Origin of the sequence: Kribbella sp. NPDC006257 (assembly GCF_040613535.1) — a bacterium.
Classification (GTDB): domain Bacteria; phylum Actinomycetota; class Actinomycetes; order Propionibacteriales; family Kribbellaceae; genus Kribbella.
The window spans coordinates 1-54,035 of the sequence record NZ_JBEXSJ010000031.1 but is presented as its reverse complement, the minus strand read 5'-3'; the positions used below and the strand labels follow the sequence as shown (position 1 = coordinate 54,035).

At 66.8% G+C, this 54,035-nt stretch carries 61 protein-coding genes (1 of these 61 running past the window's edge); 36 read left to right on the top strand and 25 right to left on the bottom strand.

Going from position 1 to position 54,035, the window contains the following annotated elements; translation table 11 throughout:
* Positions 1–406 carry the 5' portion of a hypothetical protein gene (locus ABZ004_RS30320; RefSeq protein ID WP_355684496.1) on the bottom strand. It extends 248 nt beyond the left edge of the window, so the window shows 406 of its 654 coding nt (coding positions 1–406); its start codon is at positions 404–406; the stop codon falls past the left edge of the window.
* Between the two features lie 79 nt (positions 407–485).
* Between ABZ004_RS30320 and ABZ004_RS30315 the strand changes: the two genes are divergently transcribed.
* Both ABZ004_RS30315 and ABZ004_RS30310 read left to right on the top strand, forming a co-directional pair.
* Complete coding sequence (locus ABZ004_RS30315; RefSeq protein WP_355684495.1) at positions 486–836, top strand: MmcQ/YjbR family DNA-binding protein; 351 nt, start codon at positions 486–488, stop codon at positions 834–836.
* A gap of 55 nt (positions 837–891) precedes the next feature.
* Positions 892–2,532 (top strand): AMP-binding protein, encoded by a 1,641-nt coding sequence (locus ABZ004_RS30310; RefSeq protein WP_355684494.1) that lies wholly within the window; start codon positions 892–894, stop codon positions 2,530–2,532.
* Here the strand turns inward: ABZ004_RS30310 and ABZ004_RS30305 are convergent.
* Entirely contained in the window at positions 2,450–3,619 is a 1,170-nt protein-coding gene (locus tag ABZ004_RS30305) for an MFS transporter (protein ID WP_355684493.1), read from the bottom strand. The two genes, ABZ004_RS30310 and ABZ004_RS30305, sit on opposite strands and share 83 nt — an antisense overlap.
* A gap of 50 nt (positions 3,620–3,669) precedes the next feature.
* Between ABZ004_RS30305 and ABZ004_RS30300 the strand changes: the two genes are divergently transcribed.
* From ABZ004_RS30300 to ABZ004_RS30290, 3 genes are all read left to right on the top strand, one after another.
* Entirely contained in the window at positions 3,670–4,107 is a 438-nt protein-coding gene (locus ABZ004_RS30300; protein ID WP_355684492.1) for a helix-turn-helix domain-containing protein, read from the top strand.
* A gap of 93 nt (positions 4,108–4,200) precedes the next feature.
* Complete coding sequence (locus tag ABZ004_RS30295) at positions 4,201–4,830, top strand: nucleotidyltransferase domain-containing protein (protein ID WP_355684491.1); 630 nt, start codon at positions 4,201–4,203, stop codon at positions 4,828–4,830.
* Entirely contained in the window at positions 4,830–5,207 is a 378-nt protein-coding gene (locus ABZ004_RS30290) for a HEPN domain-containing protein (protein ID WP_355684490.1), read from the top strand. Before ABZ004_RS30295 ends, ABZ004_RS30290 begins: the two co-directional genes overlap by 1 nt.
* 7 nt (positions 5,208–5,214) lie before the next feature.
* Here the strand turns inward: ABZ004_RS30290 and ABZ004_RS30285 are convergent, their stop codons facing one another.
* Positions 5,215–6,144: a DUF6454 family protein gene (locus ABZ004_RS30285; RefSeq protein WP_355684489.1), complete on the bottom strand. Its 930-nt coding sequence runs from the start codon at positions 6,142–6,144 to the stop codon at positions 5,215–5,217.
* 119 nt (positions 6,145–6,263) lie between these two features.
* Here ABZ004_RS30285 and ABZ004_RS30280 point away from each other — a divergent pair, with 119 nt between their 5' ends.
* The 3 genes from ABZ004_RS30280 (at position 6,264) to ABZ004_RS30270 (ending at position 8,982) form a co-directional block, all read left to right on the top strand.
* Positions 6,264–6,878: an SIMPL domain-containing protein gene (locus tag ABZ004_RS30280; RefSeq protein ID WP_355684488.1), complete on the top strand. Its 615-nt coding sequence runs from the start codon at positions 6,264–6,266 to the stop codon at positions 6,876–6,878.
* 69 nt (positions 6,879–6,947) lie between these two features.
* Positions 6,948–8,183, top strand: coding sequence for an Nramp family divalent metal transporter (locus ABZ004_RS30275; RefSeq protein WP_355684487.1), 1,236 nt, complete (start codon positions 6,948–6,950; stop codon positions 8,181–8,183).
* A 7-nt stretch (positions 8,184–8,190) separates the two neighbouring features.
* A complete protein-coding gene (locus tag ABZ004_RS30270; RefSeq protein WP_355684486.1) occupies positions 8,191–8,982 on the top strand; it encodes a metallophosphoesterase in 792 nt (263 codons plus the stop codon).
* 1 nt (position 8,983) lies between these two features.
* Here ABZ004_RS30270 and ABZ004_RS30265 read toward each other — a convergent pair whose 3' ends face one another.
* Both ABZ004_RS30265 and ABZ004_RS30260 read right to left on the bottom strand, forming a co-directional pair.
* The gene (locus tag ABZ004_RS30265) at positions 8,984–9,166 is read right to left on the bottom strand and encodes a 4-oxalocrotonate tautomerase family protein (protein WP_355684485.1); all 183 of its coding nucleotides are present in this window, start codon (positions 9,164–9,166) and stop codon (positions 8,984–8,986) included.
* Between the two features lie 98 nt (positions 9,167–9,264).
* A complete protein-coding gene (locus ABZ004_RS30260; protein WP_355684484.1) occupies positions 9,265–10,110 on the bottom strand; it encodes a LysR family transcriptional regulator in 846 nt (281 codons plus the stop codon).
* A gap of 83 nt (positions 10,111–10,193) precedes the next feature.
* Here ABZ004_RS30260 and ABZ004_RS30255 point away from each other — a divergent pair, with 83 nt between their 5' ends.
* The 5 genes from ABZ004_RS30255 to ABZ004_RS30235 all read left to right on the top strand — a co-directional run bounded on the left by ABZ004_RS30255 (position 10,194) and on the right by ABZ004_RS30235 (position 16,068).
* Entirely contained in the window at positions 10,194–10,571 is a 378-nt protein-coding gene (locus ABZ004_RS30255) for a DUF427 domain-containing protein (RefSeq protein WP_355684483.1), read from the top strand.
* A gap of 45 nt (positions 10,572–10,616) precedes the next feature.
* A complete protein-coding gene (locus ABZ004_RS30250; protein ID WP_355684482.1) occupies positions 10,617–11,420 on the top strand; it encodes a GNAT family N-acetyltransferase in 804 nt (267 codons plus the stop codon).
* A 53-nt stretch (positions 11,421–11,473) separates the two neighbouring features.
* Positions 11,474–13,762 (top strand): helicase C-terminal domain-containing protein, encoded by a 2,289-nt coding sequence (locus tag ABZ004_RS30245; protein WP_355684481.1) that lies wholly within the window; start codon positions 11,474–11,476, stop codon positions 13,760–13,762.
* An 82-nt stretch (positions 13,763–13,844) separates the two neighbouring features.
* On the top strand, positions 13,845–15,485 hold the full coding sequence (locus ABZ004_RS30240) for a DNA repair helicase XPB (protein ID WP_355684535.1): 1,641 nt from the start codon (positions 13,845–13,847) through the stop codon (positions 15,483–15,485).
* Positions 15,486–15,501: 16 nt separating this feature from the next.
* Positions 15,502–16,068 (top strand): HD domain-containing protein, encoded by a 567-nt coding sequence (locus ABZ004_RS30235; protein WP_355684480.1) that lies wholly within the window; start codon positions 15,502–15,504, stop codon positions 16,066–16,068.
* Here ABZ004_RS30235 and ABZ004_RS30230 read toward each other — a convergent pair.
* The 3 genes from ABZ004_RS30230 to ABZ004_RS30220 are packed head-to-tail and all read right to left on the bottom strand — an operon-like array spanning position 16,065 to position 18,800.
* Complete coding sequence (locus tag ABZ004_RS30230; protein WP_355684479.1) at positions 16,065–16,775, bottom strand: FCD domain-containing protein; 711 nt, start codon at positions 16,773–16,775, stop codon at positions 16,065–16,067. The two genes, ABZ004_RS30235 and ABZ004_RS30230, sit on opposite strands and share 4 nt — an antisense overlap.
* Positions 16,776–16,812: 37 nt before the next feature.
* Positions 16,813–17,736: a dihydrodipicolinate synthase family protein gene (locus ABZ004_RS30225; protein ID WP_355684478.1), complete on the bottom strand. Its 924-nt coding sequence runs from the start codon at positions 17,734–17,736 to the stop codon at positions 16,813–16,815.
* Positions 17,733–18,800 (bottom strand): sialidase family protein, encoded by a 1,068-nt coding sequence (locus tag ABZ004_RS30220; protein WP_355684477.1) that lies wholly within the window; start codon positions 18,798–18,800, stop codon positions 17,733–17,735. Before ABZ004_RS30220 ends, ABZ004_RS30225 begins: the two co-directional genes overlap by 4 nt.
* Before the next feature lie 57 nt (positions 18,801–18,857).
* Between ABZ004_RS30220 and ABZ004_RS30215 the strand changes: the two genes are divergently transcribed.
* Genes ABZ004_RS30215 through ABZ004_RS30205 form a run of 3 tightly spaced genes read left to right on the top strand, consistent with a single transcriptional unit; the run spans position 18,858 to position 22,295 of the window.
* On the top strand, positions 18,858–20,462 hold the full coding sequence (locus tag ABZ004_RS30215) for an extracellular solute-binding protein (RefSeq protein ID WP_355684476.1): 1,605 nt from the start codon (positions 18,858–18,860) through the stop codon (positions 20,460–20,462).
* A 4-nt stretch (positions 20,463–20,466) separates the two neighbouring features.
* A complete protein-coding gene (locus ABZ004_RS30210; RefSeq protein ID WP_355684475.1) occupies positions 20,467–21,411 on the top strand; it encodes an ABC transporter permease subunit in 945 nt (314 codons plus the stop codon).
* A complete protein-coding gene (locus ABZ004_RS30205) occupies positions 21,408–22,295 on the top strand; it encodes a carbohydrate ABC transporter permease (RefSeq protein ID WP_355684474.1) in 888 nt (295 codons plus the stop codon). The genes ABZ004_RS30210 and ABZ004_RS30205 overlap by 4 nt, the downstream gene beginning before the upstream one ends.
* Here the strand turns inward: ABZ004_RS30205 and ABZ004_RS30200 are convergent.
* Positions 22,285–22,827, bottom strand: coding sequence for an NTP transferase domain-containing protein (locus ABZ004_RS30200; RefSeq protein WP_355684473.1), 543 nt, complete (start codon positions 22,825–22,827; stop codon positions 22,285–22,287). The two genes, ABZ004_RS30205 and ABZ004_RS30200, sit on opposite strands and share 11 nt — an antisense overlap.
* A 238-nt stretch (positions 22,828–23,065) precedes the next feature.
* Between ABZ004_RS30200 and ABZ004_RS30195 the strand changes: the two genes are divergently transcribed.
* From ABZ004_RS30195 to ABZ004_RS30185, 3 genes are read left to right on the top strand one after another with little or no spacing between them, the layout of a single operon-like run.
* On the top strand, positions 23,066–23,869 hold the full coding sequence (locus ABZ004_RS30195; RefSeq protein ID WP_355684472.1) for a phosphatase PAP2 family protein: 804 nt from the start codon (positions 23,066–23,068) through the stop codon (positions 23,867–23,869).
* A 48-nt stretch (positions 23,870–23,917) separates the two neighbouring features.
* Positions 23,918–25,936: an AAA family ATPase gene (locus tag ABZ004_RS30190; protein WP_355684471.1), complete on the top strand. Its 2,019-nt coding sequence runs from the start codon at positions 23,918–23,920 to the stop codon at positions 25,934–25,936.
* 42 nt (positions 25,937–25,978) lie between these two features.
* Positions 25,979–26,710 (top strand): class I SAM-dependent methyltransferase, encoded by a 732-nt coding sequence (locus ABZ004_RS30185; protein WP_355684470.1) that lies wholly within the window; start codon positions 25,979–25,981, stop codon positions 26,708–26,710.
* Here ABZ004_RS30185 and ABZ004_RS30180 read toward each other — a convergent pair.
* The 3 genes from ABZ004_RS30180 to ABZ004_RS30170 are packed head-to-tail and all read right to left on the bottom strand — an operon-like array spanning position 26,707 to position 30,498.
* Complete coding sequence (locus tag ABZ004_RS30180) at positions 26,707–28,260, bottom strand: hypothetical protein (protein WP_355684469.1); 1,554 nt, start codon at positions 28,258–28,260, stop codon at positions 26,707–26,709. The two genes, ABZ004_RS30185 and ABZ004_RS30180, sit on opposite strands and share 4 nt — an antisense overlap.
* Complete coding sequence (locus ABZ004_RS30175; protein ID WP_355684468.1) at positions 28,257–29,261, bottom strand: hypothetical protein; 1,005 nt, start codon at positions 29,259–29,261, stop codon at positions 28,257–28,259. The genes ABZ004_RS30180 and ABZ004_RS30175 overlap by 4 nt, the downstream gene beginning before the upstream one ends.
* A 34-nt stretch (positions 29,262–29,295) precedes the next feature.
* Positions 29,296–30,498, bottom strand: coding sequence for an MFS transporter (locus ABZ004_RS30170; RefSeq protein WP_355684467.1), 1,203 nt, complete (start codon positions 30,496–30,498; stop codon positions 29,296–29,298).
* Positions 30,499–30,608: 110 nt separating this feature from the next.
* On the opposite strand from ABZ004_RS30170, the gene ABZ004_RS30165 reads away from it, so the two are divergent.
* Both ABZ004_RS30165 and ABZ004_RS30160 read left to right on the top strand, forming a co-directional pair.
* The gene (locus ABZ004_RS30165) at positions 30,609–30,923 is read left to right on the top strand and encodes a transcriptional regulator (RefSeq protein ID WP_355684466.1); all 315 of its coding nucleotides are present in this window, start codon (positions 30,609–30,611) and stop codon (positions 30,921–30,923) included.
* A gap of 101 nt (positions 30,924–31,024) precedes the next feature.
* Positions 31,025–33,307, top strand: a complete 2,283-nt coding sequence (locus ABZ004_RS30160; RefSeq protein WP_355684465.1) for a PQQ-binding-like beta-propeller repeat protein — start codon at positions 31,025–31,027, stop codon at positions 33,305–33,307.
* Here the strand turns inward: ABZ004_RS30160 and ABZ004_RS30155 are convergent.
* Positions 33,304–34,179 carry a Gfo/Idh/MocA family oxidoreductase gene (locus ABZ004_RS30155; protein ID WP_355684464.1) on the bottom strand — a complete coding sequence of 292 codons (876 nt, stop codon included), beginning with the start codon at positions 34,177–34,179 and terminating at the stop codon, positions 33,304–33,306. The two genes, ABZ004_RS30160 and ABZ004_RS30155, sit on opposite strands and share 4 nt — an antisense overlap.
* A 137-nt stretch (positions 34,180–34,316) precedes the next feature.
* On the opposite strand from ABZ004_RS30155, the gene ABZ004_RS30150 reads away from it, so the two are divergent.
* The 4 genes from ABZ004_RS30150 to tuf all read left to right on the top strand — a co-directional run bounded on the left by ABZ004_RS30150 (position 34,317) and on the right by tuf (position 39,732).
* A complete protein-coding gene (locus tag ABZ004_RS30150; RefSeq protein WP_355684463.1) occupies positions 34,317–36,698 on the top strand; it encodes a hypothetical protein in 2,382 nt (793 codons plus the stop codon).
* A gap of 27 nt (positions 36,699–36,725) precedes the next feature.
* A complete protein-coding gene (gene bla, locus ABZ004_RS30145) occupies positions 36,726–37,565 on the top strand; it encodes a class A beta-lactamase (RefSeq protein ID WP_355684462.1) in 840 nt (279 codons plus the stop codon).
* A 9-nt stretch (positions 37,566–37,574) separates the two neighbouring features.
* Positions 37,575–38,255 (top strand): DNA alkylation repair protein, encoded by a 681-nt coding sequence (locus tag ABZ004_RS30140; RefSeq protein ID WP_355684461.1) that lies wholly within the window; start codon positions 37,575–37,577, stop codon positions 38,253–38,255.
* Positions 38,256–38,544: 289 nt separating this feature from the next.
* Entirely contained in the window at positions 38,545–39,732 is a 1,188-nt protein-coding gene (gene tuf, locus ABZ004_RS30135) for an elongation factor Tu (RefSeq protein WP_355684460.1), read from the top strand.
* Between the two features lie 46 nt (positions 39,733–39,778).
* Here the strand turns inward: tuf and ABZ004_RS30130 are convergent, their stop codons facing one another.
* From ABZ004_RS30130 to ABZ004_RS30090, 9 genes are all read right to left on the bottom strand, one after another.
* Complete coding sequence (locus tag ABZ004_RS30130) at positions 39,779–40,117, bottom strand: hypothetical protein (protein WP_355684459.1); 339 nt, start codon at positions 40,115–40,117, stop codon at positions 39,779–39,781.
* Positions 40,118–40,630: 513 nt separating this feature from the next.
* A complete protein-coding gene (locus ABZ004_RS30125; RefSeq protein WP_355684458.1) occupies positions 40,631–41,080 on the bottom strand; it encodes a hypothetical protein in 450 nt (149 codons plus the stop codon).
* A gap of 19 nt (positions 41,081–41,099) precedes the next feature.
* On the bottom strand, positions 41,100–41,405 hold the full coding sequence (locus ABZ004_RS30120) for a hypothetical protein (protein WP_355684457.1): 306 nt from the start codon (positions 41,403–41,405) through the stop codon (positions 41,100–41,102).
* A complete protein-coding gene (locus tag ABZ004_RS30115; RefSeq protein WP_355684456.1) occupies positions 41,383–41,628 on the bottom strand; it encodes a hypothetical protein in 246 nt (81 codons plus the stop codon). The genes ABZ004_RS30120 and ABZ004_RS30115 overlap by 23 nt, the downstream gene beginning before the upstream one ends.
* 251 nt (positions 41,629–41,879) lie before the next feature.
* Positions 41,880–42,152: a hypothetical protein gene (locus ABZ004_RS30110; RefSeq protein ID WP_355684455.1), complete on the bottom strand. Its 273-nt coding sequence runs from the start codon at positions 42,150–42,152 to the stop codon at positions 41,880–41,882.
* A gap of 135 nt (positions 42,153–42,287) precedes the next feature.
* Positions 42,288–42,584: an Imm52 family immunity protein gene (locus ABZ004_RS30105; protein WP_355684454.1), complete on the bottom strand. Its 297-nt coding sequence runs from the start codon at positions 42,582–42,584 to the stop codon at positions 42,288–42,290.
* 23 nt (positions 42,585–42,607) lie between these two features.
* On the bottom strand, positions 42,608–43,489 hold the full coding sequence (sigJ, locus tag ABZ004_RS30100; RefSeq protein WP_355684453.1) for an RNA polymerase sigma factor SigJ: 882 nt from the start codon (positions 43,487–43,489) through the stop codon (positions 42,608–42,610).
* Positions 43,490–43,557: 68 nt separating this feature from the next.
* A complete protein-coding gene (locus ABZ004_RS30095) occupies positions 43,558–43,815 on the bottom strand; it encodes a DUF4031 domain-containing protein (RefSeq protein ID WP_355684452.1) in 258 nt (85 codons plus the stop codon).
* On the bottom strand, positions 43,812–44,525 hold the full coding sequence (locus ABZ004_RS30090) for a copper homeostasis protein CutC (protein WP_355684451.1): 714 nt from the start codon (positions 44,523–44,525) through the stop codon (positions 43,812–43,814). Before ABZ004_RS30090 ends, ABZ004_RS30095 begins: the two co-directional genes overlap by 4 nt.
* Positions 44,526–44,661: 136 nt before the next feature.
* On the opposite strand from ABZ004_RS30090, the gene ABZ004_RS30085 reads away from it, so the two are divergent.
* From ABZ004_RS30085 to ABZ004_RS30060, 6 genes are all read left to right on the top strand, one after another.
* Positions 44,662–45,702: a LacI family DNA-binding transcriptional regulator gene (locus ABZ004_RS30085; RefSeq protein WP_355684450.1), complete on the top strand. Its 1,041-nt coding sequence runs from the start codon at positions 44,662–44,664 to the stop codon at positions 45,700–45,702.
* Positions 45,703–45,779: 77 nt separating this feature from the next.
* The gene (locus ABZ004_RS30080) at positions 45,780–46,001 is read left to right on the top strand and encodes a hypothetical protein (protein ID WP_355684449.1); all 222 of its coding nucleotides are present in this window, start codon (positions 45,780–45,782) and stop codon (positions 45,999–46,001) included.
* Between the two features lie 285 nt (positions 46,002–46,286).
* Positions 46,287–46,631, top strand: a complete 345-nt coding sequence (locus tag ABZ004_RS30075; RefSeq protein ID WP_355684448.1) for a hypothetical protein — start codon at positions 46,287–46,289, stop codon at positions 46,629–46,631.
* Between the two features lie 493 nt (positions 46,632–47,124).
* On the top strand, positions 47,125–47,529 hold the full coding sequence (locus tag ABZ004_RS30070; protein ID WP_355684447.1) for a hypothetical protein: 405 nt from the start codon (positions 47,125–47,127) through the stop codon (positions 47,527–47,529).
* Complete coding sequence (locus ABZ004_RS30065) at positions 47,526–47,999, top strand: hypothetical protein (protein WP_355684446.1); 474 nt, start codon at positions 47,526–47,528, stop codon at positions 47,997–47,999. Before ABZ004_RS30070 ends, ABZ004_RS30065 begins: the two co-directional genes overlap by 4 nt.
* Complete coding sequence (locus ABZ004_RS30060; RefSeq protein WP_355684445.1) at positions 47,996–49,519, top strand: multicopper oxidase domain-containing protein; 1,524 nt, start codon at positions 47,996–47,998, stop codon at positions 49,517–49,519. The genes ABZ004_RS30065 and ABZ004_RS30060 overlap by 4 nt, the downstream gene beginning before the upstream one ends.
* On the opposite strand, the gene ABZ004_RS30055 is transcribed toward ABZ004_RS30060, so the two are convergent.
* Both ABZ004_RS30055 and ABZ004_RS30050 read right to left on the bottom strand, forming a co-directional pair.
* Positions 49,516–49,992, bottom strand: coding sequence for a Clp protease N-terminal domain-containing protein (locus ABZ004_RS30055; RefSeq protein WP_355684444.1), 477 nt, complete (start codon positions 49,990–49,992; stop codon positions 49,516–49,518). The genes ABZ004_RS30060 and ABZ004_RS30055 overlap by 4 nt on opposite strands.
* On the bottom strand, positions 49,992–50,216 hold the full coding sequence (locus ABZ004_RS30050; protein WP_355684443.1) for a hypothetical protein: 225 nt from the start codon (positions 50,214–50,216) through the stop codon (positions 49,992–49,994). Before ABZ004_RS30050 ends, ABZ004_RS30055 begins: the two co-directional genes overlap by 1 nt.
* A 125-nt stretch (positions 50,217–50,341) precedes the next feature.
* Here ABZ004_RS30050 and ABZ004_RS30045 point away from each other — a divergent pair, with 125 nt between their 5' ends.
* The 3 genes from ABZ004_RS30045 to ABZ004_RS30035 are packed head-to-tail and all read left to right on the top strand — an operon-like array spanning position 50,342 to position 51,746.
* Positions 50,342–50,686 (top strand): metalloregulator ArsR/SmtB family transcription factor, encoded by a 345-nt coding sequence (locus ABZ004_RS30045; RefSeq protein ID WP_355684442.1) that lies wholly within the window; start codon positions 50,342–50,344, stop codon positions 50,684–50,686.
* The gene (locus ABZ004_RS30040) at positions 50,683–51,153 is read left to right on the top strand and encodes an SRPBCC family protein (protein ID WP_355684441.1); all 471 of its coding nucleotides are present in this window, start codon (positions 50,683–50,685) and stop codon (positions 51,151–51,153) included. The genes ABZ004_RS30045 and ABZ004_RS30040 overlap by 4 nt, the downstream gene beginning before the upstream one ends.
* A gap of 2 nt (positions 51,154–51,155) precedes the next feature.
* Positions 51,156–51,746, top strand: a complete 591-nt coding sequence (locus tag ABZ004_RS30035; RefSeq protein ID WP_355684440.1) for a dihydrofolate reductase family protein — start codon at positions 51,156–51,158, stop codon at positions 51,744–51,746.
* On the opposite strand, the gene ABZ004_RS30030 is transcribed toward ABZ004_RS30035, so the two are convergent.
* Entirely contained in the window at positions 51,725–52,405 is a 681-nt protein-coding gene (locus tag ABZ004_RS30030; protein ID WP_355684439.1) for a peptidyl-tRNA hydrolase, read from the bottom strand. The two genes, ABZ004_RS30035 and ABZ004_RS30030, sit on opposite strands and share 22 nt — an antisense overlap.
* A gap of 90 nt (positions 52,406–52,495) precedes the next feature.
* Between ABZ004_RS30030 and ABZ004_RS30025 the strand changes: the two genes are divergently transcribed.
* Complete coding sequence (locus tag ABZ004_RS30025; protein ID WP_355684438.1) at positions 52,496–53,287, top strand: thymidylate synthase; 792 nt, start codon at positions 52,496–52,498, stop codon at positions 53,285–53,287.
* Positions 53,284–53,739, top strand: a complete 456-nt coding sequence (locus ABZ004_RS30020) for a dihydrofolate reductase (protein WP_355684437.1) — start codon at positions 53,284–53,286, stop codon at positions 53,737–53,739. Before ABZ004_RS30025 ends, ABZ004_RS30020 begins: the two co-directional genes overlap by 4 nt.
* Positions 53,740–54,035: the final 296 nt, after the last annotated feature.

Below are 54,035 nucleotides of genomic sequence, written 5' to 3'. Positions count from 1 at the left end.
AGCCCCCATTGTCGGCATCGCGGGTCTGCACCTTCGCCCACAGCACGTCGCCACCACCGGCCGGCCCCTCCGGTCCGCGAGCCCCCGTCGGCCCAGCGGGCCCAGCAGGTCCGGCGGGACCCGTGGCTCCGGCAGGTCCGGCGGGACCCGTCGCCCCGGCAGGACCCTGCGCTCCAGTGGCGCCGGTTGGTCCCGGAAGGCCTCGTTGGTTCCAGGTGAGCGGTTTCTCGAAGCTGGTGCAGGACTGGTGCTTGGCCAGATCGATGATGCGGACCAGGCCGGTCACCTTGCCGACACACGCGTTGACCGTCGGCTCAGGCGCAGCCGCCGAGGCGACCGTGCCGATCGTGATGATGGACGCGGCCAGTACGCCGACGCCGGCTGCTTTCGTGAAGGTTGATCGCATGAACCCATCGTGCGAAGCAGCCTTCAGAGATCCTTAAAGGCGGTCAGACTGGAGTTCTGGCGGACGAAAGGATCGGCTGATGGCGACTTGGGACGACGTCGGAAGGGTCGCGCTCGGGTTGCCCGAGGTGGCGGCGGGGAAGGCGCACGAGGGCTCACCGGCGTACGACGTCGCGGGGAAACAGTTCGCGCGGCTGCGGTGGGACGACGAGGGACGTGAGATCCTGCAGTTCTGGAGCGGCGAATCGCGGGAGGCGCTGGTGCAGGGCAGACCGGACGCGTACTGGATCACGAAGGCCTTCCCGGCCGCCGTCTTCGCCTGGCTCGACCAGCTCGACGACGGTGAACTGCGGGAGATCATCACCGACTCCTGGCGGGTCCGCGCACCCAAGCGGGTTGTGAAGGCACACCCCGGAGAGCCGGCGAGCTGACCGGCCGCGCGGGTTGGGGTTGTCGGGGAGTTGGTGAGCGGGTGACTATGGCGGCATGAGTCTGCCGTCGTACGAGTCGGGCGTGTCCGAGGTTCCGTTGCTGGGGGAAACGATCGGGCGGAACCTCAGACGGACGGTCGCGACGTACGGCGATCGGGAGGCGCTGGTCGAGGTCGCCACCGGGCGGCGCTGGACGTACGCCGAGTTCGGCGCAGCCGTCGACGAGTTCGCGCGCGGGCTGATGGCACGCGGGATCGCGAAGGGCGACCGGGTCGGGATCTGGGCCCCGAACTGTGCGGAGTGGACGATCACGCAGTACGCGACGGCGGCGATCGGCGCGATCCTGGTGAACATCAACCCGGCGTACCGGACTCATGAGCTGGCGTATGCGCTGAACCAGTCCGGCGTGAAGCTGCTGATCTCCGCGACCGAGTTCAAGACCAGCGAGTACCGCAAGATGGTCGAGGAGGTCCGGCCGGACTGCACCGCGCTCGAGGACGTCGTCTACATCGGTACGCCGGATTGGACCGCCGTCGCCGAGGCAGCCGCCTCGGTCACCGCCGAGCAGCTGGACGAGCGCGCGGCGTCGTTGAGCTTCGACGACGCGATCAACATCCAGTACACCTCGGGCACCACCGGCTTCCCCAAGGGCGCCACGCTGTCGCATCACAACATCCTGAACAACGGGTACTTCGTCACCGAGACGATCGCGTTCGGCCCGGACGACCGGCTCTGCATCCCGGTGCCGTTCTACCACTGCTTCGGGATGGTGATGGCGAACCTCGGCTGCACCACGCACGGTTCCTGCATGGTGATCCCGGCGCCGGCCTTCGATCCCGCGACGACGCTCAAGGCGGTCCAGGACGAGCGCTGCACGGCCCTGTACGGCGTACCGACGATGTTCATCGCCGAACTCGGGCTGCCCGACTTCGCGTCGTACGACCTGTCCTCGTTGCGGACCGGGGTGATGGCGGGCTCGCCGTGCCCGATCGAGGTGATGAAGCGCTGCGTCGCCGACATGCACATGGCCGAGGTGGCGATCTGCTACGGGATGACCGAGACCTCGCCGGTGTCGACGCAGACCCGGCGCGACGACGACCTGGACCGCCGTACGTCGACCGTCGGCCGGGTGATGCCACACGTCGAGGTGAAGCTGGTCGACCCGGCGACCGGTCTGGTGGTCGAGCGCGGTGAGCCCGGTGAGCTGTGCACCCGCGGATACTCGGTGATGCTGGGCTACTGGGACGAGCCGGCCAAGACCGCCGAGGCGATCGACCAGGCACGCTGGATGCACACCGGGGATCTCGCAGTGATGCGCGACGACGGATACGTGAACATCGTCGGCCGGATCAAGGACATGGTGATCCGCGGCGGCGAGAACGTCTACCCACGGGAGATCGAGGAGTTCCTCTACACGCACCCGGATATCGCCGACGTGCAGGTGATCGGCGTACCGGACGAGCGGTACGGCGAGGAGCTGTGCGCGTGGATCAAGCTCCGCGACGGCGCCGAACCGCTGGACGAGGAGAAGGTGCGCGAGTTCGCCACCGGCAAACTGGCCCGGTACAAGATCCCCCGCTACGTCCTACTCGTCGACGACTTCCCGATGACCGTCACCGGCAAGATCCGCAAAGTAGAGATGCGCGCGAAGACCGTCGAACTCCTAGGCCTGCAACCACCAGCGCCGACAAGCTGAAGGTTGCTCCGAGCAAGCAAACGGCGATCCAGCCGAAGGCGGCGTACAGGGTGGTTGAGGCGATTGCGCCGACGCCGCTGCCGATTGAGTAGAAGACCATGTAGGCGCCGATCAGGCGACTGCCTGCCTCAGGGCGTAGGCCGTAGATCATGCTCTGGTTGCTGACATGTACCGCCTGCACTGCGAGATCGAGCAGGATCGCCCCGATCGCCAACGCCCACAGGGATTTCGGCGTGAAAGCCAAGGGTAGCCAGCTCATCGTCAGGAGGGTGAGGGCGGCGAGGGTGGTCAGCGCGCCTCGGCCGCGATCGTTCAGTCTGCCTGCCGGTCCGGCGGCGAGGGCGCCGGCTGCCCCGACAAGGCCGAAGCCGCCGATTGCTGCGTGGGAGAGGCCCTGGCTGCTGAGTGGGAGGGCGACCGAGCTCCAGAGGGTGCTGAACGCGGCGAAGATGAGGAGCGCCAGTACTGCGCGGGCTCGGAACAGCGGCTCGGTCCAGAGCGATACAGTGGATCTCAGCAACGCGTAGTACGAGAGTTTTGCCTTGTTTTGTGGGGTTGTGCGGAAGAGCGTGGCGGCGATGAGCAGACTGAGGAGGCTGGAGACGAGGTAGACCGAGCGCCAGCCGGCGAGGTCGGCGAGGAGGCCGGAGACGGTCCGGGCCAGCAGGATGCCGATCACGATGCCGCTGGTGACGCCGCCGACTACTTTGCCGACCTCGGCGGGATAGCTGAGGGAGGCCGCGAAGGCCACCAGGGATTGCACGACCACGGCCAGCAGACCGATCGCGGCGAGGCCGAGCAGCAGGAGAGCCGCGTTGTGCGCGAAGCCTGTCAGGAGCAGGGCGGCCGCCAGGAGCAGGAACTGGAACCGGATCAGACGGCGGCGATCGACCAGGTCGCCGAGCGGGACGAGGAAGAACAGGCCGAAGCCGTAGCCGACCTGGGTGATCGTGACGAAGAGGCCGACCCGGCCCGGTGGGATGCCGAGGTCGGTGCCCATGGTGACCACGAGCGGCTGGGCGAAGTACACGTTCGCGACCGCGACCCCGGCGGCGATCGCAAGGAACAGCCGTCTGGATGGTTGCATCATGCTACCGTAAAGCCGTTTGGTAGCATGATGCAACCAGGAGGTGGAGCATGGTCGAACGGACCAGATTCGACGAGGCGGACTGCCCGGTGGCGCGATCCGTCGACGCCGTGGGCGACTGGTGGTCGCTCCTCATCGTCCGCGACGCCTTCGACGGCAGCCGCCGCTTCGGCGAGTTCCAACGAAGCCTCGGCGTCGCCAAGAACATCCTCTCCGCGCGCCTGAAGTCCTTGGTCGACCACGGCATCTTGCGCACGAAGCCGGCAGGCGCCCACCACGAATACCTCCTCACCCCCAAAGGCGAGGCCCTCTTCCCCGTCATCGTCGCCCTACGCCAATGGGGCGAGTCCTTCACCTTCACCCCCGACGAACCCCACTCCCAACTCCTGGACCGCCGCAACCACAAACCCCTCCGCCCACTAAAGGTCCTGGCCTCCGACGGCCGCCCCGTAAAGCCCGCCGACACCGTCGTCCACAAACTCACCTGACCACCGCCTTAGCTCTTTACCCACTCAAGTGGGCATATGTCTCTTTGAGTGGGCATATAGCCGCTATAGTGGTCATCGAAAGGAGGTGGCGAAATGCAGTTCTCGGAGCCGCTGTCTGCAGTCTTCCCCGGGCTTCATGGGCGGGTGCTCACCGTCCTGGCCGGGACCGACCAGCCACTCACCGGTCGAGCAGTCGCCGGGCTGCTGACCACGCCGGCGAGTACAAGCGGAGTGCAGAAGGTGCTGGACGGCTTGGTACGCAACGGCATAGTCCGCGTCGCGCCGGCGGGCCGGGCGAAGCTCTACACGTTGAACCGAGAACACCTCGCCGCGCCCGCGATCGAGGAACTGACGAGCCTTCGCGACCGTTTCATCAGCCGCCTCCGGTCCGAAGCTCAGACCTGGGAGCTTCCCGCCGCCGCAGTCTGGCTTTTCGGTTCCGCCTCGCGCGGCCAAGCCGAGCCGGACAGCGACATCGACATCCTCGTGGTGCGCCCGGACGGCACGTCCGAGGAGGATCCGCGCTGGCTCGCGCAACTAGAGACCCTCGCCGAACATGCCTCTCGCTGGTCCGGCAACGCCTGCGAAATCGTCGAATACAGCAGTACCGAACTGAAGCGCCTCGTCCGTCGTGGCGAACGCCTCGTCACCGAACTCCGCCGCGACGCCGTCCCCGTCGCCGGCTTCACCCCCCACCAGACCCTGACCCGGAAGACCGCTTGATGACGGCACTGGACGACGCCCGCGCACACCTCACCAAAGCACAGGAGTTCCTCGAAGCCGCCGAGCTGACCAACGATCTTGAACTTTTCAACGCTGCCGCATCGAACGCCGTCACCTCCGGCATCAACTCGAAGGACGCGATCTGTCTGACGTTGACCGGGCGGACCCGGAAGGCGGACAACCATGCCGAGGCAGTGGCTGAACTGAAGGCCTCCGGTCCGGCCGGTCGAGAGTCTAGTAGTACTTTCTCGCGGTTGCTGAGGCTCAAGTCGAAGTCGCAGTACCAGTCCGAGTCAGTCTCACCGCCGGATGCGACGAAGAGCATCGATTGGGCGACTCGGTTGCTGGGGACGGCTCAGAGAGTCTCCCTGAAATAGCCGTGCGCTAGCTGATGGGCGACTCGTAGACCAGTAGCTCTGTGCCTGTGGGGGAATCGCCGTCGTCGGGGGCAGTTAGTAGGCGGAGGTGGCTGTTGGCTAGCTCTAGGGCTACTGGGTTTCGGGTGACGGTGTGGCCGGACGGGGAGAATGTGGGGAAGGGGATCTCGTGGAGGATGCGGTTGTGGTCGTTGAGGTCGAGGAGAGCCAGTCCGCCTAGTTCGTAGGTGCCGCCTGTCGCAGTGGGCAGGCTGGTGACTCCCCCGCAGAGTTGCTTGCTTCGGTTGACGTAATCGCAGTCCTGGTAGTCCAGCAGGTGGCTCTGGTTGGGCTCTGCCGCCAACTGCTTTCCCCTGGCCGTCCACTCGTAGAGGGTCCGCGATCCCCAGCTCACCCCGTGCACGAAGCCGGTACGCCGATCGCGGACCACTCCGCCGACGTGGTCGCGGACCCGGAACTGCTCCGTCACCTGGTAGTTCTTCGGGTTCACCGTGTAGACGATCGCGCGCGAGTTCGGCCTGTACTCCGCAGCCGGCACCCACACGTTCTCCCCGTCGTAGTCGATGCCACCCGGGTGGTACGCCGTCCCCTCACCGATCCGGATGTCCTGCTTGAGGTTTCCCTGCCGATCGATGACGAACAGGTGCCCGATCCCCTTGCCCGGAGTGCGGTCATAGCCGTCAACCGGCTCCGGGTACCGCACTGGCGCTTCCAGAACCTCGACACTCGACATGAAGATCAGGTCACCCACAAGAGCGAACCCCTGGGGATGGTAGGTCGGGAAGTGCAGTGGAATCCGGGCCACCTGCGACCACGCAGTACTGCGTGTTGTCGCCTCGAATGCCCTGGCGACTCCGTCGTCGCGCCCGGCCGCATCTGCCACAGTCACGCCGCTCAGCAGCGTTGCCGCGACCACAGTCGCCAACAAGATACGCATCGTGCTCTCCCTCGGTCCGGTGATCAGGCAGCTTGAGCCCTGGAGGAGACAACAAGCCCGACACCAGCTGAGCAAAGAGTGGGCATCGGGTGAAGGGGTTGGCTGGCAGACTGGCGGGTATGGACTCTGGGATCACTGTGGTGGGGACCGGGCAGGTCACTGCGCCTGCTGACGTACTACGTCTGACGCTGAGCGTGGGACATGACGCAACGGATGTGGCGACCGCGGTCGCTCAGGTGGCCGAGCGGACGGATGCGGTGAACGCGGCACTGCGCGAGCGGGGTGTCGCCGAGAAGGACATCCACACCAGTTCGGTGAACGTCTACCCGCAGTACGCGGATTCGATGAAGGTCGCCGGGTATCGCGCGTCGCACGCGATGACGGTCTCGACCACCGACCTGACCGGGTTCGGACGACTGCTGAACGCCGCAGTCGGCGCTGTCGGCAACGACCTCGGGCTGGACGGGCTGCAGTTCGACGTCTCCGACAAGGCGCCGTTGCAACAGCAGGCGCGCGAGCTCGCCTTCGCCCAGGCGCAGGAGAAGGCGGATCACCTGGCCGGGCTGTCCGGGCAGTCGATCGGATCCATCGCCGCGATCGCCGAGACCTACGGTCAGGCGCCGATCCCGCGAGCGGCGGCCGCGAAAGCGCTGTCCTTCGACGCGGAAATCGCCGTCACCCCGGGCGATCAGACCATCGAGGTCTCGCTCGAGGTGCGCTTCAATTGGGCGTAACCATGGACTGATCTGTCTCAAAAGTAGACCGAATCCCCTTTTGTCCCCGGCTTCGGACACACTTCTCCCATGTACGCACCGGCTCCACTCAAGCGGCAACTGAACCGATCGGGTCTGTTGCTGCTGGGTCCTGCCTTCGTGGCGGCCGTGGCGTATGTGGATCCGGGCAACTTCGCGACCAACATCGCCGCAGGCGCGACGTACGGGTATCTGCTTTGCTGGGTCGTCGTCGGCGCGAACCTGATGGCCGTGCTGGTGCAGTACCTGGCCGCGAAGGCGAGTATCGCGACCGGCCGGACCCTGCCGCAGCTGTGCCGGGACCACTTCAAGCGGTCCACCTCCACCGGGTTGTGGGCGCAGGCCGAGCTGGTCGCCGTGGCGACCGACCTGGCGGAGGTGGTCGGCGGGGCGATCGCACTGAACCTGTTGTTCCAGATCCCGTTGCTGCTCGGCGGAGTGATCACCGGGGCGGTGTCGTTCGGGCTGCTGATCTACCAGTCGAAACGTGGCCAGCGACCGTTCGAGGCCGCGATCATCGGGTTGCTGGCCGTAGTACTGGTCGGTTTCGTGGTGTCGACGATCCAGTCGCACCCGTCCGGCTCCGGGATCGTCGGCGGGCTCGTGCCCCGGCTGGACGGCACGCAGTCGCTGGTGCTCGCGGCCGGGATGCTCGGTGCGACGGTGATGCCGCACGCGATCTGGCTGCACGGGGCGCTCGTCACCGACCGGCACTGGAAGTCGATCCGGTCGGCCACAGGCAAGCAGCGCGTACTCCGGGCGACGCGGGTCGACGTCGCCGTGGCGATGGCGCTGGCCGGTGCGGTCAACCTGGCCATGGTCGTGGTCGCGGCGGCGGCGCTGAAGGGCACCGGGGCCGACTCGCTGGACGCCGCGCATGCCGCGATCGGCGACCGGATCGGCAGCCTGCCCGCGCTGTTGTTCGCGCTGGCCTTGCTGGCCAGCGGATTCGCCTCGTCCTCGGTCGGTACGTACGCCGGATCCGTCATCCTGGAAGGGTTCTGGCAGCGGCACGTCCCGCTGGCGGCGCGCCGGCTGGTGACGTTGCTGCCGGCCCTGATCATCCTGGCCATCGGCATCGATCCGAGCCGCGCGCTGGTGGTTTCACAGGTCGTGCTGAGCTTCGGGATCCCGTGTGCACTGTGGCCGTTGGTCAGATTGACGGCCTCCAAGCGCGTCATGGGCCCCCTTGTCAACCGCTGGCCGACTACTCTCACCGCATGCCTGGTAGCAACCGCGGTCACCGCCCTCAACGTAGTACTGATTGTGCTGACGCTCCGAGGGTGAGCTCAGCATGACCGCTACGTATGCGGTCAGTGACATCCATGGCCACCCGGAGAAGCTGGTCGAGGCGCTGGAGGCGGCCGGTCTGGTCGACGCCGAGGGCAACTGGTCGGGGCATGATGTCCGGCTCTGGTTCCTGGGCGACTTCTTCGACCGCGGCCCGGACGGCGTCGGCGTACTGGCCCTGGTCCGGCGGCTCGCGGCCCAGGCAGCCGCGGGGACCGGCGAGATCCGGGTGCTGCTCGGCAATCACGAGATCCTGGCGCTCGGGATGCGGAAGTTCGGCGACACCTTCGTGCCGCACGACGGGATCACCTCGCGCAGTTTCGAGCGCAGCTGGGCGCTGAACGGCGGCCAGGACCGCGACCAGGAGCTGCTCACCGACGACGACGTCGCCTGGCTGATCGAGCAGCCGATGGTGGGCCTGGACGCGGATCACCTGCTGCTGCACTCCGACACCGAGGAGTATCTGGAGTGGGGTGACTCGATCGACGAGATCAACCGGGCTGCCTGGGAGGACCTGCACAGCGACGACATCACCGTCTGGTGGGAGGTCTGGCGGCGGATGACATCGCGGTACGCCTTCCGAGGCGAGGCCGGCCCCGCGGTGGCGGCCGACCTGCTGCAGCGCCTCGGCGGCCGCCGGATCGTGCACGGCCACAGCATCGTCGCCGACCAGCTCGGCATCGACCCGGCGTACCTGACCGGACCGCTGCTGTACGCCGACGGGCTGGCCCTCGGCATCGACGGCGGCATCTTCGACGGCGGCCCCTGCCTGCTGATCAAACTCCTCCCGGTCTGACCTACTTGTCGGCCGCCGGGACGCCACCTACGCCCCAGCTGTCCGTGGGCGTCTCCTGGATCCAGACCTGCACGCTGTCCGCCGGCAGCCCGTAGTTGTCGACGAACACGTCGGTGATGCCCTGGATGAGCACGCGCTTGAGCTCCGGCGTCCGCGGGCCCTGCAGAACGGTGACGATCGGCATGGTGGTTCCTCTCTGGAAAGCTGCCGGCGATCTGCCGACAGCACCGATTCCAGCCGGTTCCACAGCCCTGAACCAGGCGAGAATCCGATGTCGAGGTATCACTCGAACTGATGGGACGCAGTCAGCAGTACTGCGAGCGCGCCGCTGATCGTCGCTCCTTCCGGTACTGCGAGCAGCGTCGTCATCTGCAGCCCCAACGGTTTGAACACGACCCTGGGATGCCTGAGCAGGTTGGCATGACTCTGGTAGACCACGGTCCAGCCCGGCGTACCCGAGCCGATCGAGGCCAGCGTGTCCTGCAGGTTCTGGGATCGAGGGCCGAGCAGGGGTTCGAATCCGGCATCGGCGCAGGCGTTCATCACCAGATCCACCAGCGCCGGGTTGTCCCGCCGCGACACGATCCGGAGCGGCAACCCAGCCAGGTCGGGGAAGGTCAGGTGGGAAGCTGCGGCGGGGAGTGCTGCGAGTAGTTGGTCCTGCCAGACCGGGATCAGGTCGAGGCCGGAGGCGGTATCGAGCCCACGGACGAAGGCCGCATCCAGCTGACCGGCCCGGACCCGATCGAGGCGCGTCCGGGTCGAGGCGCTGAACAGCTCGACCTCGATCGACTTCTCTCCCAGGGCGACGAGCACCGCATCCAGCCGCTCGCCCAGCCCGGTGCTGGTGCCGAGGCGCAGCGTCTGTCCAGCCGGCGCCACCGCCGCATCCCGCGCCCGCTCGACGCTGGTGAGAACAGTCCGGGCTTCCGGCAGGAACCGCTGACCCGCTTCGGTCAGCCGGATCGCCCGCGCGGACCGGTCGAACAGCTGGACACCGAGTTCCCGCTCGAGCCGGGCGACCTGCTGACTGACCGCCGGCTGGCCGACCTGCAGCTGGTCGGCGGCGCGGCCGAAGTTCAGCACCTCAGCCACCGCCACGAAGTACTGGATCTGGCGCAACTCCACCCCGAGATCTTCGCAGAAGCGGGAATGGGGCCGGCTGCGTCAAGGTTGTTGAAACCTGAAGAGTCGACTCTTGAGGAGCTGTGATGGCTGAGAAGGTTGTGAAGGTGCCGGGTCCGGACCACCCGATCACGATCGAGAAGAACCCCGATCGCGTTGTCGTGAAGGTCGCCGGGCAGGTCGTGGCGGACACCCGGGAAGCGCTGTCGCTGCAGGAGGCGAACTACCCGGCCGCGCAGTACATCCCGCGCAAGGACGTCGACATGGCGCTGCTGGAGCGCACCGACAACGAGACCTACTGTCCCTACAAGGGCGACGCGTCCTACTACAGCATCATCCCGGGCGGCGAGAGCACGGTGAACGCGGTCTGGACCTACGAGAACCCGTACGCGCCGGTCGCCGACATCCAGGACCACCTGGCCTTCTACCCCGACCGGGTCAGCATCGAGATCATCGCCGACTGACGTATTTGGGTTGCCGTGCCGGCGTGCGGCTGGGACTCTCCAGGGATGAGTCTGCTGAGCGAGGTCGACGACTACCTTCACGCCGCACCCCTGTCCGGCGCCTACGGCGAGGAGGTCGGCCCGTTCACGTTGTTCCGTAGTACGAGCCCCTGGCCGTACTACGCGCGTCCGCGGCCCGGCGTCGAGCAGACGATCCAGGCCGCGGACATCGAGCGGCTGCGGGAGCGATGCGCCGAGCTCGAGATCCCGCTAGCCATCGAGTGGGTCGTCGAGACCTGCCCGTCGCTCAGCGCTGCCGCGGCCGAGGCGGGACTCGAGGTCGTCGAGCACCCGCTGCTCGTCCTCGACGAGGCCGATTTCAAACCCGCGACGACCGCCGCGACCTGCACGATCCTGCCCGCCGTCGAGTCCGTACTACGGGAAGCTCGCGCCGTCCCCAACGTGGCCTTCGGCGACCCCGGTACGGCGATCGGCGCCGGCGGCGTCGCGGAGCGCGACCAGGAAGCCGCGAAGATCCCTGACTCGATGATGGAGTTCTTGCTCAAGCGCGCCACGGCCGGCTACTCGGTCACGGCCGGCGCCGCCACCGAGGACGGCCTGGTCGCCAGCGGCGTCCACCAGCCGGTCGGCACGGCGTCCGAGATCGTCGGGGTCGCCACTCTCCCGGCCATGCGCCGCCAGGGCCTGGGGGCCGCCGTCACCAGCTGCCTGGCCGAGCACGCCTTCGCGATGGGCGTGCAGTTGCTCCTCCTCTCGGCCGAGTCCGACGCCGTGGCAGCCGTCTACGAACGCATCGGCTTCCGCCGGATCGGTTACGCCGGTGCCGCCGAAGTACCGTCCGCTGACTGAAGAGTTGGGCTGCGGGTCGTGGTTGTTGGGCGCGGGGCCGTACCGTTGGAGGGATGAGCAATACCGAGCGGACCCGCCCACGTACCCTCGCCGAGGCATTACGAGGCTGGGACGACGCTGCCCTCGGCCAGTTGCTCCTGAACCGGCCTGACCTGGCTACCCCGATGCCTGCCGACACGAGTCAGCTAGCGGCTCGTGCTACGACCAACGCTTCGGCTGCTAGAGCTATCAATCGGTTGGATGAGTTCAGTGTTGATCTGCTGGAGGCGCTGTCCGCACTGCCAGAGCCGGTGGATCTCAAGGCACTTGCAGCGGGTGTAGATCAGCCGGTGGAGATCGTGCAGCCACGGGTGACCGAGCTGCTCGCGCTGGCACTCGTCTGGGGCAATGAGGACGACCTGCGGCCCATCCGCGCAGTACATGAGCTTCTCGGGCCGACACCTGCTGGGCTAGGGCCGATCACTACCCGGCACTTCGGCGACTTGGACAAGCTGATCGAAGAGGCTGGGCCTGAGGCGCGCGAAGTGCTCGCCAAGCTCACCTGGGGTCCGCCAACAGGGACTGTTGAGAAGGCGGAGCGGCCGGTGACTATTGCTTCCGCCAAGACTCCTGTCGAGCAGCTGCTCGCTCGCGGTCTCGTAGTGCCGAAGGATGCCAACACTGTCGTGCTGCCGCGGCAGATCGGGCTGCACTTGCGTGGCGGGCGCGTACTCGCTTCCACACGGCCCACGCCGCCACCGCTTGGTGGGAAGAGTGTGTCTGCGTCGATCGCTGACCGGGCTGCTGCTGGCGCTGCGCTGGACCTGGTCCGGCTGGTCGACAGTGCACTGGAGCAGCTTGGCACTGAGCCGCCGCCTGTACTGCGTACTGGTGGCGTCGGAGTGCGGGAGCTGCGGAGTCTCGCTACCAAGATCGGTGCTGACGAGGCCGCTGCTGGCGCAGTACTGGAGATCGCGTACGCCGCTGGGCTGGTTGCTGCGGTTGAAGTCGGTACTGGTGAGCTGTGGTTGCCGACTTCGTCGTACGACGACTGGCTGGAGCTCGACACTGCGCATCGGTGGGGTCAGCTCGTTATCGCCTGGCACAGCGGGCTGCGGGCGATCGGACTGATCGGGCGGCGTGACAGCGGCGGGGCGACTGCTGCTGCACGTGAGCGGCTGGTCAACGCGCTGGCACCTGATCTGGAACGGCTGCTGGCTCCAGAGGTCAGGCAGCTCGCTCTGCAGGCTTTGGCTGAAGCAGGGGCTGGTACTGCGCCTGGTGTGGAGGCCGTGGTCACCTGGGTTGCGTGGCATCGCCCACGTCGTGGTGGGCAGTTCCGGGATGACCTGGTCGAGTGGACGATCACTGAGGCTGCACTGCTTGGCCTGACTGGGTTGGGTGCGTTGGCTTCGCATGCTCGGGTTCTGCTTGGTGACGAGCCTGTTGCCGAAGACCTGGCTGCTGCGCTTCAGCCGTTGGTGCCGGAGCCGGTGTCGGAGGTGCTGCTGCAGGCGGACCTCACTGCGGTGGCACCTGGGCCGCTGGTGCGCGCAGTACAAGAGGACCTTGTGGTGATGGCCGATGCGGAGTCGCACGGCGGTGGTGGCGTCTACCGGTTCAGTGAGAGCTCCATCCGGCGAGCATTCGACCTTGGCCGTACTGCGGAGCAGCTGCACGCATGGTTGGTCGAGCACTCCCGTACGCCGGTGCCGCAGCCGCTCAGCTACCTCATTGACGACGTCGCCCGACGGCACGGCGTACTGCGAATCGGCGCCGCGTCGACCTATCTCCGCTGCGACGACGAGACCGTGCTGACCCAGCTGCTCAGCTCCAACTTGCCGGGGATCCGGTTCCGGCGACTCGCGCCGACGGTCGTCGTCTCGCCGTCGCCGCCGGACATCGTGCTCTCCCGGCTGCGGGAGGCCGGCCTGGCCCCACTCGGCGAGACCTTCGACGGGGTCGTCCACGTGACAACCGCCGGAAACCGCCGCGGCCAGCCACCGCGTCGGCGTACCAGCCGGGACTTCGCCGACAGCGCGATCGACCTGACCGAGGACCAGGTCAAGGCGGTGATCGAACGCGTCCGCGCCGGCGACCGAGTCGCTGCCGAACGTCCCGCCGAACACACCTCCGGCGATGCGACCGCACCCGCCGAAACCATCGCCGTCCTCGCCGAGGCCGCCGAGTCCGGCAGCCCGACCTGGATCTCCTACGTGGACCACAACGGCAACGCGGCCGAACGCATCGTCGAACCGGTCCGGGTAGCCGACGGATGGCTGACCGCGTACGACAACGAGTCCGACCAGCCCCGCACCTATGCCCTGCACCGGATCTCCGCAGCCCGCCCCGTCCCGGACTAGCCCCCGCCCGTTTGGTGGGAGGGGGCACAATGGAGGGTCGGGCGGAGGTCTTCGTCTGTTTCTGGTGATTGGGGAATCGGTAGTGACCGACGGGCCGTTGATCGTGCAGTCTGACAAGACGCTGCTGTTGGAGACCGCTCATGCGGAGGCCAGTGACTGCCGGAAGGCTATTGCGCCGTTCTCCGAGTTGGAGCGGGCTCCTGAGCATGTGCATACCTACCGGTTGACTCCGCTCGGCTTGTGGAACGCCCGGGCCGCTGGGCACGACGCGGAGCAGGTGATCGACGTACTGCTGCGCTACAGCCGCTACCCGGTGCCGCACTCGCTGCTGGTCGACATCGCCGAGACCCTGGACCGGTACGGACGACTGCGGCTGGAGAAGCACCCGGAGCACGGGCTGGTGCTGATCACCACCGACAGGCCGGTGCTGGAAGAGGTGCTCCGCAGCGCGAAGGTGAAGCCGCTGCTGGGCGCCCGGATCGACGACGACACGGTGATCGTGCACCCGTCCGAGCGCGGTCATCTGAAGCAGACCCTGCTGAAGCTGGGCTGGCCGGCTGAGGACCTCGCCGGGTACGTCGACGGTGAGGCGCACAAGATCGACCTGGTCAAAGATGGTTGGGACCTCCGTCCATACCAGCAGCAGGCGACCGACGCCTTCTGGCACGGCGGCTCCGGCGTCGTCGTACTCCCCTGTGGCGCCGGCAAGACGATCGTCGGCGCGGCCGCGATGGCACAGGCGTCGGCGACGACCCTGATCCTGGTCACGAACACGGTGTCGGCGCGGCAGTGGAAGGAAGAGCTGCTCAAGCGGACAACGCTGACCGAGGACGAGATCGGCGAGTACTCCGGTGCGCGGAAGGAGATCCGGCCCGTCACGATCGCGACGTACCAGGTGATGACGACCCGGCGGAAGGGTGTCTACACACACCTCGAGCTGCTGGACGCGCGCGACTGGGGCCTGATCGTGTACGACGAGGTGCATCTGCTCCCGGCCCCGATCTTCCGGATGACGGCGGACCTGCAGACCCGGCGGCGGATCGGGCTGACCGCGACGCTGGTCCGCGAGGACGGCCGCGAGGGCGACGTGTTCTCGCTGATCGGCCCGAAGCGGTACGACGCGCCGTGGAAGGACATCGAGGCGCAGGGCTGGATCGCACCGGCCGACTGCGTCGAGGTCCGGGTGGATCTGGAGCAGACCGAGCGCTTCGTCTACGCGACGGCCGAGCCCGAGGACCGCTACCGGCTGGCCGCGTCGACCCCGGCGAAGTCCCGTCTGGTACGGCGGATCGCCGAGCATCACGCGGGTGAGCCGATGCTGGTGATCGGCCAGTACATCGACCAGCTCGACGAACTCGGCGAGCGGCTCAACTGCCCGGTGATCAAGGGCGAGACGACGGTGAAGGAGCGCCAGCGGTTGTTCCAGGCGTTCCGCACCGGCGAGATCAACATGCTCGTGGTCAGCAAGGTCGCGAACTTCTCGATCGACCTCCCTGAGGCATCGGTGGCCGTCCAGGTCTCCGGCACCTTCGGCTCCCGCCAGGAAGAAGCGCAGCGCCTGGGCCGCGTCCTCCGCCCCAAGGGTGACGGCCGCACGGCCCGCTTCTACTCCATCGTCGCCCGCGACACCGTAGACGCCGAGTTCGCCGCCCACCGCCAACGCTTCCTCGCCGAACAGGGCTACGCCTACACCATCGTCGACGCCGAAAACCTCTTCGCCTGAGACTTCGGAGTACTGCGTGCAGACCCGGCTCGACCACGCTCTGACGGACCCATCCTTGCGCGAACTGCCGGCCGAGGTGAACGACCTGCTGCGCAACCTGCAGGCCCCACCTCGGCTCGCGGCGCATCTCCGCGCCGTGCACGACGTCGCCCACGAGCTCACCACCTGGCTCGCGACCTACCCCGAGGTGCGCTTCAACCGCAAGACCGTCCTGTACGGCGCGGCAACCCACGACATCGGCAAGATCATCCACATCGAGGAGCTGTCCCGGCCAGGGTCACTCCACGAGAAGGCCGGCGAGCAACTCCTGCTCGAGGCAGGCGTTGCTCCGCAGCTGGCCCGCTTCGCCGCAACTCACGCCAGCTGGACCGAGCCCGGCATCACCGTCGAGGATCTGCTGGTCAGCCTCGCGGACAAGGTCTGGAAGGGCAAACGCGTACGCGAGCTCGAACAGCTACTTGTCGACCAGCTGGTGATCGCCTCCGGGCAAGAGTCTTGGCAGGTGTTCCTCGACCTGGATGACCAGCTCGGCAAACTGGCTGAGTCTGCCGGCGCCCGGCTTGACTTTCAGAACCTCTACTAGTCGCCGAGGCGGGTGTGGATGCCTTGGAAGTGGGTCTTCATGGCGGTGGCGTAGGTGGTGGGGTTACCGGACTGGAGGGTGTTGAGGAGGTCTCGGTGCCAGCCGGCCGCGTCGGTGGGGGTGTAGCGGGCGCCGGGGAGGCGGGCGTCCACCTGGGCGAAGGTTCGCCAGAAGACGCTGAGGAGGTCGATCACCAGCGCGTTGCCCAGCGGTTCGTAGAGGGCTTGGTGGAAGGCCCAGTCCTCGTCGGGGAAGTATTCGCCGGCGGCCGCCTTCGTCTCCATCCGGGCGACGATCGGTTCCAGGGTGTCGAAGCCGGCGGTGGCGAAGTGGGCGACGACCTCGTCGGCGAGACCGACCTCGATCGCCTGGCGGACCTCGAGGACGTTCTGTACGTCGCGGAGGTCGCCGGCCATCGACTGCGACATCCGGAAGGCGAGCCCGTCCTCGAGCGCGTCGAGGGTGACCTGGCCGACGTACGTCCCGTACCCGTGCCGGATCTCGATGATTCCGACAGCCTGCAACGCCTTCATTGCCTCGCGCAACGGATGCCGGCCCACGCCGAGCTGCGCCATCAGCTCCTGCTCGTTCGGCAGCGGGTCACCCGCCTTCAGCCCGCGTTCCAGGATGAACGACTTCATCTGGTCGCGGATGAAGGACTGATTGCCGGCCGCACCTCGCGCCCGGCCGAGCCCACCCGTGGTCACACCGGTCCCCCTCCGACGACGATCGAGGTCCGCCAGTCTAGCCAGCGAGCAGTCCGGCCCTGGTCAGTAGTGAGCCGATGCCGGCGATCTCGTCGTCATTCAGTGGGATCGACGGGTACGCCGTGAGCGGGCACCCGATCACGCCCAGCAGATACAAAGCAGCCTTGAACGCACCGAGCGCCGCCGAGCTCGCCCCCATCCGGGACCGGTCAGCCACCTCGATGATCTCGAACAACCGGAACAACCGATCCTGCTCCGACCGAGCCACCGCCAACCCCCCAGCAGCGACAGCGTCAAAGAGTCGCACATACCCAGCCGGATCCACGTTCCCCAATCCCGGTACGACGCCGTCGACGCCGAAGCTCAGCGCCGAATCGACCGTCAGTTCCGACCCGGTCATCACCGTGAAACCGGCCGGCCGATCGAGCACCAGCCGCCGCAGACTCGTCTCGTCCCCACTCGAATCCTTCACCCCCGCCAGCACCCCGCGCTCCCCCAAATCCAGCAGAACCGAAGCAGGCAGCTTCGTCCCGACCCGCGCCGGAATGTCGTAGGCGAACAACGGCACCTCAGCCGCCGACGCCAGCCGCTCGAAGTGCCGCGAGATCTCCGCAGGATGTGTCGCCGCATAGAACGGCGCAGTCGCCACCACACCGTCCACACCAACCTTGCAAGCAGCGACCACGTGCGCCCCCGACCGAGCCGTCGACGTATCAATCACACCGGCCAGCACCGGCACCTGCCCAGCGACCTCACCCACGACGGTTTCCAGCACCACCTGGCGTTGCTCGTCGGTCAGAAACGTCCCTTCCCCGGACGTACCGAGGACGAAAACCCCAGCGACTCCCCCGGCCAGCTGATAGCCGACCAATCGGGCGAGCGAGGCGACATCGACGTCGTACGACGAGGTCAGCGGAGTGACCAGGGGCGGAACCACACCACTCAGGTGAAGGGCGGTCAAGAGAGACTCCTCAAGGGGTCGAAGGTCGCGAAGCGGATGGTGGCGAAGGAGGACGTTTCGCCCGCCTCATAGAGGACGCCAACTCGTCCAACGGGAAGCGGAACGAGATCGGAATAGCCGGACATGCCCGGATGGACGACGAGCCCCGGCCGCCAGGTACGGCCATCGTCAGAACTGACAAAGATGGTCAGCTCGCGGCGAATCTTCGGGTCTACAGGAGTCGACAACAGCAGCCGGGACCCGACCCGCAGCACGCTTCCCTGGATCCCCGGCGCCGTGACATCCAAGATCTCCTCATACGGCGCGGTGAGCGTCGCCCCGCCGTCGGAGGAATACGCGTGCACGCGCGCCGCCCCGGTACCCCGATGGTTCCGGGCATTGAAGTAGAGCCGCCCGGAAGCCAGCTCCGCCACCGTCGTCTCGTTTGCGTTGACGACCGCGCCGTCGTTGCGATCGACGAAGCCGACAGACCAGGTAACACCACCGTCATCGCTGTAGATGCAGTGCCCACCGTTCAGCGAATCCAGTTCAGCACCGTCAGCCGGGACCACGGAGTGGTTCGCAGGCACGACCAGCCGCCCTGCGTAAACCCCTGCGCTCACAGCGATCCCATGGCATGGACCAGTCGCATACCAGCCCCAGTCCGCCGGCTTCACCTGCGCGGTGATCTCCACCGGCGAGCTCCACGACACCCCGTCATCCGTACTCCGTTGCACGTAAACCCGCCGACTGTCGATGCCCCGGGCAAGCGAACTCTCCACAGCGTCAGCGCCGTTCTGCACAGTCACCAGCACCAGGTCACCACTCGACGGATCGAACACCGGCACCGGATTCCCACACGTCTTCCCGGCAGCCGCCGACACCACCTGCAACGGCAACCAGGACCGCCCACGGTCAGGCGAGCGCCGGAGTACGACCTCGATCTCGCCCGCGTCGGCGGCGGAGTGCAGCCGCCCCTCACAGAACGCGAAGACCCAGTCGCCCGACGACACCACGGACGGGATCCGGAACGTGTGGTACCCGCTGCCCGCGGGGTCGAAGACGACACCGACTCTTGAAGACATAGGACGTACTATGTCATGGTGTGGCCGCACCTTCAATCGCCCGGAAGTGAGGACCTCATGGGGCTCAGCAGACGAACATTCCTCGGCGGCGGCCTGGCTGCCGCGGCGGTCGCGGTCACCGGTACGCCGATGCTCAGCGGCTGCGCGTCGGATAAGAAGAACCAGGCCGCGGCCAATCTCGCGGTCAAACTGCCGGCGTACCTCCGGTTCACCGGCGTGAAGCCGGACCTGCCGGGCACCGACGTCGTCCTGGACGGCTTCCTGAAATACCCGGCGAACCCGATCAAGGCGATCGCCGAGAAGCCCGGCGACGGTCAGCCGATCACCTTCATGACCAACATCCCCGGCGCGATCCCGCCGACCGCCGACCGCAACCAGTTCTGGCAGGCCCTCAACGAGCGGCTCGGCTCCGAACTCCAGATCAGCATGGCGTCGAACGACGAGTACCCCAACAAGCTCGCGACCCGGGTGGCCGGCGGCGACCTGCCGGACATCATCAACCTGCCACCGACGACGCCGCAGATCCCCGCCTTGCTGAAGGCCAAATGCGTCGACCTGACCCAGCACCTGACCGGCGACGCGGTGCGGAACTACCCGTTCCTGGCGAACATCCCGACGCAGTACTGGAAGGGCTGTGTCTTCAACGGTGGCATCTACGCCGTACCGGTCCCCCGTGGCATGTCCCGTACGACGTTGCCGCTCTACCGCGAGGACCTCTTGGTTGCCAAAGGCATCAAAGATCCGGCACCGAAGAACTTCGACGAGTTCCTCGACCTCGCCAAGGAGCTGACCGCGCCGAAGCAGAACCGCTGGGCGTGGACCAAACCGCCAATCTCTTATCTCCGCCAGTTGTTCGGCATCGCCAACCAGTGGAAGGAGGAGGGCGGCAAGTTCACCTCGTTCTACGAGGCGGAGGAGGGCGCCGACGCGCTCGAGGCGGGCCGCAAGATGGTTGCCGCCGGCGTCATCAACCCGGACTCCTTCAGCGCCCAGGCCAGTCAGCGCAAACAGTGGTTCAACGGTGGTATCGCCGCGTTCGACATCGACAGCTTCGTCGCCTGGAACCAGTACTACGCCGACAACACCGCCGGCGACTCGTTCAGCGTGAACATGCTCGACGTTCCGAGTCCCGGCAAGCCGTGGATGGGTGCCGCACTCAACAACATCACCGCGTTCCGCAAGGACAGCAAGCACTCGGTCGAGACGCTGTTGAAGGTCGCGAACTGGATGGCCGCGCCGTTCGGCACGGAGGAGTATCTGTTCCGCAAGTACGGCGTACAGGGTCGTCAGTTCGCCTTGCAGGGAACGGATCCGGTGCCGACCAAGACTGGTGTGGTCGAGACAGGGATCGGGTTGCAGTACATCGCCGACTCCACGCTCGCGCTCTACCTGGCCGGTAAGCCCGATGTGCCGCGCAAGCAGCACGCGATCCAGGAGAAGATCGCGAAGCGGCTGGTGTACGACGCGTCGTACGGGCTGTACTCCGACACTGTGTCGAAGGACGGGCCGCGGCTGGTCAGCGTGATGACCGACGTCGAGAACCAGATCATGCAGGGCAAGAAGCCGGTATCCGCCTGGGCTCCTGCGGTCAAGGACTGGCTGTCGCAGGGCGGCGAGAAGATGCGCACCGAACTGCAGCAGGCGTACGAGGCGGGGCGTTAGCGAGATGCTGCAGCGCTCCAAGACCCACCCGGAGCAACAGCTCAGCCTCGGTCGCCGATTGATCAGGGACCGAGTGCTGCTGCTGTTCGCCCTGCCCGGTACTGCGCTGATCCTTGCGTTCCACTACCTGCCGCTGCTCGGCAACGTGATCGCGTTCAAGGACTACCAGCCGTTCCTCGGCATCGGTGGCAGCGACTGGTCCGGCTGGGAGAACTTCTCGGTGATCTTCAACGGCGATCCCGCGTTCCTGCGCGCGTTGAAGAACACTCTCATCCTGACCGGGCTGCAGGCGGTTCTGGTATTCCCGGCGCCGATCCTGCTGGCGCTGTTGCTGAATTCGCTGTTCTCCGAACGGATCAAACGGATCGCGCAGAGCATTCTCTACCTGCCACACTTCATGTCCTGGGTGATTGTCGTGGCGCTGTTCCAGCAGATGCTCGGCGGAAGCGGGCTGCTGAACAACTACCTGCGATCGCATGACCTGGCGACGCTGGACATCATCGGCAACTCCGAGCTCTTCCGCGTCCTGGTGACCTCGCAGGTGATCTGGAAGGACACCGGCTGGGCGACGATTCTCTTCCTGGCGGCGCTCTCGCAGATCGACTCGCAGCTCTACGAGGCCGCGAGTGTTGACGGGGCGAGCCGGATGCGCCAGGTGTGGCACGTGACGATGCCGGGGCTACGCGGGATCATCATCCTGCTCTTCATCCTGAAGCTGGGTGATTCGCTGACGGTCGGGTTCGAGCAGATCATCCTGCAACAACAGGCTGTCGGGCGCGATGTCAGCGAAGTACTGGACACCTACGTCTACAACAACGGCGTGCTCGGTGGAGCCTGGGGAGTCGCCGCCGCGGTCGGCCTGGTGAAGGGCCTCGTCGGCGTCGTCCTCGTCCTGGCCGCGAACAAGGTGGCGCACATCTTCGGAGAGCAAGGGGTGTACAGCAGATGACGCGTCGGATTGTTCAAGGTGTGCCGATGCCGTCCTGGCCGATGCGGGCTTTCAAAGGCCTTGTCCTGCTGGTGTTCTGCGCGGCGGTGATCATCCCGTTCGTCGGAGTGATCTCGACCAGCGTGGCACCGAACAAGCAGATCAACGAGTCGGGCGGGCTGGTGTTGCTGCCGGACTCGATCAACCTCAACGCGTACAAGTCCTTGTTCGCCGGCGGAGTGGTCACCCGGGCCCTATTGGTGAGCATCTTCGTCACGGTAGTCGGGACGTTGCTGAGTCTGACCGTGTCTTGTTTGCTCGCCTATGCCTTGTCGCGGCCGGGATTCTCGGCGGGGCGGCCGATCCTGTTGATCGTGCTGTTCAGCATGTTGTTCTCGCCCGGCATCATCCCGATGTACCTCGTGGTCAAGGGCGCCGGGCTGCTGGACAGCCTGCGGGCGCTGATCGTGCCGACGATGGTCAGCGCGTTCAACGTGATCGTCCTGCGGGCGTTCTTCTCGAATCTGCCGGGTGAGATCACCGAGAGCGCACGGATCGATGGCGCAGGCGAGCTGAAGACCTTCGGCTACATCGTGCTGCCGCTGTCGAAGGCGGTGCTTTCGGTGATCGGCCTGTTCTACGCGGTCAGCTACTGGAACGCGTTCTTCGGCGCCCTGCTCTACCTCAACGACAGCAAGCTCTGGCCGTTGCAGCTCGTACTACGGACGTACGTCATCAACGACACCCAACTCGGCAGCGCAGAACTCGGCACCGAACTGCTGCCACCCCAGGCTTCCATCCAGATGGCCATCCTGGTCATCTCCATCGTGCCAATCCTCCTCATCTACCCCTTCCTGCAAAAGCACTTCGCCAAGGGTGTACTGACCGGGGCTGTCAAAGGGTGAGGTCGTCGCAGGGGATCAGGGGGCAGCCGGCTTGCTTCAGGTAGGAGCCGGCGCCTCGATCCCCGGTCGCGGCGGCGGCAGCGGCTTCCCAGTGCGCCCGGCCCATCAACACCGGATGACCGGCCCGGCCTTCGTACCCGGCTCGCGACAACACGGCGTCACCGGACCCGACCCGGCCCGCCAGCACCCGGCGTACGACGTCCGGTCCCACGTCGGGCAGATCGACGAAGTGCACCACCACCGCCTCGGCCGGGGTCTCGGTCACCCAGCCCAGCCCGCTGCGCAGCGACGCCGACATCCCCGTCTCCCACTCCAGCGAGGGCACGATCGTGACGTCCTCGGCGGCCAGCAGCGCGGTCACCTCCTCCGCCGCGGCTCCGACCACGACACCGATCGGCCCGCAACCGGCGTCGCGCAGTACGTGCACCGACCGCACCACCCACGGCACTCCGGCGGCGTCGCGGACCAGCGCCTTCGGCCTGCCGATCGACGCCCCGGCACCGGCCGCGAGCAACACCCCTGCGGGATCCATGATCACCCGAGCTCCTATCAGACCTGCGGTTCGTTAATTGTCAAGTGTGAGCTTCGAGTCGAACCCGTCGGGAATGCGACCGGAGGTCCGGCCGTTGCGCGTTATTGGGACGTTATCGCCGATCGGCGGAGAGGGGGGTGACGGTCCGGTCACAGCGAGTGGTTCGGGGGTTGCCCAGGGCAACATCAGGGTTGAACCTGAGCGATTCCCGAGACTTCGACCGGTACCGTCGAGACGTATGGGGACACAGGCACTCGAGCGAGTTGATCTGACGGGGGAACGCGGGCGCAGCTCCACGGGGGCCGGGCCCGTGGTCTGGCGGGTGGTCCGGGAAGCAGTCCTGCTGGCGACCATGTTCCTGGTCTACAGCGCGGGCCGGCAGTTCGCGGGAAAACACACCGGCTCCGCCTTCGACCATGCACGCGAGGTGCTTTCCTTCCAGCACTGGCTGCATCTGCCCGATGAGGCAGCGATCCAGCACTGGGTCCTCCAGTTCCCCCACCTGGTCCAGGGAGCGAACCTGTACTACGCGTCGGTGCACGCCCCGCTGACCGGCGCGATCCTGCTCTGGCTGTCCATCTGGCGCCCGAAGGCCTACCCGCGGGTCCGCTGGACCATCGTCTCGGTGACCGGGCTGGCACTGATCGGCCACATCCTGTTCCCGCTGGCCCCGCCGCGGATGATGCCGGGGTTCATCGACACCGGGCTGAAGTTCGGCCAGTCGGTCTACGGGCCGGAGAGCTCGGGCGGGGTGGCGAACCAGTTCGCCGCGATGCCGAGCCTGCACGTCGGGTGGGCCGCCCTGATCGCGCTCTCGATGATCCTGATCACCCGGTCGAAGTGGCGCTGGTTGTGGATGCTGCACCCGATCATCACCTTCTCGGTGGTGGTCGTGACCGGGAACCACTACTGGCTGGACGGCATCGCCGCCCTGCTCCTGATCGCCGTCAGCCTCCCCCTGCTGCTCCGTCCCGGACTGCGCGCGGACAAGCAGGAGACGACACTGAATAAATCGGTCGCTCGCGAGGCAGTGCTCAAGTAACGTAGCGGGGCTTCCCTGACCCGTCGACCGCTTTGCGGAGGACTTGTCGTGCCCCCAGTTCCTGCCCCGTTGCCGCCGACCCTCCAAGCCGAGAAGGACTACCTCGCCGCCTCCCGCGCCGCGCTCGCGCAGATGCGGGAGAAGACCGGTTCGCTGAAGATCTACTCCGCCGATCCGGTGAACGCCGAGTTCCTCAAGGCGGCGATCTACCGCCGGATGCAGGAACTCGAGGACGACCCCGAGGTGCCGCTGTTCTTCGGCCGCCTCGACTACCTCGAACCGACCGAGGAAACGTTCCACATCGGCCGCCGGCACGTGAACGACGAGCAGGGCGAACCGCTCGTCGTGGATTGGCGGGCCGACATCTCGGTGCCGTTCTACCGGGCCAGCCGGACCGAGCCGATGGGCGTCGGCATCCGCCGCCGGTTCGGCTTCACGCACGGCGAGATGACCGCCTTCGAGGACGAGGACCTGACCACCTCGGCGCCGGTCGCCGAGCACAGCGACATCCTCGACGCGGAGATCGAGCGCCCTCGTTCCGGCCCGATGCGCGACATCGTGGCGACGATCCAGCCCGAGCAGGACGTCATCGTCCGGGCCGGGGTGGACGAGACGATCTGCGTGCAGGGTGCTCCCGGCACCGGGAAGACCGCCGTCGGGCTGCACCGCGCGGCGTACCTGCTGTATGCGTACCGCGACCAGCTGAGCCGGGCCGGCGTGCTGGTGGTCGGGCCGAACGCGAGCTTCCTGCGGTACATCGGCGACGTGCTCCCCGCGCTGGGCGAGATCGAGGCGAAGCAGACCACCGTCGAGGAGATGGTCGCCCGGGTGAAGATCGCCGGGCCCGGGCCCGCTCCCGTCGACATCCTCAAGGGCGACGCGAGGCTGGCCGAGGTGCTGCGCCGGGCGGTGTGGGCGCAGGTGCAGTTGCCGAAGGAGGCGCTCGTCGTACCGCGGGGATCGCACCGGTGGCGCGTACCGGCGTACGAGGCCGAGGAGCTGGTCAACGAGCTGCGGACCCGCGGGATCCGGTACGGCGCGGGGCGGGCGATGTTGCCGCAGCGGCTGGCGCACGCCGTACTGCTGCGGATGGAGACCGGTGGTGATTCGCCCGACGATCGGGTACAGGATTCGGTGGCGCGGAGCCGGCCGGTCAAGGTGTACGCCGATGCGCTGTGGCCGGCGGTCGATCCGGCGAAGTTCCTGTTCCGGTTGTTCACCGATGCCGAGCTGCTGGCCGAGCACGCCGACGGGATCCTGACCAGCGAGGAGCAGGCGCTTCTCCTGTGGGACAAGGCCCCTCGGTCCGCGGGGGCCGCGAAGTGGTCTGTTGCCGATGCCACCCTGATCGACGAGCTCGCGGACCTGGTGGACCGTACGCCGAGCCTCGGTCACGTCGTACTGGACGAGGCGCAGGACCTCTCGGCGATGCAGTTGCGCGCGGTCGGGCGGCGTTGCTCGACCGGCTCGATGACTATCCTCGGCGACATCGCGCAGGGCACGACGCCTTGGGCGACACCTTCCTGGGACGAAGCGCTCGGGCATCTGGGGAAGAGCGGGGCGCATACGGAGGAGCTGACGGCTGGGTTCCGCGTGCCGGGGCAGGTGATCGAGTACGCCGCACGCCTGTTGCCGTTGATCGCGCCGCATCTGACGCCGCCGACCGCAGTACGGCGGGCGCGCGGTGAGCTGGCGATCACGCAGGTGCCCGACAGCCTCGCGGCTGCTGTCGAGACTGTCCAGGAGATCACCGACCGGCCCGGCTCGATCGGGGTGATTGTGCCGGACGCGATGGTGCCGGCAGCTCGGAAAGCCTTGCAGGACAAGGGGATCAGCTACTCGGTGCTCGGTAACGAAGGTGACGTCGAGGCCCATGTGGACGTCGTACCGGCTGGGCTTGCGAAGGGTCTCGAGTTCGACCACGTCGTACTGGTTGAGCCTGCCGGCATCGTGGCGGGTGAGGCCGACGAGCGGACCGGGCTGCGGCGTTTGTATGTCTGCCTTACTCGTGCGGTGACGTCGTTGGCGATCCTGCACACGGACGAGCTGCCTGAGGTGTTGCGGTAATTCGGTGGCAGACCTCGGGTGGATCCTGAAGAGTCCCGGGGTATGACTGCATTCGATCCGGCGAAGGCTTTCGGTCCCGACGTCGCCGCGCGGTACGACGACGATCCGCGGGGCGACGAGGCGGATGGGGCCGCGTTCCTGGCCGGGCTGGCTACGGACGGTACGGCGTTGGAGTTCGCGATCGGGACCGGGCGGATGGCGTTGCCGCTGGTCGGTCACGGCGTGCGGGTAGACGGGATCGAGCTGGCGCCGGCGATGGTCGAGCAGCTTCGGTCGAAGCCGGGTGGCGCGTCGCTCGACGTGACGATCGGGGACATGTCGAGGGTCGAGCTGGGGCGGAAGTATCCGCTGGTCTACCTGGTCTTCAACACGATCTTCAACCTACTGACGGCAGACGACCAGATCAGGTGCTTCGAGAACGCGGCCAACCACCTGACGGACGACGGAGTCTTCGTGATCGAGACGGCGATCCCGAGTGCGTGGGTCAAGCCTGACCGGCACGACTACGTGGGAGTCAACGAGGTGGGCGTCGCGGACGTGACGCTGGACGTCTGCCGCTACGACCCGGTGACACAGCTCCTGGAGGAGAACCACGTCCGCCTAGGCACCGCCGGAATCACCATGAACCCAATCACGTGCCGCCTAGTCACACCCGGCGAACTAGACCTAATGGGCCGCCTAGCCGGCCTCCGCTTGGTAGAACGCCTCCAGGACTGGCGCCGCACCCCCTTCACCGCCACCAGCCAAGCCCACGTCTCCATCTACGGCCGCTAGAAGCCGCGGGAGCCTCCTGATCTGCGGGAGGAGCGGCGGGAGGAGCCGCCGCCGGAGGAGCGGGTGCGGGAGGAGTAGGAGCGGCGGCGGGACGAGCCGCCGCCCGAGCTCCAGAAGCTGTTGCTGTTGTCGTCGTCCGAGCTGTCGTAGCTGGACGACGACGAGCGGCTGGAGATCCCCGAGCCGATGTCGCTGGTCCAACGGCTGAAGCGTGCACCGGGCCGACGGGAACCCCACCGGGAGCGCATCTCTTCACCAGCCCGCCGCGCGTCCTGGTCCGGGAACCACCAGCGCCTGCCATCACCCTGCGACCAGTAGCCGTCCATGTACGACGCCAGATCCTCACCGAGAGTCCAGTAGGGCCGCGGCCGATCCCTGACAGTCACCATCCGGATGTCAGGCTCCTGCTGAGCCGCAACCTTGGCAGCACAAGCCGCACACACCTGCACCTGCCGCTCCGTCCCACCCTCAGGCGCCCACTCCACGGCCGAGGTACTAGGCCCATGACGCGGATCGAAGAAGCACGGCGGAGTCGGCTCCGGAATCGGCTTCCCCGCCCGCACTGCATCAAGACAGACCAGCCCGTACCGCGCAGAGCCGAGTAGCGTCGCCACCGCCTCGGTGTCCGCATCCCCCTTGGCCTCGTCGAGCCGGTGCCGCGCCTTCTCCACAGTGTCGAGCACGTCCTTCGACAGCTTCGCCTGCTGCGGATCCGACGTGGTCGGCAACGCAGACACCTGCTGGGACAGCGCGATGATCTCCTCGTTCAGCATCGGCACGGAGACCTTCAGATGCTCCTTCTCCTCGGACCGACGCGCACGACGCGCAGACAGAGTCGTGCCACCCCACCAGAGGAACACCACGCCAGCCACACCACCGGCGTACGGAGCAGCGTCGATGTAGAACGGCTTGTCGATCTCCTGCGCCCGCTGGACGAACCGCGTGAGGATGTCCGCGTAGTCAGGCGCGCAGCAGTCCACTGCCTCGTCCACGGCATCACCCACGTGGTACGTCGGTCCCTTGTCCGCATGCTGCACGGCATGGAACCCACGACCGGCCGACTCGGAGCGAGCATCGACCAGTACGGCGTACACGCCTTCGACACCAACCCGGTCGTACAGCTGACTGGCGATCTCCTCACCGTTCCAGGCGAGCCGCACGCGCGAACTGAAGCCCTTCGGAGCGATGTCGATCGCCGAGGCAGGGATGACCGCGATCCGCATCGGCGCCACAGCGGACTTCACCGCGCGGTCCAGCTCGGAGATCTCCGACGCACTGAGCGAGGTCACCGAGGAGTCCACCCAGATGCCCGGATCACCCAGCTTCGCCGCGACGCTGTCCAGATAGCTCTCCGCAGCAGCCTGTGCGCGCTGGCGGTCTCCCTCGATGTCCGGCGGCGTGTAGCGCGGCTGCGTGTAGTTGTACGTCGGCCGGCTGGTCGGCGGCTTGCTCGGTGTCGGCGTCGGAGTGGCCGCATGGGCCGGTACAGCGAGCAGCAGCGGCGCACCGACCAGGGCGAGCGTGCCGAGCAGGCGAAGGGGGCGGTTCATCGTGTTCCTCCAGCGAGGCGGTTCTGGCAGGCAGCACAGACAGGGATCTCCCGGGCCTTGCCGCCCGGTGGTGTGTACATCCAGTCGGTCACAGAGGTTCCGTGAGCCGGGTCGAAGAAGCAAGCGGCCCGCCGCGGCGGCGCCGGCGTACCGGCGACGAGTGCTTGGGCACAAGCGAGTCGCCAGCGCCCGTACTCGACAGTGGCCCGTACTGCGCGGAGCCCGTCGTCGCCCGGCGCCTGATCGACAGCGCGACCCGCGTCTGCGTACGCGTCCATCGCCGCCTGCACATCCGCTGTCGTGTCCACGCCGTCCAGACGCACGTCGGCGGCATCCAGTTCCTCGCCGAACCGGGTGACGTCCTCGAGAGCGAGCTTCCGTCGCTCAGGCAGCGTGTCCGCTTCGTCCGGCAAGACGTCGTACGACGGCCGGTACAGTGCGGGGCCTTCATCCTTGCCCGGGCGACGCCTCCACCACCGCAGCCCGAGGCCTAGACCGACAAGGACCACAAGGGCTATCCCCATAGGCAGCAGCCAGCCCGGCAAGCCCTTCGAGGACTTGGGCACGTCCAGCTGATCCAGTACGCCGTCCAGCGTCCCCACCGGATCAGACCGGCTGTGCTTCCCCAGCTCATCGGTGAGGATCTCCGAGATCGGCGTATCCACCCCGACCGCACTCCCCCAGGTGACAGCACCGCCGAACACCACCAGGTAGATCCCGTCGGCCTGCTGCAGATCCACCACGTGATCCACGAAGGTCCTGGCCGCCTGGTCGCGATCTCCAGTGCCCAGTGCAGCAGCGGGAACCACTGCAACGCGGATAGCCGGTGTATGCCCGTCGACCCGCGCAGCCAACCGCTCTGAGTCCTGCTGAGGAACCAGCGATCGCTGCGACGGATCGACGTACACGGGTGAGCTCTTCCACCCCTCGACGACCTCCGCGGGCGTAGCGGCGACGGCCCACGGCGGTACGACGAGCAGCAGGGCTGCGAGGAGACGCATGGGCAGTAGCCTGCCCTAACGAGGGGCCTCGCTATTAATCAGCGATTGCCACCGGCAAGCGCTCTTCGGTCTCGAGCGGCTCCAGGTGCTCGATCGCTTCCAGCGCCGGGTTACGACGCAGGACATACAGCAGAGCCAGTACGACGATGCCCAGTGCCGCTGCGATCGGCGGCAGCATCTCCACTCCGACCAGGTTGATCACGACGCCACCGGCGATGGCTGAGAGCCCAGCGCCCAGGTAGATCGCGGACGCGTTCATCGCCAGCAGCAGTCCGCCTCCTGAGCCCAGCTCGAGCAGCAGGTTCTGGATCGGCGGGTTGAACGCCCACGTGAACAGGCTCCACACGAACAGGGCGATCCCAGCGCCGACCACGGTAGTGGCAGTCAACGTCAGCGTCCCGATCACCACAGTGAAGCCACCCAGCGCGACACCGAGCGTCCGCAGGCTACCGAAGCGGTCAGTCGCCCGTCCGCCGACCAGGTTGCCGACTACTGCGCCCAGGCCGTAGACCAACAGCAGTACGCCGACAGTGCCGCCCTTCAGGTCAGCAGTCTTCGCCAGCAGCGGCACCACGTAGATGTAGACGCTCATGGTCGCCAGCACTGCGAGCACTGTCATCGCCAGCACGATCTGGACTCGCCGGTCGGTCACACCAGCGAACCGCTCCCGCAAGCTGATCGCCGGTGGCGCGGAGACCTTGGGAAGTGCGGTCTGCACGGCCAGTGCGATCACCACGGCAACTGCCGCGATCAGTCCGAAGACTCCGCGGTACCCGAGGCTCCCGCCAAGCAGACTGCCCGCCGGTACGCCGAGCACCAGCGCGAAGGTCAGCCCGCCGAACACGACGGCGACGGCTCTGCCTCGCTCCTCCGGCGGCAAGAAGCCAGTGGCGAACAGTGTCGCGGCCGGCGTGTAGGCGGCAGCACCGAAGGCTGCGACGACTCGGCCGACGATCAGTACGGAGTAGTCAGTGGCTAGAGCGGCTATCAGGTTGCCCAGTGCCGCAGTGAGCAGCGCGGCGAGCAGGAGCGTGCGGCGCTCCCAGCGACCCGTCAGCGTCGACAACAGCGGCGCGCCAACGGCGTACGAAAGGGCGAATGCCGTGGCGAGCTGGCCGGCGGCGGTCAGCGAGACGTGCAACTCGGAGCTGACGGAGGGGAGCACACCGGACACGACGTACGCGCTGGTGCCGACTGCGAATGCACCGGCCGCCAGCAGGTAGATGCGTGCGGACATCAGGGGACCTTCCCACGGAACGAATAGTTCGACGCTTATCGTACTACGATCTCCATCGAAGTTCGATAGGCGTCGTAGAATGAAGGTATGAAGGAAGAAAAGGTGGATCCATGAGCACCTCGAAAGCCCTGCCGCAGCCCGAGCGCGAAGAGATCCGCATCGAGACGGTGCTGCAGGCTCTGGGCGAGCCGGTGCGGCTGCAGATCGTGCGGCTGCTCGCGGAGCTGCCGGACGGCATCGCCTGCGGCGAGATCGACCTGCCGGTGACCGCCTCGACGCGGGCCCATCACCTGCGGATCCTGCGCGAGGCCGGCGTGCTGAGCACCCACACCGAAGGCACCAAGCGGATCAGCAGCCTGCGCCGCGACGACCTGGACTGCCTCTACCCCGGGCTCCTGTCCGGGGTGCTCGCCGCGCCGCGCTGAGCGGCCACCAGCGACGATATCTCGGCCGGTACGGCCATATCTCGGCCGGTGATCGGGAACCGCAAGCCGATGGTGCCGAGATCGAGCGGCGGGCGTTGTGCGTGAGCTGGCAGACTGTGGCGGTGGTGGCGCTGCGCGAACGGTGGAACGAGCTGATCCCGGGCTCGACGGCGTTGGCCGACGACCTGGTCGCCAGGTACGTGGGACGCAACCGGCGCGCCTACCGCGACCAGTACCTCGAGACCGTGCTGACCGGCCTCGAATCCCTGATCCAGTTGAGCACCGACCCCACCTCGGTCCGGCTCGCCGCCTGGTTCCACCGGGCGGTACACGAGCCGGGCGGCGGCACGGTCGAGGACGCCGAGTCGTCCGCGCGACTGGCGGAGCAGACCCTGCCGGCGTACGGCGTGGATCCGATCCGGATCGCCGAAGTTGCCCGACTGGTCCGGCTCACCGGATCGCTGTCCACCCCACCAACGGACTCCTACGCACCACCTCGGCGTGATGCGAACGGCGATGTCCTGCTCGACGCGGTGAACGCCACGCTCGCCACGGCACCGAGTCGCTACACCGCACACGCTCACGAGGTACGGCGTGATGCCGGCGACCGGACTGCCGCGATCGAGCGCCGGTACGACGAGGTGCGTGAACTGCTCGACGGGCATCTCTACCGGACCCAACTGGCTCGCCAGCGGATGGGGACGGCTGCTCGGGCGAATCTGGAAGCGGAGCTTGCCGGGCTCGACAGCGAATTGCCTGCACCATGGCGTGGTTGGCAGCAGGCTGCTCTGGCGGCTGTAGCGACGTTCGGTGCTATTGCTGCGGCAGTGGTGTCTATTGCGGCTGCTGGTGCTTCATGGCAAGTGCCGACGCTGGAGTCCGAGACCGGCTGGCCTCCGGTCGTTCTGGCTGCCGTGGCGTTCTTTAGTGCGCCCGTGTTGTTCCGGTGTGCTCGTAGTGCGACTCAGCGGGCCCGGCTCATCTCTGGTGCTGTGGTGGCGGTAGCGGCGACGGGGCTGCTGGTGGCGTGGGCCCGGGTGCCAGCGACGAACCCTGCGCTTGGTGTCGGGCTGCGGGTTCCGCTGTTGATCTCTGCGTTGCTTCTGCTCCTGTTGGCTTCAGGTGCTGCACTGGTCGGGTCCTTGCTGCGCACGAGGACCGCCCGGTTCCTGCCGACGCGGAACCCTGGGCAGCAGCTCGCTTGGCTCGCAGTACCAGGAGTGATCGCACTGGCGTTGTTGCTGGTCGTGCAGCCGATCGCGCGCAACTACGTGCTGGAGTCCAACGAGCGGGTGGAAGGCGGGCGGCGGCCTGCTGGGGAATTCCCGCGGTCGACGCTGGACGGGAACGTCGCTTGGGCGAGCAGGGCGTTGTCAGGTGCGGGAGCCGAGGAGGCCGTTGGTACGAAGTACGGGATCGCCATTCCGCGGCAGACCGGTGTGGTGGAGATGCTCGACGCTGCGACCGGGGACCTGCGGTGGCGGTACACGCGGTCGGACTCGGACGAGAAACCGAACCTCTACGCCACCGGGAACGGTGAGCTGCTGGTCGCGGAGTTCGAGGACGTCGGGTACTTGCTGCTCGATGCGAACACCGGCAAGCGCAAGGCCGCCTGGCCGGGGCGGACCAGGGATCACTCGATCCAGCAGGCTGATCCGCTGCTCACCGGCGAAGACGTCAGCCGTGGGTCGGACAAGTTGCGCGGTGTGGATCCGGACGGACACGAGCGGTGGACGTTCGAGCCGGGGCGGTGCACCGACATCGGGGCTGTTGCCACCGACAGCACTGTGGTCGCGTTTCTGGGACACAGTTGCGGGCGCGAGCCGGACGAGATGACCGGGCTGGACCTGAAGAGCGGCAAGACGCTGTGGACCAAGTCGCCGGCCGACATGTACAGACGGCCGATCGTGGTCGGCGGGCTGGTCGTCGTCGCTGAGCCGGGCGGCGATTCAGACGTACCGGCAGCACTGGTGGCGATCGACCCGCGCACCGGCGACACCAAGTGGCGCTGGCCTGTGCCGCGTAACTGGGCGTGTCGCACTCTGCTCAACGCAGCCGGAAATCTGCTGGTCGTAGTGGATTGCCCTGGTCCGGCGACTCAGGTCAACACCAAGACGATCGTCACCGCGATCGACGTTGCCACCGGGCGAACCGCCTGGCAGAGCACGGCTCCCGTCGATCCACGCGCCCGCGTCGCCGTCACCACCGACGCACGCGTCGTCTCGCTCACCCGTGCCCGCACAGGTTGCGCAGTGAACGTCATCAGCCGCACCGGTTATCGCCAGGCGCCTCTCCCCGATGGCATCGCCTGCACCCGGGACCCGCGAGCACTAGGCAACCTGATACTGACCTCCGGCGACGGCACAGTCCTCGCCTTGCATTAGCCGAGTTGTTTGTCGGCGGAAGCCAGCAGTTCTACGACTCGGGTGCCAAAGGCGACGTCCACCGGGTGGGTGTCTCCGGACTCGGCTGCTGCTACCAGCTCAGCGGCGGCGGTGGTAAAGGACTGGACTGCAGGCGTGGAAGGGCGCGGCAGGAGGGTGGTGCCGGACTCACCCCAGAGACCTGTCTCGAACGTGGTGCCGTCTGGTGGAGCAGAGAGGGACAAGCTGGCAGTGCTGGTTGCACCTGACTCATGGGTGAGGACCAGGTGAACCAGGTCGCCGGCGCCGCCGACAGCTTGCAGCTCCACGATCGGGCCGAGCAGGGCGTCCAGGTTGGAGAGGGCATGCGGTCCGACGTCCCAGAGTGCGCCGCGCTTCTCCCGGCGCCAGGCGGATTCGGCGTACGGATTGCCCGGGGCGTCCAGGGACGCGATCATCCGGCACCAGCCACCGCGCCAGCCGCCGACGGCCTCGACCTCGGCGAAGTAGGACCGGATCTCCGGCGCGAACCGGCCGGTGAAGAAGACCACCGAGGCGAGCCCCTCGGCAGCGACCTCGTCGGCCAGCGCACGGGCGTCGTCGAGCGACCTGGCCACCGGCTTGTCGAGCAGCAGGTGCTTGCCGACCGCCGCGGCCTCGAGCGCCATCGTCGCCTGCACTTCGGGCGGTACGGCGAACGCGACGGCGTCCACGACCTCCAATAACTCCGCGTAGTCGTCGTAGCCGGGCACGTCCAGCTCGGTCGCTAACTGTGACGCCTTGTCCGCGTGCCGCCCCCAGACCCCGACCAGCTCGACGCCCTCGGCTGCGCGCAGCCCCGGACCGTGCGTCACCCGCGCCCAATGACCGGTCCCGACCAGGCCGAATCGCATGGCTGCTCCTCTGTTCAGGGCGAATCAGACGCTCCCGCACCGGTCTGGTGACAAGGCGATATCGCTTTGGCCACGACCCTAACCGGGAACCCCCGATCGGTCGGTACAGGCCTCAAACGGGTGCAAGACTCGCAGCCATGGACCTGCGCGACCAGTGGAATCGCCTGCTGCCGCACGCGCAGCCGCTGGGCGACGACCTGCTCGCTCGCTACACAGAGCAACAACGGCACTACCACGACCAGCGGCACCTGACCGAGATGCTCGAGGCGATCGACCAGCTCGCCGACCTGGCCGACGACGCCGACACCGTCCGGCTGGCGGCCTGGTTCCACGACGCGATCTACGATCCGACCGCTGATCCGGGCGAGAACGAAGAGGTCTCGGCGCAACTGGCCGAACTCGAGCTGTCGGCGTACGGCGTACCGGCTGAGCAGGTCGAGGAAGTCGGCCGGCTGATCCGGCTCACGGCCAAGCACGACTGCGACCCGGACGACGCGAATGGTGCTGTCCTGTGTGACGCGGACCTGCGCATCCTGAGTCTTCCCGCTGACCGGTACGACGAGTATGCGGTCGGGATCCGCGAGGAGTACGGGCACATCAGCGACCGGGACTTCGCTCGCGGCCGGATGACGTTCCTGCAAGGCCTGGCCGGTACGCCGTTGTATGCGACCAGCCGTGGTCACGAGCAGTGGGAGTCCGCCGCCCGGGAGAACCTGGAACGCGAGCTGTCCAACTGGGCTCCCAAGGCGGCCCGCCCGATCTCTGGTCTGATCCCGATGATCTACCTGGGTGCTGCGCTCGGTGTGATCGTCGCAGCTTCCGTACTACTCGGCCGCGGCCTCGGTGCCGCAGCACACTGGCCTGCTGCTCCCGACGAAGCCACCGGCTTCCCGGTCTGGGCACCGATAGCCGGTACTGCGATTGCAGCCGCCCTAACTTGTGCATGGTTCCGTCGGGCCCAGCCACGTCTCGTGACCATCCCCGCCTTGGCACTAGTCGGACTAGGCGTGGTCGCGATCGGTGTGTGCTGGTGGCGCTGGCCGGCAGCACAGCCGGGTGCAGCCATGAGCGAGCGCTGGCCGTACCTGATGCTCGCCTCTGTCGCTCTGGTGCTCGCGGGAGGACTCCTAGCCCTCGCCCGGCGCCTACGGCTCGCACCGCCTTATGCACTGGCGCCACCGCGTTTTCTAGCCCTCGGCGTGACCGTGGTCTGCGCTTCCTTGCTCGCCTGGATCGTTGTGTCGGCTGGCGAGCCGTTCGTGCAGGCCAGGCTTGAAACGGCCAACACGGTGAGTACGACTACGACCGTGCCGCCGGGCGTACTCCCCGTGCAGCTCGACGGAGAGCTCGCCTGGAGCCGGGAAGTCCCAGCAACCGGTGCGATCGCCGGTACTGCGGGTGGTGTCGCCGAACTGCGCTCAGACGGCGTGGTGATGTCCGACGCGACCACTGGACAGATCCGCTGGCGCTACGCCCGCGCGGATGTCGACGGCGCCGCCTCCAGTGGGTCCCGTGGCCTCCTGGTCTCCGGTGACGGCCAGACGCTGGCGGCCCACCTCCCATACGCCGGCGACCGGGCCCCGAGCGGCATCGAGCTGCCGACGTACGCCGTACTGGATGCCAAGACTGGCAAGCCGCTCACCGAGGTACACACCGACGGAACTGCGCTTGCCGTGAACGCCGACCAGCTGCTCGTGGCTGAAGGCAAGTACGTCGTGGCACACGGTGTCAGCAACCCGACCCATTGGCGGGCCCGGCTGCAATGCGCCGTGACGCAGGGCGTTCTGCTGGCTGACCAAGCCGTCGTGGTCGACGCGTGCGATGACAACCATGCTGTGGCGCGTGGACTCGACCTGGAGACCGGCAAGCAACTCTGGGAAGCCGACCTGGGCATCCGGTTCGAGCTGAGTTCGGAGCTCGACCCGACGACCTGGGTAGGCGACATGGTCGCCGTACCGGACAGCCGCGAGGTCTCCGGGCTCGTCTGGACGGGAGCGGCAGGCGGAACGCTCTACCAGTGGGCAGTGGACGTCGGCGAAGGCCGTGCCATCTGGGCATCACCTATCCCCGGTACGCCGCGGCCGCGACTCGGGACATCCTCCTGCGACGCCCAGCTCACTGCGACTCACGCATCCCTGGTGTTGGTGACGTGTCGGACCAGCAACGAGCCTGGAGAAGCACAGAACTACGACGTGTCGGCAGTCAGCCCAGCGGACGGCTCTACGCAGTGGCACCACCTGCTACCAGTGCCGCCGAAGCTACAGCGGCCTGAGTACCCGCGCGACGGCTTCGGGATGCTGCCGGACGGCCGCGTGGTCACACTGATGCCGCAAGCCGACGGCACCTGCTCGCCGGTCATGATCGGCACTACGGGCATCCAGCCCCGGCCGATCGTCGCCGGACCCACCGCAGCCTCGGTCGCAGACACCAAGAAGGTCACCTGCGACAAACCGGCCGTCACAGTCGCCGACGGACGCCCGATCTTCTCGGACAACACGCGCCTCTTTGCTTTGAACTAAGTCCGGACATGTAGCGTCTGGTCTCCTATGCGACGAACCGTAGCGATCTCCGTACTGTTCCTGCTCACTCTCGGCTGCATCAGTCCAGCCGCAGCTCAACCCGCGTCTTTCAGCAACCTGGAGAAGCAGTACGACGCCAGGCTGGGTGTGTATGCCTTGGACACCGGCACCGGAAGGACTCTTACCTACCGCTCCGACGAGCGCTTCGCTTTCGCCTCTACCTCCAAGGTGCTGCTGGCGGCCACTCTGCTTCGCGAAGGCCACGACCTGGACAAGGTGATCCGGTACACCAAGGAAGACCTGGTGACGTACTCCCCGGTCACTGAGAAGCACGTGGACACCGGCATGACGCTGCGCGAGATCTGCGACGCGGCACTCCGCTACAGCGACAACACTGCCGCCAACCTCCTCTTCCGTGAACTCGGCGGCCCGGCTGCTGTGCAGTCCGCAGTACGCAAGCTCGGCGACCGGACGACCAACCTGAACCGCACCGAGCCCACGCTCAACGAGGCGACCCCTGGCGACGTCCGCGACACGAGCACACCACGTGCTCTCGCCAAGGATCTCCGGGCCTACCTGCTGGGTTGTGCGCTCCACACCGCCCAGCGCGAACTACTGACCGACTGGATGCAGCGCAACACCACCGGCGACAAGCTGATCCGCGCAGGTGTTCCCACCGATTGGAAGGTCGCCGACAAAACCGGCAGCGCCAGCTACGGAACCCGCAACGACATAGCCGTCATCTGGCCCCCCGACCGAGCCCCCATCGTCCTCACCATCCTGACCACCCGCCCAACCCCAGACGCCCCCTCCAACGACGCCCTCCTAGCCGCTGCAACCAGGATCGCCGTCCACCAACTGCACTAGTCTCCAGAGATGGAGCTGACCGCGGCAGCGCTCGTCCAGACGCTGCAGGAGCACGCCAAGCCCGGCGAGGTGGTTCACAAGCACTATCCGGGCTCCGGCGAGGTGCTGGGTGTTCCTATGCGAGCCACGTTCGACACTGCCAAGGCGTTCACAGCACTGCCGCTCGCAGAGGTCGACCGGTTGCTCAGCGAACCGTCGTACGAGGCAAGGCTGGCCGGCTTTTGCGTGCTCGACTTCCAAGCCCGCAAGGCGAAGCAGCCCGACCACGCCGTCTACAAGCTTTACCTGGACCGCCACGACGCCATCGACAGCTGGGACATGGTCGACCGCGCCGCTCCGCACGTAGTCGGCCGCTACATGCTGAGCCGGCCCAGAGCCCCGCTGTTCGAGCTAGCAACGTCTGGCGACCCACTACGACGGCGTACTGCGATCACAGCGCCCTTGTACTTCGCCCGCTTCGGCACCTCGAGTGACCTCATCGATCTCTTCGCACTGGCCGAGTTGCTGCTCGCCGACAGTGACCCGGTCGTCTCCAAACCGGTCGGGATCGCCTTGAAATACGCGGGTGTTCTGGACGAACCAGGTCTGCTGAAGTTCCTTGACGATCATGCTGGAGAGCTGCAGCGACCCGCCCTGCGTTACGCCGTCGAGAAGCTCGAGCCCTCGGTCAAGGCGAGGTATCTGAGCTAGGGAATTACGTTGCCGGGGGCAGCGTTGACATCTACCGTGATCGACATGTTACGCGTGGATACTGCTGCGTTCCTGTCAGGCGTCTGCCTGACGGGCGCTGCTGCGTGGACGTCAGAGGATCTGTTCACCGGCGCGCGAAGCCGACCCTCCTCCTGCTGAAGCAGGACCCGCGGAGGAGGGTGGCACGGCACACCGGCCCCCCTTCGCCGCAGTACGAACTGCTGTGCCGAAGGTGCGTGGCCGGGGGTCCTGGCTCCGACAGAATCTTCTGACCAGCAAAGGAAAAATCATGGCCAAGAGCCAGTTCGTGCGGACCAAGCCGCACCTCAACATCGGCACGATGGGTCACGTCGACCATGGCAAGACAACCCTCACCGCCGCGATCACCAAGGTGCTCGCCGAGCGCTACCCAGACCTCAACTCGTTCGTCGCGTTCGACGGGATCGACCGGGCGCCGGAGGAGGTCCAGCGCGGGATCACCATCAACATCTCGCACGTCGAGTACGAGACCGCCAACCGGCACTACGCGCACGTCGACATGCCCGGGCACGCCGACTACGTGAAGAACATGATCACCGGCGCCGCCCAGGTGGACGCCGCGATCCTGGTCGTGTCGGCACAGGACGGCGCCATGCCGCAGACCCGCGAGCACGTGCTGCTCGCGCAACGCGTCGGCGTGCCGTACCTGGTGGTCGCGCTGAACAAGGCGGACGCCGTCGACGACCCCGAACTGCTCGACCTGGTCGAGCTGGAGGTCCGGGAGTTGCTGGACGAGTACGGCTTCCCGGGCGACGACGTTCCCGTCGTACGGGTCTCCGGTCTGCGTGCGCTCGAGGGTGACCCCGAGTGGATGCGGGCGATCGGCGACCTGCTCGACGCCGTCGACGACTACGTGCCGGTGCCGGACCGTGAGCTGGGCGAGCCGTTCCTGATGCCGATCGAGAACGTGCTCACCATCAGCGGCCGGGGCACCGTCGTCACGGGCGCGGTCGAGCGCGGCTCGCTGCGCCTCGGCGACGCCGTCGAGGTGGTGGGTCTCGGTGAGACCGTGAGCAGTGTGGCGATCGGGATGGAGACGTTCGGCAAGTCGCTGGAGTCCGCCGAGGCGGGCGACAACGCGGCCGTGCTGCTGCGTGGCGTCAAGCGCGACGAGGTCCGCCGCGGCCAGGTGCTGGCCCTGCCGGGCAGCGTCCGCCCGCACCGGAAGTTCCGGGCGCAGCTGCACGCCCTGTCCACCAAGGAAGGCGGCCGGCACACCCCGTTCGCCGCGGACTACCGCCCACAGTTCTTCTTCCGTACGACGGATGTCCCCGGCGGCATCGACCTCGGTGAAATCACCCTGGTCATGCCCGGCGACACCATCGAACTCGGCGTAGAACTGTCCACCCCGGTAGCCATGGACACCGGCCTAGGCTTCGCCGTCCGAGAAGGCGGCCGAACCGTAGCCGCCGGCACCGTAACCGAACTACTCGACTAAAAGTAGGCCCCCACCCCAGTGGGGGCCTACTCGCGTTTAAGGCGGCCTAGGCAGCCAATTCTGCGATATACACGTCGAGCCACTGAATCAGCACCCTCAAGTACTCCGTGAACTCACGATCACGCTGATCAAGATCGTCGAACGACGCCAGCAGCCGGGCACGAACAGACAATGCAGCGGCCCGAACCACCACAGTCAGCCGTTTCACCAACGCTTCGTCCAGCAACTGAAAATGAAGCCCGTCCAAGGCCTCGGCCCGCATAAGAGTCTGCCATTCCTCCTGATCAGCCGCGAGATCCCTGGCCTCCTCCATCAAAGCCCGAAAAGACCGCTTCGAAACCATCCACGGGTCATCATCATGCCCGGGAATACCAATAGACGGCATCTAGAACCTCTTCCGCATTTGTCAGGACGATCCCAGGCCGGCCGAAGTGATTTCGACGTTCACCAGGTGTTTCGGGCAACCCGATCAATCCTCCTCTTCAGCACTCCCCAGGCTGCGAGCGTCCTCGCCGAACCGTGGCCTGCCCTCAGCTTTCCACTCCCGCAGATACTCCTCGAACGAGACTGGCTCACCTGTACCCGGATTGTCGTCATTACCGAACTCGAAGCCACATCGCGAACAAACCTCATAAGATGGCCGCCCGAGAAAGTCCTCGTACGGCGGTGTCAACACCTGATCCGCCGGCGGAGGCCAGGTCTCATACGGAACAGACCGAAGGCCAACATGGCCGCACACAGGACACTCAATCATCCACCGCTGCCCCCTCAGCCCGCACAAACCGCATCTCCAGACGCGCTTGGATACCTGATCCGATGAATCCAGCGTCTCGGGCTTGAAGCATACGCATCCATAGCCGACCTCCTCGACTAAAAGTGGTCCCGCCATCGTGGGGGTCTATTCGCGTTTGAGACGGTTCTCCAGCGCGCGAGTCCAGAGGTCGCTGGCTCGGTGAGCATCGTCCAGAGCGGTGGCCAGGCCGCTCGCATCTGCTATGCCGTAGACCTGATCGGCGACGTCCGGCGTCAGCAGATGGTCGAAGTGAAACGATCCTTCGAAGGCGAACCAGGCGAGCTCGGCGCCGGCATCGACCGCAGCGTCAAGCCACGTCCGGACGAGGGATTCGAGATTCGCAGGTACGGCACTGAAGACCAAATCATGCTCATAAACCACCCTGCCGCCGAGACGCGCATCGGGGTCGTCCAAGTAGTAACTTTTCACGACGCGCGGAGCCTCCACGCCACTCACCACCGGAGCCTGGCTCACCACGGCAGCGTCCCCCACCACGAACAGGCAAAGCACAGCCTCCGTCCCTAGCCAGGTAATCGCCTCAACCAGCTCACTCACTCGCCATCCCCCAATACACCTAGGACATCTGAAGATGCTCTACGACCAGCTCGAGCGCGTGGTCGAGGTCGCATCGCTCAACCCGCGCCTCAACTTCGTATGCGTCATCTTCCGCATTCTTTTCTAGCTCTACAAAGTAGGAATCATCCGATTGTTCCCAGGAGCTGATGTATGCGAGACGCTCCGGATGATCTTTCCAGATGACACCGATGGCAGTGAGATCGCCTTCCCAGTGGTCCAGTATGCGCCAATCTCCCGCACGCTGACTCAATGCTCGCAGGAAGATCCGAATACCTTCCGACTTAACGACCGAAAATTGGTCCATCTGACGACAGGGTTCCAATCAGGGCTTCATTCGCCATAGTTTTGGCGGCTGACTGCGCGACAGGCGACACCGGAAATCCGAATCGCTGCAAGGCGTGCAAGATGTTATCGATATGAAAAGTCTTGAAGTAGTATTCGCGACCATCCACTCGCCTGAATCCCACACCACGAAAGCGAATCTTTGCCCGGATAGGAAAAACTTCTGCAAGCTGAGCTGGATCCATCCGGAGAGTCTCCGCGCGCGTCAGCCGAGGAAGCGGGCCCCGGAGTCGCAATAGAAGAAAGTTGTGGTCGACGACGAGTTCAGCCAAGAACTCCGTGGCGTTGATACGCCACCCGCCCTTCGTAGGCAGGTTCGCGCCTCCGACCCAGCGCAACGGGCCCCCAGCCGAGCTGTTGTCATCGCGCACAAGAACCCCTCACCACACTAGGAATCCTCAAAGCATAGGCGATTCCGCCTTCGGCCGCGCCACTTTTATGCAACTGGGCGCAGGGCACCGACCCAGACCAGCTTCTGCTTCAACTCGAGTACTTCGGACACAGGCCACTCGGCATGGTCGAATCCAAGTAATAGACCATCGCGATAGGGCTCGACATCCGGAAGGTCACCAAGAGAGTCCAGCGAATCGCCGACCCCGGTCAAATAGGTGAGCACACCGATCACCGGCTGCCGAGGAGCGGGCGCTTGCAGTTCATGCCCCTCATACGAACTCCAGGTCGCCCACTCCGGCTCCCACACATCAATCATGACCTTCAAGATCCGCCGCGCAATGGAGGTGTCGCGGAACTCTGGTATCTCGTCAAGAGGGGGAAGACTCAGCGAGAAGCAGTTCAGTATGCCCTTGGTCGCTGGATACGCCCCGAAGAGGCCCATCATACCTATTTAAGGATCAGCACCATTCCAAAGTGCTATCGAGAATCCCAACTTGTCGACGGCCGACCCGCGATCCCCAGCGGAACTCGAGCGGTTCGTTAGCAATATCTCAGCCAGCGCTGCGACTTCGGTGTCGATTTTCACATTGGCTGCACTTCGGCGCGGAGCAGTTCGATACCAAACTGACAACAACGGATGCACGTCTGCTAACCCAGCAAGACATCTGGCGAGACGCACGGCGCACACCTCGACGGACTCCCGCCTCTCCCCAGTATGCGCCGAGATAGGACGAATCCATTTACGCAATCCTTTCTGCTGTGAGTTGGGAGTCAGGCTGTTTTCCAGGGGCCGAGCTTCTCTGGGTTGCGGACTATCCAGAGGTGCTTAATCCGGTTGTCCACGACGTCGAAGGCGTAGACGGCGGCGATTTCGCCGGCTCGTTCGGCTACCAGGCCGGGCTGGCCGTTGACGGTGCGTTCGGAGAAGTGGAGATCCGGTGCTCGGCCGGCGAGGTCGACCAGCAGGGTGGCGATTCGTTCGGCGCCCTCGATCGGGTCGATGAACGCGGGGACGATGCCGCCACCGTCGGCGATCGAGACCGCGTCTGGGTCGAGCAGGCCGATCAGTGCGTTGATGTCCTTGGCCTCCCAGGCTCGCTTGAAGTCCCGGACGATGTCGGCCTTCTGTGCGGTGGTGACGACGGGCGCCTCGGCGGCCCGGATCCGACGGCGGGCCGAGGTGGCGAGTTGCCGGCAAGCAGCCGGCGTACGGCCGACGATCTCCGCGACCTCCTTGAACGGGTACCGGAACACGTCGTGCAGCACGAAGGTGACCCGCTCGGCCGGCGTCATCGACTCCAGGACAACGAGGAATGCCATGTTCACCGACTCGTCCAGCGTGATCCGGTCCGCCGGATCGACCGTCGATTCCTCAGAACCCGGCAGCGGCTCGGGGATCCACTCGCCGACGTACTTCTCCCGCCGAGCCCGCGCCGACCCAAGCAGGTCGAGACAAATCCGGCTGGCAACAGTCGTCAGCCATGCCCCCGGCGACCGGATTTCCTGCTGCTCCTCGGGTGACATCGCATACCATCGGGCATAGGTGTCCTGTACGACGTCCTCGGCGTCCACCAGCGACCCGAGCAACCGATAAGCGACGTTGATCAGCTGTCGCCGCTCACTCATGATCGCGCTCAGACTCTGGTCACTCACGACTCGTCCACTCCTTCGCTCGCCGTCCCCTCATCCTGTCCGACGAGGCAGACCGCAGAAGTGTGAGGTCAGCTGCCCTTGCGGTGCCGGAGACCGGAGGCGATGAGGCGGCGGACGAGATCTCGGCTGGCGACAGGGGTGGCGCCGGCCGCGATCAGGTCGTCGTACTTGTCGGACGGTACGTCGTAGTGATCGCGGTCGAAGGCGCGAGCCGGGATGCCGGCTGCACGGGCAAAGGCGTGGAGTTCTTCCAGGGACTCGTCGCTGACCAGGTGGGACCAGACCCGGTCCCAGCCGGGCCAGACCGGTGGGTCGATCAGGATCACGCGTTCTGCTCCTTGCTGTCCTGCGCGTCCAGCAGGTTGCGCCAGGCCCGGACGAAGCGGGAGTTCACGTACGCCTTGGTCCACGAGCCGTCCTGCCGGACCGACGAGCCCACGTGGAACCGGCGTACGCCGGCGCCGTACAGCCAGGGCACGTGTTCGGCCTGGAGTGAGCCGCCGGCCATCATCACCTTCGCCACCTGCGGGTCCTCCTTGGCCAGCCCGGTGAGGTCGTCCAGCCCGTGGCTGACCCCCAGCGAGGACCCGGCGGTGAGCACGCAGTCGAGTCCCGGCAGGCTCCGCAGAGCACGCGAGGCCGGGCGCTGTTCGAGTACGGCGTCGATCGCGCGATGGAACGTCCACGGCGTACCGGTGAGCGTGCTCGCGAGCGCCGCGGTGGACTCCACGTCGACCTGGTTGTCCGGCGTCAGGAAGCCGAACACGAACCCGTCCGCGCCGGCCGACAGATAGGACTGCGCCATCGCGGTCAGCCGGTTCAGCTCGGCGCCGTTGGTCAGGAACGAGTCGGTCAGCCGCAGCATCACCCGCAACGGCAGATCGGTGACCCGGCGGATCGCGCTCACCGTCGAGACCGACGGGCAGAGCCCGGACGCCTCCATCGACGCGCACAGCTCCAGCCGGTCCGCGCCACCCTCCTGAGCCGCTTCCGCATCGGCCGGATGCAGAGCGATGACCTCCAGCAACGAACCCATGCAGGACATCATCCTGCATCGCCTCGCACAGCCCGGTCAGAAATAGGTGTTGCGCTCTCCGGAGACGTTCTGTATCGTTTTTCTAGAACGATTTAGAAGAACGATACAGAAGACTGCTCACAGAAGGGTTCGGACGATGGCAGCGGGAGTCACCATCAAGACCGTGGCGCAGGCCGTCGGCGTCTCGCCGTCAACCGTCTCGAACGCCTACAACAAGCCGGACCAGCTGTCGGCCGCACTCCGCGACCGGATCCTGGCCAAGGCCCAGGAGCTCGGGTACGCCGGTCCGGACGCCTCCGCGCGCGCCCTGCGCAGCGGCAAGGCCGGCGCCGTCGGTGTGCTCTTCACCGACAAGCTCGCCTACGCCTTCTCCGATCCGTACGCCGTGGGCTTCCTGGCAGGCCTCGCCGAGGTCGCCGAGGAGTTCAGCACCAGCCTGCTGCTGACGCCGTTGCCGTCGTCGGACATCCAGGGCGGCGCCAATGCGGTGCAGCAGGCCGCGATCGACGCGGCGGCGATCTTCTGCGTCACCGCCGGCCATCCGGCCCTGGACATCCTGAAGCAGCGCGGCATACCCACCGTCTCGACCAGCCGCAGCGAGTACCCAGCCCTCTCCTGGGTTGCGATCGACGAGGTCGAGGCGGCGGCCAAGCTGGGCGCCCACCTGGCGCGGCTCGGGCACCGCGACCTGGTCGTGCTGGTCGACAACACCGAGGCACCGGGTGAGCGGCCGATCGAGCTGTCCTTCGACGAGGTCGGCTGCAGCGACTGCGAGCTGCGGATCCAGGGCTTGCAGAAGTCGCTCCCCGACGCCCGGATCAGGCTGGTCTCGGGCGGCCACAACGCCTTCGACTCCGGGCTCCGAGCGGCCGAACTGGTGCTCGACTCGCAGGACCGGCCGACCGCGATCGTCGGCCTGAGCGATGTCCAGGCGCTGGGTGCGATGCAGGCGATGAAGACCCGCGGACTGATCCCCGGCCGGGACCTGACCGTGGTCGGCTTCGACGACATCCCGGCTGCGCAACCGGCCGGTCTGACGACGATCCGGCAGCCCATCAAGGACAAGGGCCGGATGGTCGGCCGGGTGCTGCTCGATCCCGCCTTCACCAAACGCCAGGTCCTGCTGCCGACCGAGCTGCTCGTCCGCTCGAGCAGCGGTCCCGCACCGCGCAACTGAACCAACACCCTGTTCAACCACGGCCGTCCGGCCGCTGGTTCTGATCACCACGCTCACCGGAAGGGAGCAGTACGACCATGACTTACTTCATCGCCGGCAACACCGCAGTGGAGAACGCGCGAGCCGTCGCCCAGTCCGCCCTACCGAACGCTCCCGTTGAGGAGTACCAGGAGCCGACCCGCCGCTCGTACGCCGTCCGCACCCGCCTCAGCGCCGTACTACGAGCAGCAGCCGCCAAGGAGCTCCGCCTGGCCGACCGCATCGCCCCCAAGTCGCATTGCGAACCCGCCGCCAGCTAGCCACCCAGGAAGCGCTCCACAGCAAGGGAGGGCACCGGTCCAGCACTCCGGCGCCCAGCCCACCCGTCCTCTCGGCAAGCAACTGAGCACATCGCCCCGACGTCGGGGGGCGGAGCCGCTTGCGGCCGGGGCGGCGCCTGCGGCAGGCAGAGCAGGCGCCACTCTGGTGTCGTGGGCGGAGCCGCTTCCGGCGGGTGCTTCTGAAGACCTCTCCCGAGGCGACTTGACCCCATCCCGATAGCGAGGATGGGGTTTTGTCGGTGGGGTCTGGCAGGCTGAAGGGCGATGAACGAGCCTGGGGTCCTGCTGACCGCTCGCGCGATGGTCATTCATGACCTGGCCGCGCGGGGATTCGACGACGCCGTGATGGTGTCTCTGCTCGAGGACGTGGTGGCCGGCCGGCAGTGGTGGCTGGATCAGTGGCCGGACGGGGCGGAGCACATCGCCGGGCTGGTCGCCCAGGACCTTCAGGACCGGCTCGTCGACTCCGGCATCCGCTGGCCCCGCTGCACCGCGTGCGACGACCTCAACGACCACGAACTCCGCATCGAACCCGAACTGGGCCCCGACCCCCACTGGGTCTGCGAACGAGCCGGCATCAGCGTCTCCCCCCTCGGCGCCCTCACCTAACCCCCACCCCCTCCCAGCCCACCCCCACGCTGCCCCACCTCCCGCAGCTGCCCCTCCACTTTGAGCACGAGGTGAGTACGCGGGGCGTGGATCGGCGCTCAGGCGGTGCTCAAAGTGGCCGGCTCGGCGAAGAGGTCGGAGCCACGGCGGGAGCGGGGGCGACTTTGAGCACGAGGTGAGTACGCGGGGCGTGGATCGGCGCTCAGGCAGTGCTCAAAGTGGCCGGCCCGGCGAAGAGGTCGGAGCCACGGCGGGGCGGGGGCGACCTTGAGCACGAGGCGACCGCGCGGGCGCCGGTGGGGCGCTCAGGTGGCGCTCGAGGCTGGGAGCGACGTTGTGCGCGAGGTGAGCGGGCGGGAGGTGGTCCTCGAGGTGGGGCGTTGCGGAGGACGTCCCGGTTGGGAGTCCCAGTCGGGGGTTCGCCTGCGTTCCGGGGTTGCCTCCGGAAATACCCTGTCGCGCTACATGTAGACAGACTACTACTATGTGAGCCATGAAGTCTTTGGTGGTGCTTCGGGTGGTGGCGGTGGGGCATGGTGTGGCGGTTTGTTTGCAGCCTGTGCTGGCGGGGGCCTATCTGGACGGTTCGGCCGGCGCGGTGCGGGTGCATGAGCCGATCGGTCTCGGTGTCGTCTTTCTCTGTCTCGGTCAGTTGCTGATAGCAACGATCTACTGGCGGTCCGGCGGGCGCGGTTGGCCCGTGCTGCTGACTCTGGCGATACTCGCCGCCGAGGCGGTCCAGATCGCCATGGGGTACCGGCACGACCTGGCTCTGCACATTCCGCTCGGCGTCGCGCTCGTCGGCACCACGATCGCGTTCGCCGTCTGGACCTGTCGGCCGGCCGCGGGCACCCGTCGTACGCCGAAGAAGCAAGCAAAAGAGCAGGTGCCGGCATGACGCAGCCGGAGCCAGTCGTCACACCGAACCCACCCGCCCCCGGGCGTGCGCGCGCGGGTGATCAACCGACACCCGTACGCCGGCCGCAGGCGAGTCTCTGGGCGTTGCGGATCACCCTGCTGCTGCACACCACCCTCGTCGTCGCGCAGCCGATTTTCGCCGGCTACTACCTCTCCGGCGACGCCGACGCGATGAACCTGCACAGCCCGATCGGCTCCACGATCTGGATGTTCTCGATGATCCAGTTCCTGATCGCCTTGATCTACTGGCGAGCCGGCGGCCGACTATGGCCCACCGGCGCGACGGTCCTGCTCTTCGTCGCGGAGTTCCTCCAGCTGATCTTCGGCTATCTCCAGAACTTCGCCGTCCACGTGCCACTCGGCACAGCCATCGTCATCGGCGTCGTCGCGCTGACCATCTGGTCCTTCCGGCCCGGTGCGCGCCGCAGCCGCCTGGAGGTCAAGCAATGACCCTGTCCCGCCGCACCTTCCTGGCTGTTGCCGGAGGCACCGGTATCGCCGCGACCCTGACCGGATGCGGCCTCGAAGCCTCCCCCGGTCAAACAGCCGAACTACTGCGCAGCGAGACCCCGCTCCCCGACCCCTTCAAGGTGCCCCTGCCGATCCCACCAGTGAAGAAGCCCATAAGAACCGACAGCAACACCGACTACTACCGAGTGGTGCAGAAGAAGGCGAGTCTGGAGATCCTGCCCGGCCTGCGGTCCGAAGTACAGGGGTACGACGGACTGTTTCCCGGCCCCACGTTCGACACCAGGAGCGGGCGGACGATCGTGGTCGAGCAGGTCAACCAACTCGAAGTACCGACGGTAGTGCATCTCCATGGCGGCCACACTCCTGCTGCCAGCGACGGCTGGCCGCTCGACCTGCTGAACCCAATCAGCGGCCACGACCACGGTCACATGGACATGTCCGGCGGCGACCAGAAGACGGGCAGCCGCACCTACACCTATCCGAATACGCAACGAGCCGCTGCGCTCTGGTATCACGACCACCGGATGGACTACACCGCTCCGCAGGTCTACCGCGGCCTCTTCGGACTCCACTTGATCCGCGACGACGAGGAAGACGCGCTGCCGTTGCCGAGGGACGAACGCGAGATCCCGCTCGTCATCGCGGACCGCGCCTTCGCAGCCGACGGTTCATTCCGCTACCCCGCCGCCAAGGACGGACCGGGCGTCGAGTCGGCTTATATGGAAGGCGTGATCGGCGATGTCGTCCTGGTCAACGGCGCACCTTGGCCAAGCCTTGAAGTCAAGGCGGCGCGCTACCGGTTCCGGATCCTCAACGCCTCGAACGCCCGCCGCTACGAACTCGCGCTCGACCCGGGCCGGCCATTGATCCAGATCGGCAGCGACGGCGGACTGCTCGGCGTACCGATCGAGCACGACAGCCTCGTCGTCGCACCCGCCGAGCGATTCGACGTGATCGTGGACTTCTCGAAGTACCAGCCCGGCACCGAGGTCACCTTGCTGAACAAGCTCGCCAAGGATCGCACCGGCCAGGTGATGCGCTTCCGGGTCACCGGCAGGATCACCGACGACACGACGATCCCGGCAAAGCTTTCGTCGTACGCCGAAGTGCCGGAGCCGGCCGGCGTCGTACGCCGTAAGTGGGCTTTTCGCCGGGGCAACGCAGGTGACCACATCGGTTGGACGATCAACGGAAAGGCCTTCGATCCGAAGGTCATGCAGGCCGAGGTGAAACTGGATCAGTACGAGGTCTGGTCGTTCGTCACCGATGTGCACCATCCCGTGCACGTCCATCTCGCGCCGTTCCAGGTGCTCAGCCGCGGCGGCAAGAAGAAGCCGGGTCCGTACGACCACGGATGGAAGGACACCGTCGACATCCAGCCCGCCGAAGTGGTCGAGGTGCTGGTGAAATTCACTGCCCACAAGGGGAAATACCTGATCCACTGCCACAACCTCGAACACGAGGACATGGCGATGATGGCGGCCTTCCGCACTACTTAGTCACGCGAGGCTGCTCGGGCAGCGGCGGCGAAGGCTTCGCGGTCGATGCCGGCCAGGGCGAGGGTGCGAGCGACCCGGCCGAGCCGGGCATCGAGGATGCCGACGAGGACGTGGCCACCGTCGATGCGTTTGGCGCCCTGGCTGCGGGCGTAGTCGGCGGCAGCCTTCAGGGTCTGCTTGGCCGACTCGGCGAAGCCGACGTTCCGGCCGGGGTCGGGCGTTGCCTTGGGCAACTCCGAGACCAGCACCGCGAGGCCGGCGGCCGACAGACCGCCCTGCCATTCGCGGTCCAGGGCGGCCCGGATCGCGTCGCGGGTCAGGCCGTGTTCGGCCAGCAGGCGGCCCGTCGTGCCGGACTCCTGTCTGGCCAGAGCGAGCAGGAGATGCTCGGCCTCGACCGCCGGCGAGCCGTCGAGGATCGCCTCCTCGCGGGCATCGCGGATCAGTACGGACCGGATATCAGTGGAAATCATCAGCGCCTCCTCAGGGCGACACCCGCGGCGATCAGCCGCTTGGCGTGTTTCTTGTGCACGGCCTGCCGGGTGACTCCGAGCACCTCGGCCACGTCGGACCAGCTCCAGCCGGTCCGCATCGCTTCCTCCACCTGGCTGTCCTCCAGCCGGTCGGCCAGCCGGCGCAGCGCCACCACGGCCGCCAGCCCGGTACCGGGATCAGTGGGATCGGTCAGCTTCTCCATGATTAGCAACTTAGGTTGACAACAAACAATTGTCAACCAGAGTTGCTAAAAATCGGCACTTGACGGCCTCCTCGGCCGCTGCCTATATTCAACACATCGGTTGATCAAGGAAATGGTTGATAAAGATGTCGGTTGACGATGCGCAGCTCGACCGGGCGTTCACCGCACTCGGTGACCCGGTCCGGCGGGCGATGATCGCGCAGCTGTCCCGCGGCCCGGCCACCGTCAACGAGCTGGCCGAACCGTTCCCGATCACCAAGCAGGCGGTGTCGCGGCACATCCAGGTGCTCGAAGCCGCCGGACTGATCACCCGCACCAGGGACGGGCAACGCCGCCCGTGCCACCTGGTGCCGAGCGCCCTGGAGGCGCTGACGAGCTGGATCGACGAATACCGGCTGGAGACCGAACGTCGCTTCCGCCGGATGGACGCAGTACTGAAAAACGTCAAAGAACAGGAGCAGGAGCAATGAGCGACACAGTCATCAACACCCCCGCCGGTACGCCGTTCGTCGAGGTGACCCGGGAGTTCGACGCCACCCCGGCCCAGCTGTTCAGGGTCTGCACCGACCCCGACCTGGTCGCCGCCTGGCTCGGCCCGCGCGAACTCGAGGCGACCATCGAGAAGTACGACGTACGCCCGGGCGGCACGTATCGCTACATCCACAAGGACGACTCCGGTGAGTACGCCTTCCGCGGCGTCTTCCACACCGTCGAGCAGGACCGGCTGATCATCCAGACCTTCGAGTGGGAAGGCGCTCCGGGCGAGGTCTGCCTGGAGAAGATGACGTTCGAGCCGACCGCGACCGGCGTCCGGCTGCACCAGCAGTCGGTCTTCCCCTCCGTCGAGAGCCGCGACCAGGCGATCGAGCACGGCATGGAACACGGCATCCGCGACTCGATGGACCGTCTCGCCGAGCTCGTCGCGAAGGAGAAGTAGCCATGGGCAACGTCATCGCCGCCGCCGTCGTGTCGCTGGACGGTTTCGTCGCGGACACCGAGGACCAGGTGGGCCCGCTGTTCGACTGGTACGGCAACGGGCCGGTCGAGGTCTACGGCACCGACCAGGGCCGCCCGTTCCACGTCAGCCAGGCCAGCGCCGACTACATCAACAATGCGTGGAAGAAGGTCGGCGTCGCCATCTGCGGCCGGCATCTCTTCGACCTCACCAACGGCTGGGAAGGCATCCCGCCGTTCGGTCAGCATGTCGTCGTCGTGACGCACAACCCACCCACCGACTGGCCCTTCCCGGACGCCCCCTTCACCTTCGTCAACGGCATCGAGGAGGCCGTCGCGAAAGCCAAGGAGCTAGCCGGCGACCGAGACATCTCGCTGGCCGCCGGAGCGCTGACAGGCCAAGCGCTTCAAGCCGGCCTGGTCGACGAGCTCTCCTACAACGTCGTCCCGGTCGTCTTCGGCACCGGCAAACGCTTCTTCGGCGACTACACGGGCCCTCAGCTCCTCCTGGAGAACCCCACCGTCATCGAAGGCGACCGGGTCACCCACCTGCATTACCGCGTCAGCGCTGGATGATCAGCGATGACGGTGTAGCTGCCGGGATCGATCTCGGTGAAGCCCGCATCCTGTACGACGGGGAGGCCGCTCGTCAGCAGGGTCGCCCAGCGCGCGGCGGACGGCGTACGGACTGAAAGAGCGAAGCCCGATTCGCGCCAGAGCTTGCGGTCCTCGTCGGACAGGACCATCCAGGCGAGTTGGGCGGCATGGCCGACCTGGGCCATCGCCTTGCCGGCCGACATCTCCAATTCCGGATTCAGCCAGAGGACGGGCTCCCCCAGGTCTGCGGCAGGCGGCGGCTCAGTGTCTTCGAGATTCGTACCGGAGACCTGGAGTTTGAGGAGTTCCTTCGGCCAGCCGTCGAGCGGGATGGGCGGATACACCCGTACTTCGGCGGTCGCGCCGGTCACCGTGATCCCCGGCAGCTCGTTCGCCTTCCGCCACTCGCCGCCGCGCGCCCGGCGGACGACCTTCCGGATCCGCGCGTCCTGCCAGGCCGTCATCATCTCGGCCCATTCGCCCTCACCGGTCGACCGCTCGTCGGCCAGGATCGCCAGTACGGCGCGCGCCGCCGTCTCCAGTGCGTCCGTCAACGCCGGCGGCTCGGTCTTCTCCAACCGCACCACCAACGGCATCACGTACTGCGGCCCCTCGTCCCGCGGATCCACTTCGCTCACCCACCAAGTGTCCCAGCCGCCTCGGACCGCTTTGCGGACACCTGGTGTGCCAAGCCCAGGTCACGCAGGCATGGCTGTTAGTTTTGCGGCATGCAGCAGTATCTGGATCTTCTCGACCATGTGCTCAACAACGGGGTCGAGAAGGGGGACCGGACGGGGACCGGCACGCTGAGCGTGTTCGGGCATCAGGCGCGGTACGACCTGACGGCCGGGTTCCCGGCGGTGACGACCAAGAAGCTGCAGCTGCGGTCCGTGGTCGGCGAGCTGATCTGGTTCCTCAGCGGCTCGACGAACGTGAAGTGGCTGCACGAGAACAACATCGGCATCTGGGACGAGTGGGCCGACGCCGACGGTGAGCTCGGGCCGGTCTACGGGTACCAGTGGCGCTCCTGGCCGACTCCGGACGGCCGGCACATCGACCAGATCGCCGCCGTGATCGAGTCGATCAAGAACAACCCGAACTCGCGCCGGCACATCGTCAACGCGTGGAACGTGGCCGACGTGGACGGAATGGCGTTGCCGCCCTGCCACACGATGTTCCAGTTCTACGTGGCCGACGGACGGTTGTCCTGCCAGCTGTATCAGCGGTCGGCCGACATCTTCCTCGGCGTACCGTTCAACATCGCGTCGTACGCGCTGCTCACGCACATGGTCGCCCAGCAGACCGGGCTCGAGGTCGGTGACTTCGTGCACACGCTCGGCGACGCGCATCTCTACCTGAACCACCTCGACCAGGCGAAGCTGCAGCTGACCCGCGAGCCACGGCCGCTGCCGACGCTGGAGCTGACCCAGCGCGACTCGATCGACTCCTACGAGATCGCGGACGTCCAGCTGGTCGGGTACGACCCGCACCCGGGGATCAAGGCGCCCATCGCGGTATGACGATCATCCTGATCGCCGCGGTCGGCGCGAACGGCGTGATCGGCCGCGACAACGACCTGCCCTGGCGGATCCGCGAAGACCTGCAGCACTTCAAGCAGCTGACGCTGGGTCACACCCTGGTGATGGGCCGCAAGACCTACGACTCGATCGGCCGCCCGCTGCCCGGCCGGCGTACGGTCGTCGTCACCCGCCAGCACGACTGGGAGGCGGACGGCGTCGAGGTCGTCCACACCGTCGAGGAAGCCCTCAAGCAGGAGGGCGAGATCTACGTGGCCGGCGGCGGCGAGATCTACCGGCAGGCCTTCCCGTACGCCGACCGCCTGGAACTCACCGAGGTCGACCAGTCCCCCGACGGCGACGTCACCTTCCCCACCTTCGATCGCTCCGCCTGGACCGAGACCGCCCGGACGCCGCTGGACGGCTTCACCTTCGTCACCTACGACCGGGGCTGAACCCTCCGAAATCGGCAAATGCGCCGGTAACGGTCGCAGGACGTTAGTGTCCGCGTGACCGGGAACCGGTTAGATTGTGTGCGCGTCACGGAGTGTGTGACAGGGGACGCGGGCGCCGGCTCGCGGAGTAGGCCACCGAGGGGAACGACGATGACCGAAGCTGACAACTCACAAGGCGCCGCCGCACAGGCTGCTGCTCCCGTGCAGGCGCCGCTGCAGCCGCCGACGGCGACCGCACCCGGCCTGATCCTGACCGCACCCGAACCGACCCAGCCGGTCGCCGCGACCGCCGCGCC

Bases quoted from the DNA above. Each gene is read 5' to 3' on its own strand.
- ABZ004_RS30315 (WP_355684495.1), top strand. From the start codon at position 486: ATGGCGACTTGGGACGACGTCGGAAGGGTCGCGCTCGGGTTGCCCGAG.
- ABZ004_RS30310 (WP_355684494.1), top strand. From the start codon at position 892: ATGAGTCTGCCGTCGTACGAGTCGGGCGTGTCCGAGGTTCCGTTGCTG.
- ABZ004_RS30305 (WP_355684493.1), bottom strand. From the start codon at position 3,619: ATGCAACCATCCAGACGGCTGTTCCTTGCGATCGCCGCCGGGGTCGCG.
- ABZ004_RS30300 (WP_355684492.1), top strand. From the start codon at position 3,670: ATGGTCGAACGGACCAGATTCGACGAGGCGGACTGCCCGGTGGCGCGA.
- ABZ004_RS30295 (WP_355684491.1), top strand. From the start codon at position 4,201: ATGCAGTTCTCGGAGCCGCTGTCTGCAGTCTTCCCCGGGCTTCATGGG.
- ABZ004_RS30290 (WP_355684490.1), top strand. From the start codon at position 4,830: ATGACGGCACTGGACGACGCCCGCGCACACCTCACCAAAGCACAGGAG.
- ABZ004_RS30285 (WP_355684489.1), bottom strand. From the start codon at position 6,144: ATGCGTATCTTGTTGGCGACTGTGGTCGCGGCAACGCTGCTGAGCGGC.
- ABZ004_RS30280 (WP_355684488.1), top strand. From the start codon at position 6,264: ATGGACTCTGGGATCACTGTGGTGGGGACCGGGCAGGTCACTGCGCCT.
- ABZ004_RS30275 (WP_355684487.1), top strand. From the start codon at position 6,948: ATGTACGCACCGGCTCCACTCAAGCGGCAACTGAACCGATCGGGTCTG.
- ABZ004_RS30270 (WP_355684486.1), top strand. From the start codon at position 8,191: ATGACCGCTACGTATGCGGTCAGTGACATCCATGGCCACCCGGAGAAG.
- ABZ004_RS30265 (WP_355684485.1), bottom strand. From the start codon at position 9,166: ATGCCGATCGTCACCGTTCTGCAGGGCCCGCGGACGCCGGAGCTCAAG.
- ABZ004_RS30255 (WP_355684483.1), top strand. From the start codon at position 10,194: ATGGCTGAGAAGGTTGTGAAGGTGCCGGGTCCGGACCACCCGATCACG.
- ABZ004_RS30250 (WP_355684482.1), top strand. From the start codon at position 10,617: ATGAGTCTGCTGAGCGAGGTCGACGACTACCTTCACGCCGCACCCCTG.
- ABZ004_RS30245 (WP_355684481.1), top strand. From the start codon at position 11,474: ATGAGCAATACCGAGCGGACCCGCCCACGTACCCTCGCCGAGGCATTA.
- ABZ004_RS30220 (WP_355684477.1), bottom strand. From the start codon at position 18,800: ATGTCTTCAAGAGTCGGTGTCGTCTTCGACCCCGCGGGCAGCGGGTAC.
- ABZ004_RS30215 (WP_355684476.1), top strand. From the start codon at position 18,858: ATGGGGCTCAGCAGACGAACATTCCTCGGCGGCGGCCTGGCTGCCGCG.
- ABZ004_RS30210 (WP_355684475.1), top strand. From the start codon at position 20,467: ATGCTGCAGCGCTCCAAGACCCACCCGGAGCAACAGCTCAGCCTCGGT.
- ABZ004_RS30205 (WP_355684474.1), top strand. From the start codon at position 21,408: ATGACGCGTCGGATTGTTCAAGGTGTGCCGATGCCGTCCTGGCCGATG.
- ABZ004_RS30200 (WP_355684473.1), bottom strand. From the start codon at position 22,827: ATGGATCCCGCAGGGGTGTTGCTCGCGGCCGGTGCCGGGGCGTCGATC.
- ABZ004_RS30195 (WP_355684472.1), top strand. From the start codon at position 23,066: ATGGGGACACAGGCACTCGAGCGAGTTGATCTGACGGGGGAACGCGGG.
- ABZ004_RS30185 (WP_355684470.1), top strand. From the start codon at position 25,979: ATGACTGCATTCGATCCGGCGAAGGCTTTCGGTCCCGACGTCGCCGCG.
- ABZ004_RS30180 (WP_355684469.1), bottom strand. From the start codon at position 28,260: ATGAACCGCCCCCTTCGCCTGCTCGGCACGCTCGCCCTGGTCGGTGCG.
- ABZ004_RS30175 (WP_355684468.1), bottom strand. From the start codon at position 29,261: ATGCGTCTCCTCGCAGCCCTGCTGCTCGTCGTACCGCCGTGGGCCGTC.
- ABZ004_RS30170 (WP_355684467.1), bottom strand. From the start codon at position 30,498: ATGTCCGCACGCATCTACCTGCTGGCGGCCGGTGCATTCGCAGTCGGC.
- ABZ004_RS30165 (WP_355684466.1), top strand. From the start codon at position 30,609: ATGAGCACCTCGAAAGCCCTGCCGCAGCCCGAGCGCGAAGAGATCCGC.
- ABZ004_RS30155 (WP_355684464.1), bottom strand. From the start codon at position 34,179: ATGCGATTCGGCCTGGTCGGGACCGGTCATTGGGCGCGGGTGACGCAC.
- ABZ004_RS30150 (WP_355684463.1), top strand. From the start codon at position 34,317: ATGGACCTGCGCGACCAGTGGAATCGCCTGCTGCCGCACGCGCAGCCG.
- bla (WP_355684462.1), top strand. From the start codon at position 36,726: ATGCGACGAACCGTAGCGATCTCCGTACTGTTCCTGCTCACTCTCGGC.
- ABZ004_RS30140 (WP_355684461.1), top strand. From the start codon at position 37,575: ATGGAGCTGACCGCGGCAGCGCTCGTCCAGACGCTGCAGGAGCACGCC.
- tuf (WP_355684460.1), top strand. From the start codon at position 38,545: ATGGCCAAGAGCCAGTTCGTGCGGACCAAGCCGCACCTCAACATCGGC.
- ABZ004_RS30130 (WP_355684459.1), bottom strand. From the start codon at position 40,117: ATGCCGTCTATTGGTATTCCCGGGCATGATGATGACCCGTGGATGGTT.
- ABZ004_RS30120 (WP_355684457.1), bottom strand. From the start codon at position 41,405: ATGGACCAATTTTCGGTCGTTAAGTCGGAAGGTATTCGGATCTTCCTG.
- ABZ004_RS30115 (WP_355684456.1), bottom strand. From the start codon at position 41,628: ATGGATCCAGCTCAGCTTGCAGAAGTTTTTCCTATCCGGGCAAAGATT.
- ABZ004_RS30110 (WP_355684455.1), bottom strand. From the start codon at position 42,152: ATGATTGATGTGTGGGAGCCGGAGTGGGCGACCTGGAGTTCGTATGAG.
- ABZ004_RS30090 (WP_355684451.1), bottom strand. From the start codon at position 44,525: ATGGGTTCGTTGCTGGAGGTCATCGCTCTGCATCCGGCCGATGCGGAA.
- ABZ004_RS30085 (WP_355684450.1), top strand. From the start codon at position 44,662: ATGGCAGCGGGAGTCACCATCAAGACCGTGGCGCAGGCCGTCGGCGTC.
- ABZ004_RS30080 (WP_355684449.1), top strand. From the start codon at position 45,780: ATGACTTACTTCATCGCCGGCAACACCGCAGTGGAGAACGCGCGAGCC.
- ABZ004_RS30075 (WP_355684448.1), top strand. From the start codon at position 46,287: ATGAACGAGCCTGGGGTCCTGCTGACCGCTCGCGCGATGGTCATTCAT.
- ABZ004_RS30070 (WP_355684447.1), top strand. From the start codon at position 47,125: ATGAAGTCTTTGGTGGTGCTTCGGGTGGTGGCGGTGGGGCATGGTGTG.
- ABZ004_RS30065 (WP_355684446.1), top strand. From the start codon at position 47,526: ATGACGCAGCCGGAGCCAGTCGTCACACCGAACCCACCCGCCCCCGGG.
- ABZ004_RS30060 (WP_355684445.1), top strand. From the start codon at position 47,996: ATGACCCTGTCCCGCCGCACCTTCCTGGCTGTTGCCGGAGGCACCGGT.
- ABZ004_RS30055 (WP_355684444.1), bottom strand. From the start codon at position 49,992: ATGATTTCCACTGATATCCGGTCCGTACTGATCCGCGATGCCCGCGAG.
- ABZ004_RS30050 (WP_355684443.1), bottom strand. From the start codon at position 50,216: ATGGAGAAGCTGACCGATCCCACTGATCCCGGTACCGGGCTGGCGGCC.
- ABZ004_RS30045 (WP_355684442.1), top strand. From the start codon at position 50,342: ATGTCGGTTGACGATGCGCAGCTCGACCGGGCGTTCACCGCACTCGGT.
- ABZ004_RS30040 (WP_355684441.1), top strand. From the start codon at position 50,683: ATGAGCGACACAGTCATCAACACCCCCGCCGGTACGCCGTTCGTCGAG.
- ABZ004_RS30035 (WP_355684440.1), top strand. From the start codon at position 51,156: ATGGGCAACGTCATCGCCGCCGCCGTCGTGTCGCTGGACGGTTTCGTC.
- ABZ004_RS30025 (WP_355684438.1), top strand. From the start codon at position 52,496: ATGCAGCAGTATCTGGATCTTCTCGACCATGTGCTCAACAACGGGGTC.
- ABZ004_RS30020 (WP_355684437.1), top strand. From the start codon at position 53,284: ATGACGATCATCCTGATCGCCGCGGTCGGCGCGAACGGCGTGATCGGC.